General features: G+C 60.7%; 42 protein-coding genes (1 of these 42 only partly in view). 16 read left to right on the forward strand and 26 right to left on the reverse strand.

All coding sequences use genetic code 11. From position 1 onward, the window contains the following. The 7 genes from P0N66_RS06580 to cdaA all read right to left on the reverse strand — a co-directional run. A protein-coding gene (locus tag P0N66_RS06580; protein WP_275803539.1) for a sigma-54-dependent transcriptional regulator crosses the window boundary here: on the reverse strand, positions 1–905 show its 5' portion. It extends 508 nt beyond the left edge of the window; the window shows 905 of its 1,413 coding nt (coding positions 1–905); the start codon lies at positions 903–905; the stop codon falls past the left edge of the window. 252 nt (positions 906–1,157) lie between these two features. After that, on the reverse strand, positions 1,158–1,658 hold the full coding sequence (locus P0N66_RS06585) for an SH3 domain-containing protein (RefSeq protein WP_275803541.1): 501 nt from the start codon (positions 1,656–1,658) through the stop codon (positions 1,158–1,160). 227 nt (positions 1,659–1,885) lie between these two features. Further along, the gene (locus P0N66_RS06590; RefSeq protein WP_275803543.1) at positions 1,886–3,535 is read right to left on the reverse strand and encodes a GAF and HD-GYP domain-containing protein; all 1,650 of its coding nucleotides are present in this window, start codon (positions 3,533–3,535) and stop codon (positions 1,886–1,888) included. 10 nt (positions 3,536–3,545) lie between these two features. Further along, entirely contained in the window at positions 3,546–4,292 is a 747-nt protein-coding gene (locus P0N66_RS06595) for a TlyA family RNA methyltransferase (protein ID WP_275803545.1), read from the reverse strand. Positions 4,293–4,294: 2 nt separating this feature from the next. Then, positions 4,295–5,644 carry a phosphoglucosamine mutase gene (gene glmM / locus P0N66_RS06600; RefSeq protein ID WP_275803547.1) on the reverse strand — a complete coding sequence of 450 codons (1,350 nt, stop codon included), beginning with the start codon at positions 5,642–5,644 and terminating at the stop codon, positions 4,295–4,297. After that, positions 5,641–6,393: a CdaR family protein gene (locus P0N66_RS06605; RefSeq protein ID WP_275803549.1), complete on the reverse strand. Its 753-nt coding sequence runs from the start codon at positions 6,391–6,393 to the stop codon at positions 5,641–5,643. The genes glmM and P0N66_RS06605 overlap by 4 nt, the downstream gene beginning before the upstream one ends. Continuing rightward, positions 6,369–7,160 carry a diadenylate cyclase CdaA gene (gene cdaA, locus P0N66_RS06610; RefSeq protein WP_431190023.1) on the reverse strand — a complete coding sequence of 264 codons (792 nt, stop codon included), beginning with the start codon at positions 7,158–7,160 and terminating at the stop codon, positions 6,369–6,371. The genes P0N66_RS06605 and cdaA overlap by 25 nt, the downstream gene beginning before the upstream one ends. A 363-nt stretch (positions 7,161–7,523) precedes the next feature. Between cdaA and rpsT the strand changes: the two genes are divergently transcribed. From rpsT to P0N66_RS06645, 7 genes are all read left to right on the forward strand, one after another. Continuing rightward, on the forward strand, positions 7,524–7,796 hold the full coding sequence (gene rpsT / locus P0N66_RS06615) for a 30S ribosomal protein S20 (RefSeq protein ID WP_275803553.1): 273 nt from the start codon (positions 7,524–7,526) through the stop codon (positions 7,794–7,796). A gap of 210 nt (positions 7,797–8,006) precedes the next feature. Continuing rightward, entirely contained in the window at positions 8,007–9,533 is a 1,527-nt protein-coding gene (trpE, locus tag P0N66_RS06620; RefSeq protein ID WP_275803556.1) for an anthranilate synthase component I, read from the forward strand. After that, positions 9,533–10,120 carry an anthranilate synthase component II gene (locus P0N66_RS06625; RefSeq protein ID WP_275803559.1) on the forward strand — a complete coding sequence of 196 codons (588 nt, stop codon included), beginning with the start codon at positions 9,533–9,535 and terminating at the stop codon, positions 10,118–10,120. Before trpE ends, P0N66_RS06625 begins: the two co-directional genes overlap by 1 nt. Positions 10,121–10,210: 90 nt before the next feature. Beyond that, on the forward strand, positions 10,211–11,254 hold the full coding sequence (gene trpD / locus P0N66_RS06630; RefSeq protein WP_275803561.1) for an anthranilate phosphoribosyltransferase: 1,044 nt from the start codon (positions 10,211–10,213) through the stop codon (positions 11,252–11,254). Then, positions 11,251–12,018, forward strand: a complete 768-nt coding sequence (gene trpC, locus P0N66_RS06635) for an indole-3-glycerol phosphate synthase TrpC (protein ID WP_275803563.1) — start codon at positions 11,251–11,253, stop codon at positions 12,016–12,018. The genes trpD and trpC overlap by 4 nt, the downstream gene beginning before the upstream one ends. 180 nt (positions 12,019–12,198) lie before the next feature. After that, a complete protein-coding gene (locus P0N66_RS06640; protein WP_275803565.1) occupies positions 12,199–12,834 on the forward strand; it encodes a phosphoribosylanthranilate isomerase in 636 nt (211 codons plus the stop codon). Positions 12,835–13,082: 248 nt separating this feature from the next. Then, positions 13,083–14,522: a flagellar assembly protein A gene (locus P0N66_RS06645; protein ID WP_275803567.1), complete on the forward strand. Its 1,440-nt coding sequence runs from the start codon at positions 13,083–13,085 to the stop codon at positions 14,520–14,522. On the opposite strand, the gene P0N66_RS06650 is transcribed toward P0N66_RS06645, so the two are convergent. The 8 genes from P0N66_RS06650 to P0N66_RS06685 form a co-directional block, all read right to left on the reverse strand. Next, positions 14,515–15,702 (reverse strand): pyridoxine 5'-phosphate synthase, encoded by a 1,188-nt coding sequence (locus P0N66_RS06650; RefSeq protein WP_275803569.1) that lies wholly within the window; start codon positions 15,700–15,702, stop codon positions 14,515–14,517. The genes P0N66_RS06645 and P0N66_RS06650 overlap by 8 nt on opposite strands. A gap of 1 nt (position 15,703) precedes the next feature. After that, positions 15,704–16,771, reverse strand: a complete 1,068-nt coding sequence (locus P0N66_RS06655) for a PhoH family protein (RefSeq protein ID WP_275803571.1) — start codon at positions 16,769–16,771, stop codon at positions 15,704–15,706. After that, positions 16,768–17,628: a DsbA family protein gene (locus P0N66_RS06660; RefSeq protein WP_275803573.1), complete on the reverse strand. Its 861-nt coding sequence runs from the start codon at positions 17,626–17,628 to the stop codon at positions 16,768–16,770. Before P0N66_RS06660 ends, P0N66_RS06655 begins: the two co-directional genes overlap by 4 nt. A gap of 316 nt (positions 17,629–17,944) precedes the next feature. After that, positions 17,945–19,288 (reverse strand): (Fe-S)-binding protein, encoded by a 1,344-nt coding sequence (locus P0N66_RS06665; protein ID WP_275803575.1) that lies wholly within the window; start codon positions 19,286–19,288, stop codon positions 17,945–17,947. Further along, positions 19,285–20,395 (reverse strand): peptide chain release factor 2 gene (gene prfB, locus P0N66_RS06670; protein WP_275803577.1). Its coding sequence is split into 2 segments (ribosomal slippage): positions 19,285–20,313 and positions 20,315–20,395, totalling 1,110 coding nucleotides; the frame shifts between segments, so codons are not numbered across the junction. Before prfB ends, P0N66_RS06665 begins: the two co-directional genes overlap by 4 nt. A 135-nt stretch (positions 20,396–20,530) precedes the next feature. Further along, positions 20,531–22,177, reverse strand: a complete 1,647-nt coding sequence (gene lnt, locus P0N66_RS06675; RefSeq protein WP_275803579.1) for an apolipoprotein N-acyltransferase — start codon at positions 22,175–22,177, stop codon at positions 20,531–20,533. After that, complete coding sequence (locus P0N66_RS06680; RefSeq protein ID WP_275803581.1) at positions 22,174–23,046, reverse strand: hemolysin family protein; 873 nt, start codon at positions 23,044–23,046, stop codon at positions 22,174–22,176. Before P0N66_RS06680 ends, lnt begins: the two co-directional genes overlap by 4 nt. 49 nt (positions 23,047–23,095) lie before the next feature. Further along, the gene (locus P0N66_RS06685; RefSeq protein ID WP_275803583.1) at positions 23,096–23,380 is read right to left on the reverse strand and encodes a hypothetical protein; all 285 of its coding nucleotides are present in this window, start codon (positions 23,378–23,380) and stop codon (positions 23,096–23,098) included. A gap of 157 nt (positions 23,381–23,537) precedes the next feature. On the opposite strand from P0N66_RS06685, the gene P0N66_RS06690 reads away from it, so the two are divergent. The 3 genes from P0N66_RS06690 to P0N66_RS06700 all read left to right on the forward strand — a co-directional run bounded on the left by P0N66_RS06690 (position 23,538) and on the right by P0N66_RS06700 (position 28,043). Continuing rightward, positions 23,538–24,944, forward strand: coding sequence for a biotin carboxylase N-terminal domain-containing protein (locus P0N66_RS06690; RefSeq protein WP_275803585.1), 1,407 nt, complete (start codon positions 23,538–23,540; stop codon positions 24,942–24,944). A gap of 16 nt (positions 24,945–24,960) precedes the next feature. Then, the gene (locus P0N66_RS06695; RefSeq protein ID WP_275803587.1) at positions 24,961–27,210 is read left to right on the forward strand and encodes an acetyl-CoA carboxylase carboxyl transferase subunit alpha/beta; all 2,250 of its coding nucleotides are present in this window, start codon (positions 24,961–24,963) and stop codon (positions 27,208–27,210) included. A gap of 182 nt (positions 27,211–27,392) precedes the next feature. After that, positions 27,393–28,043: a biotin/lipoyl attachment domain-containing protein gene (locus tag P0N66_RS06700; RefSeq protein WP_275803589.1), complete on the forward strand. Its 651-nt coding sequence runs from the start codon at positions 27,393–27,395 to the stop codon at positions 28,041–28,043. 36 nt (positions 28,044–28,079) lie between these two features. On the opposite strand, the gene P0N66_RS06705 is transcribed toward P0N66_RS06700, so the two are convergent. Further along, positions 28,080–28,715 (reverse strand): general secretion pathway protein GspB, encoded by a 636-nt coding sequence (locus tag P0N66_RS06705; RefSeq protein ID WP_275803591.1) that lies wholly within the window; start codon positions 28,713–28,715, stop codon positions 28,080–28,082. A gap of 55 nt (positions 28,716–28,770) precedes the next feature. Continuing rightward, the gene (locus P0N66_RS06710; protein ID WP_275803592.1) at positions 28,771–30,099 is read right to left on the reverse strand and encodes an ExeA family protein; all 1,329 of its coding nucleotides are present in this window, start codon (positions 30,097–30,099) and stop codon (positions 28,771–28,773) included. A 260-nt stretch (positions 30,100–30,359) separates the two neighbouring features. Between P0N66_RS06710 and P0N66_RS06715 the strand changes: the two genes are divergently transcribed. The 4 genes from P0N66_RS06715 to P0N66_RS06730 all read left to right on the forward strand — a co-directional run bounded on the left by P0N66_RS06715 (position 30,360) and on the right by P0N66_RS06730 (position 35,442). After that, complete coding sequence (locus tag P0N66_RS06715; protein ID WP_275803594.1) at positions 30,360–31,280, forward strand: biotin--[acetyl-CoA-carboxylase] ligase; 921 nt, start codon at positions 30,360–30,362, stop codon at positions 31,278–31,280. Next, positions 31,280–32,200 (forward strand): glycosyltransferase family 2 protein, encoded by a 921-nt coding sequence (locus tag P0N66_RS06720; protein WP_275803597.1) that lies wholly within the window; start codon positions 31,280–31,282, stop codon positions 32,198–32,200. Before P0N66_RS06715 ends, P0N66_RS06720 begins: the two co-directional genes overlap by 1 nt. 631 nt (positions 32,201–32,831) lie before the next feature. Continuing rightward, on the forward strand, positions 32,832–34,472 hold the full coding sequence (locus tag P0N66_RS06725) for an Lcl domain-containing protein (RefSeq protein ID WP_275803599.1): 1,641 nt from the start codon (positions 32,832–32,834) through the stop codon (positions 34,470–34,472). A 418-nt stretch (positions 34,473–34,890) separates the two neighbouring features. Continuing rightward, positions 34,891–35,442 carry an Lcl C-terminal domain-containing protein gene (locus P0N66_RS06730; protein WP_275803601.1) on the forward strand — a complete coding sequence of 184 codons (552 nt, stop codon included), beginning with the start codon at positions 34,891–34,893 and terminating at the stop codon, positions 35,440–35,442. Between the two features lie 134 nt (positions 35,443–35,576). Here the strand turns inward: P0N66_RS06730 and P0N66_RS06735 are convergent, their stop codons facing one another. Both P0N66_RS06735 and P0N66_RS06740 read right to left on the reverse strand, forming a co-directional pair. Continuing rightward, positions 35,577–35,711, reverse strand: coding sequence for a type II toxin-antitoxin system prevent-host-death family antitoxin (locus tag P0N66_RS06735; RefSeq protein WP_338140545.1), 135 nt, complete (start codon positions 35,709–35,711; stop codon positions 35,577–35,579). Between the two features lie 107 nt (positions 35,712–35,818). Next, positions 35,819–37,144, reverse strand: a complete 1,326-nt coding sequence (locus P0N66_RS06740) for an MFS transporter (RefSeq protein WP_275803603.1) — start codon at positions 37,142–37,144, stop codon at positions 35,819–35,821. 304 nt (positions 37,145–37,448) lie between these two features. Here P0N66_RS06740 and fbp point away from each other — a divergent pair, with 304 nt between their 5' ends. Further along, positions 37,449–38,468: a class 1 fructose-bisphosphatase gene (gene fbp, locus P0N66_RS06745; protein ID WP_275803605.1), complete on the forward strand. Its 1,020-nt coding sequence runs from the start codon at positions 37,449–37,451 to the stop codon at positions 38,466–38,468. A gap of 136 nt (positions 38,469–38,604) precedes the next feature. Here fbp and dusB read toward each other — a convergent pair whose 3' ends face one another. From dusB to P0N66_RS06775, 7 genes are all read right to left on the reverse strand, one after another. Next, positions 38,605–39,543, reverse strand: coding sequence for a tRNA dihydrouridine synthase DusB (gene dusB, locus P0N66_RS06750; RefSeq protein WP_275803607.1), 939 nt, complete (start codon positions 39,541–39,543; stop codon positions 38,605–38,607). After that, positions 39,536–41,524 carry a transketolase gene (tkt, locus tag P0N66_RS06755; protein ID WP_275803609.1) on the reverse strand — a complete coding sequence of 663 codons (1,989 nt, stop codon included), beginning with the start codon at positions 41,522–41,524 and terminating at the stop codon, positions 39,536–39,538. The genes dusB and tkt overlap by 8 nt, the downstream gene beginning before the upstream one ends. Positions 41,525–41,586: 62 nt before the next feature. Next, a complete protein-coding gene (lptE, locus tag P0N66_RS06760) occupies positions 41,587–42,138 on the reverse strand; it encodes an LptE family protein (RefSeq protein ID WP_275803611.1) in 552 nt (183 codons plus the stop codon). Continuing rightward, positions 42,138–44,627: a leucine--tRNA ligase gene (gene leuS, locus P0N66_RS06765; RefSeq protein ID WP_275803613.1), complete on the reverse strand. Its 2,490-nt coding sequence runs from the start codon at positions 44,625–44,627 to the stop codon at positions 42,138–42,140. The genes lptE and leuS overlap by 1 nt, the downstream gene beginning before the upstream one ends. A 242-nt stretch (positions 44,628–44,869) precedes the next feature. Further along, complete coding sequence (gene chrA / locus P0N66_RS06770) at positions 44,870–46,066, reverse strand: chromate efflux transporter (protein ID WP_431190024.1); 1,197 nt, start codon at positions 46,064–46,066, stop codon at positions 44,870–44,872. Further along, the gene (locus tag P0N66_RS12910) at positions 46,066–46,341 is read right to left on the reverse strand and encodes a site-specific integrase (protein ID WP_431190017.1); all 276 of its coding nucleotides are present in this window, start codon (positions 46,339–46,341) and stop codon (positions 46,066–46,068) included. Before P0N66_RS12910 ends, chrA begins: the two co-directional genes overlap by 1 nt. A 77-nt stretch (positions 46,342–46,418) precedes the next feature. Then, positions 46,419–47,615: an ATP-binding protein gene (locus P0N66_RS06775; protein WP_275803617.1), complete on the reverse strand. Its 1,197-nt coding sequence runs from the start codon at positions 47,613–47,615 to the stop codon at positions 46,419–46,421. Positions 47,616–47,812: 197 nt separating this feature from the next. On the opposite strand from P0N66_RS06775, the gene P0N66_RS12915 reads away from it, so the two are divergent. Next, positions 47,813–47,956: type I restriction-modification system subunit M N-terminal domain-containing protein (locus P0N66_RS12915; RefSeq protein ID WP_431190025.1), on the forward strand; the 144-nt coding region annotated here is incomplete at its 3' end.

A 47,956-nucleotide genomic window follows, 5' to 3' on the forward strand; every position in this document is an offset into this window, starting at 1 on the left:
CGCAGTTGTTCGGGGTCCTTGTGGGTGGCCACCAGTACCCGGGCATCGGATTCTTTCGCCTGATCTGACCCCAGCGGGTAATATTCCCGGGTTTCCAGAAAGCGCAGTAGCTTGACCTGCGAGGTGGGGCTCAGGTCACCAATTTCATCGAGGAAGAGGGTGCCGCCCTTGGCCTTTTCCACCAGCCCCGGGCGGGTCTGGTCGGCGCCGGTGAAGGCCCCTTTGGCGTGCCCGAACAGGGTGTCGGTGAACAGTTGGTCATCCAGGCCGGCCACGTTGACCGTTACAAATCGGCCTCGGCGCTTGCTTAAGCGGTGCAGGGCCTTGGCGATCTCTTCCTTGCCCACCCCGGTTTCACCGGTGATCAGCACCGGCTGGCGGCCTTCGGCCACCGCCTCGCAGTACTGGAAAACCGTTTGCATCTTGGGGTGTTCGGTAATTATTCCGGTGAAGGCTTCGGGGTTGCTGAGGTCGTTGGTGAAGAATCGGTCGGCCAGCAGGGAGTTTTCCCTCCTCAACTGCCTGATTTCCAGAGCTCGGGTGACGCTGGGCAGCATCTGGTCGGTTTTTACCGGCTTAACCAGGTAATCGAAAGCGCCACGGCGCATGCAGTCCACCGCCGTTTCCACTTCGTTGACCCCGGTAACCACGATCACCGGTATTTCCGGGTGGCGTTCGTTGAGCTGGCTCAGCAGTTCCTGCCCGGAGATACCGGGCATGATCAGGTCCAGTAAAATCACTTCGACTTCCGTGTCGGCCACGATATCAAGCACCCGGCGGCCATCCGGGCAGCGAATGGTATTGTTGATGCCGTGGGTTTTCAGGGCGATGTCAAAGCTTGCCAGGGCATGCTCTTCGTCATCGACCAAAAGAATCGGTTGGTTGGGATAGGTGTTGGCACCCATTGCCTGTTGTCCCCCTCTTAAATCGGTGCTGGTTATAATTCTCGGTTAACTTAAGAATGATGAAGTCGTAAAAAGTCCGTCCATGGACTTTTTACTCCCCGGCAAGCGCCAACGCGGTTGCCGCTTTCCTTGCAAATCAATAGACTACAGAGCAAGCTATTGATTTGCGGCAAGCTATTGATTTGCGCGCCCGTCCATAGGGACGCGGGGGCGCGTTGATGACTTCTTGCGAGGTCACCAACTAAATGACGCTCAGATAATATCGGAGGGCCAGACCAGGTTGGTGCTCATCCAGCCGGTGGTACCGTCGCTATGTTGGAGCTTGATCCAGTCCTGGCGGCGTTCGATGGGTTCAAAAACCACCCCGTAGCGGACCGTGGCCTTGACTTCGTAATTGGTGCCGGGGCCAACCCGCAGATTGGCGGTATCCACCCGTACGATTACCCGTTTTTCGTTGTCCAGCAGGGGAGTGTAGATCCAGCCCCGGTCATCTTCAAAATCTACAATCTGGGCCCAATCGCCCTGGCGGGCAACAATTTTCAAGGGAAAGTCACGAAAGACCTCCCAGAGGATTTCATGGTCAGTTCCGGGGCCGGAACGGATGTTGATTTTGTCCCGCTGGACGCTGACGTATTCGGCCCAAGCCGGGGCAGGCATAGCCAGCAGCAGGGCGGCGACCATGATGATCAGCCCGCGGCGGGGCGTAAGCGGTAAACGTTGGGTAAGGCTGGTCAGAAAACTATGGGTTACCATGTTGCGGCTCATTGTGTTGGAGTTTTTTGGGGAGGCTGGCATCTCGGTATATCACCGGGTGATCTATAACCGAGATTGGTGCACCTTTTTACCAGTTGTCGGTGATCAACATATCTACGTCAAATTAGCACCAACCGCCGGGCAAGTCAATACTGATGCCCCGGCCCTACCCCGGTGCCACAACCAATGACTTTGATGCGTCCCTGCCGGTGCCAACCCGACAGGGCTCAGCAATCACGTTGGGACGCCGACAGCTCTCGTTCGGCATAGGGGCGGTAAACCTTTTTATTGATGAAAAAATCCGTGATCTCCGGGTCGATATGGCCGGCCTCTTGCATGGAGTTCATGATTGCCAGAGCTCGGGACAGCGGCATGGGCTCTTTGTAAGGGCGATCCGGGGCGGTAAGGGCCTCAAAAATGTCGGCAACGGCAATGATTCGTGCCGGCAAAGGGATCTGGCCGGCGGTAAGCCCGAAGGGGTAACCGCTGCCGTCGAGTTTTTCATGATGACTGGCGGCATATTCCGGTACCCGCCGCAGTTTTTTGGGAAAGGGCAATTCGCTGAGCATCTTGTGTGTGACCCGGACATGATTTTCGATGATTTTCCGTTCTTCTTCGTTGAGGGTGCCTTTGCGGATGCTGAGGTTGTGCAACTCGTCGGCGGTCATCCGGCAGTCACCACCGACGTTGACGCAGGAACGAGCGGCAATCTGCTGCAGCCTGGTTATTTTTTCGTCATCCATGTGTTCCGTCGGCTGGTTGCAGTGCTCGATAAAACGTTTCTCCGCTTCGAGCTCGGTCAGTTCACCGGCTAAATCCTGGTCCGGAGGTGTTGCCTCCTCGGCACGGACCGCTGGAGATGCCGGCGGTTCCGGTCGCTGCTCGGCCAAAGCCTGTTGCAGGGCCTGGATCTGGCGGTCCCGTTTGAGAATCTCATATCGGGCCCTGATCAGCGCAATGCGGTCATGTACCGCCTCGAGCTTGGTGGCTTTGGCCACCACATGTTCAGGGGTGACAATCTTGCCGATATCATGCAGCCAGGCGGCGATACTCAGTTCCCGCAATTCATCTTTGTTCAGTCGGAATTCCCGGAATTTTCCCTGATCTTCGTTCATCGTCCGGGCAATGTCCATGGTCAGGGCCTGGACCCGGCGGATGTGGCCGGCGGTGTGGGGCGATTTCTCATCGATGGTGATGGCGATGGTTTTGATAAAGGCGTCAAAAAGGTTTTCCAGGTCACGGTAAAGGCGGGCGTTGGTGATGGCCACGGCGGCCTGGGAGGCCAGGGAGGCAATCAGGTCCACATCTTGGGGGGGGAAAGGTGTCGGTTGGCCTCGATGGTCCAGGGCGTTGATCAGTTGCAGTACCCCGATGATCTCACCTTCCTTGTTTTGCATGGGGATCAGCAGCATCGAGACCGAGCGGTAGCCGGTGCCGGCATCAAACTGTCGGGTGCCGCTGAAGTCGAAACCTTTGGCCTGGTAAACGTCGGGAACATTGACTATTTCGCCGGTCAAGGCGGTGTGGCTGGAGACGTTGGTGTGGTTGGCGACGCCATCGATGTAAAGCGGCACCGGCGGCCAGGTGATGGGACCGGTGCTACCCCCCATGCGAACCCCCATGGTGGTGTTCTGGATAATGGTGAATTCCAGGTGTTTGCCGGTGTCGTCGATTAAATACAGGGTGCCGGCGTCGGCGTTGGCAAAAACCCGGGCCTCATCGACGATCTTTTCCAGCAGCACCGGCAGGTCGTGCTCGGCGGAAAGCGCAATCCCGATGGCGGCCAGTTTGGCCAGGTGGCTTTGCAGATGTTGCCGGTCGTGGTTGCCGCCGACGTTTGCCGCGGCGGCCATGACCGGTCCGTTGTTGGTTGTCATGCTTGGCTCGTCATGGAGTTTGAGAGCTGTTTTGCAGTTTCGCCAGAAATTCCAGATTACCTTTCGGGCCCGGCACCGGGGAAGTAATTACTCCCTGCCAGTCCAGGCCCAATTTTTCGGCAAAGTCGCGCAATCTGGTCACCACTTCCCGGTGCAACTCCTCATCGCGGACCACGCCGCCCTTGCCGACCTTACCCTTGCCCACCTCAAACTGTGGCTTAATCAGGGGGATAATCAAGGCTGCCGGTTTGAGTAGCGGCAGCAGCGGCGGCAGCAGCAGTTCCAGCGAAATGAAAGAGGCATCCAGTACCGCCAGGTCCATGGCTTCGGGAAAGCTGGCGGGGGTTAAGTGGCGGGCGTTGGTGCGCTCCATCACCACCACCCGTGGGTCCTGGCGCAATTTCCAGGCCAACTGACCATAGCCCACATCAACCGCGTACACCCGGGTGGCGCCCCGCTGCAGAAGGCAGTCGGTAAAGCCGCCGGTGGAGGCGCCAATATCCAGGGCCACCAGGCTGGCGGGGTCAACGGCAAAATAATCCAGAGCGGCATCCAGTTTCAACCCCCCCCGGCTGACGAAAGGGCAGGGGTTCTCTTTAACCTCCAGGGTGGTGGTCGGGGGCAGCATGGTTCCGGCCTTGTCCAGTACCCGGCCGTGTTCACCTCGGACCAGGCCGGCGGCGACCAGGGCCTGGGCCCGTTGTCGGCTGGGGACCAGGCCACGGGCCACCAGCAATCTGTCCAGCCGCTGCTTCATCTTTATTTCGTCTGCTGCTGGATGTGGGCGCAAATTTCTTGTGCCATCAGGTTGATCCGGGCCTGGTCGGGGCCCTCCACCATTACCCGGATCAAAGGTTCGGTGCCCGAGGGGCGGATCAGTATTCTGCCTTCCCGGCCCAGCTCTGCTTCCCGGGCACTGATCAGTTCCGGCAGGCCTTTGATCCGGGCGAGAGCGACGGGCTGTTTCAGGCGGACGTTTACCAGAACCTGGGGGGCGGCGGTCATTAAGCCGGCCAGTTCGGAAAGCCTTTTGTTCTGTTTAAGCATCACCCCCAGCAGGCGCAGGGCGGCGAGAATACCGTCGCCGGTGGTGTTGTGGTCGAGAAAGATCAGGTGCCCCGACTGTTCGCCGCCGAAATTGTATCCTCGGGTGCGCATCCGTTCCACCACGTAGCGGTCGCCCACCGGCGTACGTTCCAGGTGGCCGCCCTGGGCCAGCATGAATTGCTCCAGCCCCAGGTTGCTCATCACCGTGGCCACCAGGGTTTTGTGGTGCAGTTTATCTTCGGCCAGCAGATCGGCGGCGCAAATGGCCATGATCTGGTCGCCATCGAGGATGGTCCCGGTTTCGTCGGCCACGATCAGCCGGTCGGCGTCACCGTCCAAGGCCAGGCCGATATCCGCGCCGGTTTCCCGGACCTTGGCGGCCATGACTTCGGGGCACAGGGCGCCGCAGCTCCGGTTGATGTTGGTGCCGTCGGGCTCCACGCCGATGGTGGTCACCTTGGCCCCCAATTCGCTGAACACGTGGGGCGCCACCCCGTAACCCGCGCCGTTGGCGCAATCTAAGATGATGTGGAGATCGTCCAGGCTGTGGTCGGCGGGGAAGGCGTTTTTCAGGTAAACGATATAGCGCCCGCGGGCGTCGTCGATGCGGCTGGCCCGGCCAACTTCCTCGGCGGTGGGCCGCAGAGACGCCATTTTTTGCGAAAAAATCAAATCTTCGATGGCCAGTTCATCGGCGTCGGGCAGCTTGTAGCCGTCGGCGGCAAAGATCTTGATGCCGTTGTCGGCAAAAGGATTGTGGGAGGCGGAAATCACCACCCCGGCGTCGGCCCGCATGCTGGTGGTGATAAAGGCGATGCCAGGGGTCGGCAGGGGGCCGACCAGCAGAATATCCACCCCCATGGAACAGATGCCGGCGGCCAGGGCGTTTTCGATCATGTAGCCGGAAAGGCGGGTGTCTTTGCCGATGACGATGCGATGACGGTGGCTTTTTTGTTTGACCAGAAAGGCCAGGCCACGGCCGACCTGCATGGCGATTTCGGTGGTCATGGGATAAAGGTTGGCCATCCCTCGGATGCCGTCGGTTCCGAACAGTCTTCTCATGGCTGGGGCTCCTGCGGTGCCACCAACTCCAGGTCGGTGGTCTGTTCGTCGTCATCCTTGTTTATCGCCTCGATGACCAGCCGCACATTGACCGTGGTTTCACCCAGTAATTCAGTCAGCTCTTCATCCATAATCAAGGCAACTTGACGGGTGGTGGTGCTGGTTAAGCCGTCGATATCGACGGGCTCAGTGGGTAAGCTGTCGGCGCTGCCCAGCATGGTGGCCGGACCGCGGATGCTGATGCTGGCCGGATCCGTTTGGATCAGCAACAGTTCGTGGCCAGGGGCCGGTCGGCCGCTGATCGTCGGTTCCACCGGAAAGTTTTTTTCTTGCAGGTGGTCGATGATCAGGGTGGTGTGGGCCGGCTGCACCCGCAACACCTCGATTCCACGGGGGAAGCGCAGTGATTCCGGGTCGTTGCGAACGGCCATGGTTCCGGGTTGAGCGCCGGCCAGGTTGATGTCGCGGGTAATGTTCTGGCGCCGCAGGCCGTCGATCAGTCCCCGCGGCCCGGCAATGGTGACCTCCAGTTGCTGCTTGTAGGGGTTGACGATCACCATGTCGCGGGGCAGGTTGACCAGTTCCACCGGCACCAGGACATGGGTGTCGATCTTGTCCTCGCCGACCACGAAATGCCACAGCAGTATGGCAAAGATCAGAGCCAGCAGGCGCAGCACCCAATCTTTGGGCCAGTAGTCGGTGACCTCGATGGTGGCCACCTTCTTTATTTGTTCAACCAGTTTTTCCATAATTTGGGAGAGATGTATTCTTTGGGCAGAAAAATATTATCCAGCCTGCTGCGCAAAGCATTTTCGTCCAGATCCAGGGTCAGGGCGCCGTGCTGGGCCAGGGAGACCCGACCGGTTTCTTCTGAAACCACGATTACCACCGCGTCGGTTTCTTCGGTAATCCCGATGGCGGCCCGGTGCCGGGTGCCAAGGTGTTTACTGATATAGGGGTTTTTGGTCAGCGGCAGAAAACAGCCGGCGGCGGCGATCTTGTCGTTGACGATAATCACCGCCCCGTCATGCAGCGGGGAGTTGTGCAAAAACAGGGAGTAGAGCAATTGGTGGCTGACCTCGGCATTCAGGGTCTGGCCGGACTCGAGAAAGTCTTTCAACCCGGTGCGCCGTTCAATGACGATCAGGGCACCGATCCGGTCCCGGGACAACAGGTAGGCGGCCTTGACCGTCTCGGCCAGGACATGCAGGGTCTCTTCGCTGGATTTACTGAACGGGGTGCGGCCGAATTGGGTCAGGGCCCGGCGGATATCACGCTGAAAGATAATGATAATGATCAGGAAGATGGAGCTTAGAAATGATCCCAGCAGCCAGTAAAGGGTAAGAAACTCCAGCTCCCGGGCGGCGAAATAGATTACAATCAGCACCACGATGCCGATGAGCATCTGCACCGCTCGGGTGCCTTTGATCAGCAGCATGATCCGGTAAATGAGATAAGCAACGATAAGGATATCGAGAACGTCTTGCCATCTCAGTGAGGTCAGGTTCGTCAGCATCTGGTAGAAAATCGTCGAGAGCGAGGAAGAGCCGGAAAAATCAAGAGGGCGCAGCGCTTTCCGGCCGCCGGCGGGGCTGCACCCGCCGTTAACCGACGGTCTTGCCACTCTGTTGGCGCCACCGTCGCATAACACAATAGCCGATAAAGACCCGGAGGGGCAAGGGGAGTATTTGATTTTTCTCCAAAAAAGATTGATGAGTGCTTTTTGCTGCGGGCCGGTTCGAGCCAGTTTGGCCGGTGACCGGGAAAAAGGTGGAAATTTGTTGCTTGCCGCTTGACAGTCCCAGTCTTTAGCGGTATATAACCCCTTTTGCACTGTCCCAACCAACTTAAGACATTTATGCAGCAAGGAGATGTAGCTTTGGCGAATCATAAGTCGGCAATTAAAAGAAATCGGCAGAATGTGGTCCGGCGTGAACGTAACCGGTCCAACCGCTCCCGCCTAAAAACCCTGTACCGCCGGATTGATGAGGCAATGGTGGCCAACTCCCCCGACCAGGCCCGCGAGGCTTTGCAGAACGCGGTGCCGATGATCGCCAAGGCGGTCAACAAAGGGGTTTTACACCGCAATACCGCCGCCCGTAAAATATCGCGGCTGACCCGCCGGGTTAATGCCTTTGCGCAGAATGCCTGATCCTTTCGGCCTTGAGAGTTTAATGTGACCAGTAAAAGCCATGGCGCCTTCGGGAGCCGTGGCTTTTTTTGTCGTTACCGGTGACCGCTCGGCAAAAAACCGCCATACGTGCTGGTCGGTAATGCCGCAACAATAGAGTTACAGTGCGTGCCCAGTCGGCGGCGCAGTTTTTTGCGGCGCTGATCAGTGCCGCCGCAGGCAGGGGTTAGCATGCAACGGCCGGACCTGGAAAATTTCAAGCAACTTGCCGCCCGCCACAATCTGGTGCCGGTTACCCGTGAGTTGATCGTCGACCTGGATACCCCGCTGACCATTTTCAGCAAGGTGGCCGGGGGGCAATCCCACGCCTTTCTTTTTGAAAGCCTTGAAGGCGGCGAAAAATGGGGTCGCTACTCCTTCATCGGCTTTGATCCGCTGCTGATCTTTACCAGCCGTGGCGAAGAGGTGGAGATTAGTCGGAGGCCACCGGGAACAGCCGCCGATGCCGACCAGGATCCGGTATTCAGCCGGGAGCGGCGGCACGGTGATCCCCTGCAGATCCTGGAGCAGTTGCTGGCCGAACTCAATCCCGCCATCTTCGACGGTTCTCTGCCCCGCTTCAGCGGCGGGGCGGTGGGTTTTCTCGGCTACGACATGGTCCGCTTCATGGAGCGGCTGCCGGCCGACAATCCTCCTCTGGCCGATTTCCCCGACAGCAGTTTTCTCATTCCCCGGGTGGTGCTGGTATACGACAACCTGCGCCAGCGTTTAATGGTGGTCAACTGGGTGAACATCACCGGCGATGACGATCTGGAGCAGCTCTACGACCAGGCTCGGCAACGGCTGGATCGCCTGGAGGAAGCCCTCCGCCGGCCGCTTGCCCCGGAACTGCTCACCGATATCCGGGCAGATGCCGCCCCCCGCCACCAGTTCACCGCCAACATGGAACCCGATGAGTTCAAGGCGATGGTGGCCAGGGCCAAGGAGTACATCCGGGCCGGCGACGTCATCCAGGTGGTGCTGTCCCAGCGTTTCCAGACCACCACCACGGTGGCTCCCCTGAAGCTATACCGGGCCCTGCGCCATATCAATCCCAGTCCTTATCTCTTTTATCTCAAGCTGGGTGAGCTGGTGCAGATCGGTTCCTCGCCGGAGATTCTGGTGCGGCTGGAGGGCGAGGATATCGAATTGCGGCCCATCGCCGGCACCCGACCCCGGGGGCGGGACGCCGCCGAAGACCTGGCCCTGGAGCAGGAACTGTTGGCCGACCCCAAGGAGCGGGCGGAGCATTTGATGCTGGTGGACCTGGGCCGGAACGATGTGGGCCGGGTGGCCCGTTACGGTTCGGTGGAAGTACGTGACCTGCTGGTGGTTGAGCGTTACAGTCACGTGATGCATATCGTCTCCGGCGTCCACGGCCGACTGGCCGCCGGCTGCAACCAGTTCGACGTGGTGCGGGCCTGTTTCCCTGCTGGTACGGTCTCCGGGGCCCCCAAGGTGCGGGCCATGGAGATCATTGAGGAACTGGAACCCCAGCGGCGTGGCCCCTATGCCGGGGCGGTGGGTTATTTCGGCTTTACCGGCAACATGGATTTCTGTATCACCATCCGTACCTTTGTGTTGCACGGCGAGGAGTTGTGGGTGCAAGCCGGGGCCGGGATTGTGGCCGACTCCGATCCCCAGTCAGAATATACGGAAACGGTCAACAAATCCATGGGGCTGCGCCGGGCCCTGCAACTGGCCGAAATGGTGTCCTGATGCTGGTGGTAATCGACAATTACGACTCTTTCACCTACAACATCGTCCAGACCCTCGGCGGCATGGGGGCGGAGATGGTGATTTACCGCAATGATGAGGTGGATATCGCCACCGTCGAGGCCCGCCGCCCCAATCGCCTGCTGATTTCGCCGGGCCCATGCACCCCGGCCCAGGCCGGCATTTCCGTGGCGATGATCAGGCATTTTGCCGGTAAAATCCCGGTGCTCGGCGTCTGCCTGGGGCACCAGGCCATCGGCGAGGCCTTCGGCGGCAAAATTGTCCAGGCTTCCCGCCTGATGCACGGTAAGACCAGCATGATCAGCCATGACGGTAAAGGGGTTTTTCGCGGCCTGCCCGATCCCTTCGAGGCCATGCGCTACCATTCCCTGGCGGTGGAAGAAGAGAGTCTGCCGGACTGTCTCGAAATCACCGCCCGTTCCGACCAGGGTGAGCTGATGGGCTTAAGGCATCATGAACTGGCGGTGGAGGGGGTGCAGTTCCACCCCGAGTCCATCATGACCCCGGCCGGGGTGAATCTGCTGAAAAACTTTATTGATTCCGATTATCCGTCATTTTTACGTGGTTGATTGAAGTCGGTTAGGACTGTTCTGGTCCGGCCAACACTTCTACGGGCTTTTAGTGAAGCCCCGTTTAACGTGCTTTTATAAGGGGAAAGAATGATCAAGGAAGCAATTGCCCGGGTAGTGGCCGGCCATGATCTCGAGGAAGCCGAGATGGTCGGGGTGATGCAGGAGATCATGGGAGGGGAGGCCACCGACGCCCAGATCGGCGCCTTTATCACCGCCCTGCGCCTCAAGGGAGAAACGACGGCGGAGATCACCGGGGCGGTGCGGGTGATGCGGGAAAAGGCCACCCCCATTACCCCTTTCACTCCCGAAGAACTGGCAGCCGGGCAGGTGCTGGTCGACACCTGCGGCACCGGGGGCGATTCTTCCGGTACCTTCAATGTTTCCACCACCACCGCCTTTGTGGTAGCCGCCGCCGGGGTGCCGGTGGCCAAGCACGGCAACCGCTCCATCACCAGTTCCTGTGGCAGTGCCGATGTTCTGGAAAGCCTGGGGGTGGATCTGCAACTGGCCCCGGAGCGGATCGCCCGGGCCATCCGGGAGGTGGGGATCGGCTTCATGTTCGCCCCGGCCCTGCATGGGGCCATGAAGCACGCCATCGGGCCCCGCCGGGAAATCGGCATTCGTACCATTTTCAATATCCTGGGGCCGCTGACCAACCCGGCCGGGGCCAATGTGCAGGTCATGGGGGTTTATGATCCCGCCCTGGTGGAAACCCTGGCCGAAGTGCTGGGCCGTTTGGGCAGTCGCCGGGTAATGGTGGTCTGCGGCGAGGGAAACATGGATGAAATTACCGTTACCGGCCCCACCAGAGTAGCCGAGTATCACCGGGGACGGGTGAGCAGTTATACCGTGGCGCCGGAGGATTGCGGGTTGCCCCGGGCCGGGCTGGCCGAGATCAGCGGCGGCCGGACGGCGGCCGAGGCGGCCGGCCAGTTGCGGGCGGTGCTGGCTGGTGAACCGGGAGCGCGCCGGGATATGGTGTTGCTCAACGCCGCCGCCGTTTTTGTCGCCGCCGACCGGTGTCCCGACCTGGCGGCCGGGGTGGCGATGGCCAAGGAACTTTTGACCAGCGGGGCGGCTTTGGCCAAGCTGGAGGCCCTGGTTGCTTTTTGCCGGGATGAGCGCCAATGATTCTGGATCGGATTGTCGCCCGCAAACGGGAAGAAATCGCCGCCCTCAAGCGCCTTGGGATTTCCGCCCCCGCCGAACCGCCGGCCCCGCCGCGCGGCTTTATCGCCGCCCTTACGGCGCGGCCGGAAGTTGCCATCATTGCCGAATTGAAAAAGGCTTCGCCCTCCAAGGGGGTTATTCGGCCGGACTTTGCGCCGGTGGTCATTGCCGCCGCCTACCAGCGGGGCGGGGCCGCCGCCCTGTCGATTCTCACCGATGTCGATTTTTTCCAGGGTTCCCTGGCCTATATTCCCCAGGTGCGGCAGGAAGTGGACCTGCCGGTGCTGCGCAAGGATTTCCTCATCGATCCACTCCAGGTGGAAGAGGCCGCTCGCTACGGGGCCGATGCCATCCTGCTGATTGCCGCCATCCTGGAGGTTGAGCAGATGGAGGACTTGCGGCTGCAGGCGGAGTCTTTGGGGATGGATGTGCTGGTGGAGATCCATGACGAGGCCGAGGCCGAGCGGGCCCTGGCTGCCGGGGCGCGTTTGATCGGGGTCAACAATCGTGATCTGCGCGATTTCTCCATGGATCTTAATACCACCTTTCGTCTGCGCCGGCTGATCCCCGCCGGGATTCCCCTGGTCAGTGAATCGGGGATTCGCGATCATGCCGATATCACCGCTTTGGCCGAGCACCGGATTGCCGCTGCGCTGGTGGGGGAGACCCTGATGCGGTCCGATGACCCCGCCCGGGCGCTGCTGGCACTGCGCGGCGTGAATTGAGTCAACGAGCAGCTGCACCGCCGAAAGCGGCGATCGGCCCGGCCCTTAAGGGGACAGAATTCAGATCTGTCCCCGATCACGCTGAACGTTTACGGCCCGTGAAGGCAACAGGTTATGGGTTTGTAACTGATCACGGGGTCGACGGGGTAAGCGGTTACGTAAATTGACAAAGGTGAGGCCATGGAAGGAAGGACACGGATCAAGATTTGCGGAATGACCGAGCCGGTTCGGGCCAGGGAAGCGGTGGCCGCCGGGGTTGACGCCCTGGGTTTTATCTTTGCCGCCGCCAGTCCCCGCCGGGTGCTGCCTGAACAGGCCCGGGAGATTATCGCCTCTCTGCCCCCCTTTGTCGATGCAGTCGGGGTTTTCGTCAACGAAGAGGCTGGGGTGGTGAGGGATATCGCCCAGTACTGCGGGTTGACCATGCTGCAGCTGCATGGTGAAGAGGATCCGGATTTCTGTCGCTCCATGCCTTTGCGGGTGATGAAGGCGATTCGGGTGGGGGAGCACAGTCTGGCCGCCGATCTGGGCACCTACCGGGGTTGTGTCAGTGCCTTCCTGCTTGATACCTATCAGCCCGGGATCGCCGGCGGGACCGGTGAAAGTTTTGACTGGCAGCTGGTGGCCCGCCTGGCCCCGCCGGCGCCGGTGGTGCTGGCCGGTGGCCTGACCCCGGACAATGTCGGCGAGGCCATCGCCCGGGTGCGGCCTTTTGCGGTTGATTTCAACTCCGGCCTGGAGTCCGCCCCCGGGATTAAAGATTCCAGTCTGCTGCGCCGGGCCGTGGCCGCCGTTGGCCGGGCCGATGGCCGGTAATTTCCCCCTGCTGTTTTGGGTGTACGCGACCGGTGCCGACTATCCGGCGCAACCCGCTTCCATTCCCTCTCCCTGCTCCCTTTTTCTTTATCAGTTCTGCCGCCGTTGCCGATATAAACGTGTAGCTGTTGGTTTTGTTGACAATTTTATTTACATAAACCTCAGATTTGCGTATTTTTTGGCAAGTCTCCAGCGCATTGTGCGTAATTGATCATGGGGTCCACGGTGGTGCGGCACTAGGGTAAAGCATGGCCAGCGACAAGCTCTTCAAAAGCGGGATCGAGTTCCAGGATGGGGCCTTTGTGTTGAAGGCTTCCAAGGATCGCCTGTGCATCATTGTCCAGGCCCGGGAAACCGAAACCCCGGTGGATCTGGACCGTGAGGCGTTGAAAGGGCTGCTGTCCGAAGAGGGGATTGTCCACGGCCTGTTGCCGGAGCCGGCGGCGCGTTCCGACGGTTCCCTTTGCGTGGCTCGGGGGCTGGCGCCGCAGCACGGTGAGGACTCCCGGGTTAAAATGCATGTCAAGCCTTCGGTGGTCCGGGTACCCAAGGTCAAAGATCCCAGCCGGGACCAGGTGGATTTCCGCGAACTCGGTTCCATCGTCAATGTGGAGAAAGGCCGCCTGCTGCTGGAGATTATCCCCCCCACGCCGGGCACTCCCGGCAAGAACGTCTTCGGGGAAGAGGTGCCACCAAAACCCGGCAAGGAGCGCAAGCTAAGAACCGGGCCCGGGGTTACCGTTTCCGATGATCAGCGCAAAGTTTATGCCGCCTGCACCGGCAAGTTCGTCATGGCCGACGGTAAACCCGGAGTTTATGAGGAGCATGCGGTCTCCGGCGATGTGGACATGTCGGTGGGCAACATCGCCTTTGGCGGCAAGAAGCTGACTATCAACGGCGAAGTGCCCATGGGGTTTGCCATTAAATGCCGGGGTGATATCGTCATCGGCAAGGGGGTTTATAACAGCCTGATAATGGCCGGCGGTAAACTGACGGTGCGGGGCAGCGTGGTGGGGGAAGAAACGGTGCTGCGGGCCCGGGGAGATGTGGAGGTCGCCTTTATGGAAAACGGGCCTTCGGTGGAGGCCGGCGGTGACCTGATCATCAACGATTCCGCCATTCAGTGCCAGGGCCTGGTGGGGGGAGCTTTGTACGCCAAGGGGCAGGGAGTGCTGGTGGGGGGCAAGTACATTATCGGTGGCTCGGTTTACGTACGCGATCTGGGCACCGACGCCGAAGTGCAGACCACTTTGCATGTGGGGGTGGTGCCCTCAATCCAGGGGCGGAAGCAAAAAGTGGATGAAGATCTGCACTTATGGGCCGAGCGGCTCAATGAGATCATTAAGAATATCAGCACCCTTGAGAAGATGAAAAAGGAGCAGGGAGGGCGCTTTCCCGAAGAGCGGGCGGCGATGCTGGGCAAATATAAAACGGCCATGCCCAAGGCCATGGATCGGGTGAACAACCTCACCGAGCAGGCCAATGCCCTGGAAAAGGAGCTGGAGCAGATGGTGGCCGAAAGCGTTTATGTATTCGGCACCATCTTTCCCGGCTCGGTGGTGAGTATTGGCAGCGCCACCCGCTATATCACCGCTGAAGAACAGCAGTGCGTGGTCTATTACGACCAGAGTACCCGCCAGATCCTGATTCGCAAGATGACTCAGGAAGAACAGAATCTTTTCAAATAGCGGCCTGCTGGATGATCTCCCGCATCTCCCGGACGGCTTTTTCCAGGCCAACCAGGATGGCCCGGGCCATGATGGCATGCCCGATGCTGAGTTCCTCAATGGTATCCAGGGCGGCCACCCGGCCGGTGGTGCGGTAGTCCAGGCCGTGGCCGGCGTTGACCCGTAAGCCGGCGGCCAACGCCTCTTCCGCCGCTTCGGCCACCAAGGTAAACTCCCGCTCCTGCTCTTCTTCCGAAACAGCGTCGCAATAGCGGCCGGTGTGAATTTCCACGAAAGTGGCGCCGATGGCTGCCGAGGCCGCGATCTGGGCCGGGTCGGGGTCGACAAACAGGCTCACCGGAATCTCGGCCTGGTTCATCTCATTGATCACCCCGGCCAGCTTTTTTTGCTGGCCTTTGACGTTTAGTCCGCCTTCGGTGGTCAGCTCCCGCCTTTTTTCCGGTACCAGGGTGACCATATCCGGTTTGAGTTTTAAAGCGAAATCGATGATTTCCGCCGCCGCGGCCATTTCCAGGTTGAGCTTGCTTCTTACCGTCTGTCGCAGCAGCAGCACATCGCGGTCCTGGATATGGCGGCGGTCTTCCCGCAGGTGGACCACAATCCCGGCGGCGCCAGCCAGTTCACAGATGCCGGCGGCCAGCACCGGGTCGGGTTCGTTGATTCCCCTGGCCTGGCGCAGGGTGGCCACATGATCGACATTGACGGCAAGCTGGGTCATTTGGTGTTTCCTCTCGTGGTCTTGAAGTTTGCGCCGCAGATCCTGTTCGGCTTTGGCCATTTGCCGGGCCCCGGCGGCGCTTTTTTCATGGTCGTAGCCCAGCAGATGCAGCAGGCCGTGGCTCAGCAGCCAAGTCAGCCGCCGGGTGAGACTGACCCCCTCGGTTTGGGCTTCCCGCCGGGCGGTGTCCAGGCTGATAATCACGTCGCCCAGCATTTCGTCCCCCAGCCCGTCGGGCAGGCCAGGGGTCTCCCGCAGGGCAAAGGCCAGGACGTTGGTGGGGCGGTTGAGCCCCCGGAAGCGGTGGTTCATCTCCTGCATCCGCCGATCATCCACCAGCAGCAGGCTCAACTCGGCCCGGGGCTGGCCGGTGAGGCGCAACAGGCTGGCGGCCTGTTTTTTCAGCCGGGTAAGCTCGGCGGAACTGATTTTGCCGCCCTGATGCTTTAACAGTACCGGCATCTCAGCTTTCCTTGAGGGCTTTAGCTTTAGGGGGGCTGGGGCTGGCCTGGCGTTTTTTGTGGCCGGAGGGCGGCGGCGTGGTCGCCACTTTGGCGGCGCCCCGGGGCTTATGGCCGCCGCTTTGCTGGTAGGCCATGATGATCTTCTGCACCAGGGGATGGCGCACCACATCGGCATCGCTGAATTCGCAGAAGGAAATGCCTTCCACCCGCTTGAGAATCCGGCGGGCTTCAATCAGGCCGGATTTTTTCTCCGGCGGTAGATCAACCTGGGTGACATCACCGGTGATCACTGCCTGGGAGCTGAACCCCAGGCGGGTGAGAAACATCTTCATCTGCTCGGAGGTGGTGTTCTGGGCCTCATCCAAAATGACAAAGGCGTCGTTCAGGGTGCGGCCGCGCATGAAAGCCAGGGGGGCGATTTCAATGACCCCTTCCTCCAGCAACTGGGCCACCTTGCCCGGACCCAGCAGATCGTTAAGGGCGTCATGGAGGGGGCGCAGGTAGGGGTTGACCTTCTCGGCCAGATCGCCGGGCAGAAAACCCAGCCGCTCGCCGGCCTCCACCGCCGGCCGGGCCAGAATGATCGACCTGACCCGGCGGTTGACGTAAGCGGCCACCGCCATGGCCACCGCCAGGTAGGTCTTGCCGGTGCCGGCCGGGCCGATGGCGAAAACCACATCATGGCGGCGGATGGCGTCGATGTAGGTTTTCTGGTTAAGGCTTTTAGGTGAGATCACCTTCTGTTCGGCGGTGATATAAACCTTGTCCAGAAAGATATCTTTCAGCACCGCTTTCGGTGAGGCGGCCAGCACCCGCAGGGCGTAGGCGACATCGGCCGGGTAAACCGGATAGCCGGAGCGGATCAGTTCGTAAAGTTTGCGCAGGGCCGAGGCGGCCAGGGCCACTTCGGTTTCGCCGCCCGTGAGGGTGACGGTGCCACCGCGTACCTGGATGCCAGCGCCGCTGGTTTCTTCAATGATCGCCAGGTTACGGTTCAGCTCCCCGTAAAGCTGTCCCACCAGGGCATTATCGTTGAAACACAGTTCCTCGGTGGTCTGGGTCATCATCTCGCCAGGGCTTCTTCAACCATTTTTCGCATATTTTCCGGCGAGCGTTGTTCCAGCAGGATGCCGTTGATAAAGATGGTGGGAGTGCCGCGCACCCCGGCCTGCTGGCCGTCCTGGAGGTCCTGTTCCAGCCGGCGGTGCAGTTCGCGGCTGCGCAGATCGCGGTCAAAACGTTCCATGTCAAGCTCCAGTTCCCGGGCGATGGCGCGGATCCGTTCCGGGCCGATTTCGCGTTGCGCGGCAAAAAGTTTGTCGTGAAATTCCCAGAATTTGCCCTGATTCTGGGCGGCCATGGAGGCCAGGGCGGCCGGCTTGGCGTACTCGTGGGAGGAGAGCGGGAAATGCTTGAAAACCACCCTCACCTGATCGGGGAACTGCAGCAGAATCTGCTCGGTCATGGGTTTGACCCGGGCACAGTAGGGGCATTGGAAATCACTGAACTCGACGATTTCCACCGGGGCGTCGGCCCGGCCCAGAAATGGCGAGCCTTCGGTGTTGATGGCGATGGCATAACGCAGGTCCAACTCCTGGACCTTGCCGCCGGCTGTGCCGATGAGGATGATTTTCTCCGGGAGCCCGGCTTTCTGCAAGCCCACGGCGCTGATCCGATCCATGTCGGGGTCGACGGGGATGGTGCCGCCGAGTTTGCCCTGCTGATCATAAATCAGCACCTTGCCGCCTTCAACCAACACGTAAATGCGGCTGGCATCAAGGGAAGAAGCCACGTCCAAAGGCTTCTCATCCAGGGTGAAGGATCTGCCCTCCTGCCAGGTTACTCCGGCCAGGGCCGGGCCACTGAAGAGAAAAGCCGAGCAGACAATTAACACCGTCAGAGCAGTAAAGATGCGTAAAAACATAGAAATAATCCTTGTGTAGGTTTTGTTTGATGCCGTGGCCGGGGTTAGGTCGGTCACGGTGCTGATTACCGGGGCATTATAAGAACTCTTAAAAAATACGCAAGCTTGCCCTGGCCATCGGCAGGAACCAGTCAAAGCCATTGGTTTTGGCTTCGCGTTCACCGTCCCAGCGCGACTTTGACAGATCCCTGCGGCCATAACGTTTAAGGCTGTCGGCGTCGCAAAAAGCCGCGCCGCCGACTGGGCACTCTTTGTAACTAATTGTTTTCGTGTTACCGACCAACCCGTTTGGTGTGTTTTTGCGAGGCTATCAAGGTTAGTCACCGGTTCCTCTGGTCAGCCGGTCCAGCAGGACGGCCAGGTGCACCACCCGGGCCTGGTGGTAACCCTGGCGGCGGGCCTGCCGCCAGTGCAGCAGACAGCCGGTGCAGGCGGTGGTGATGACCTGGGGGTTGAGAGTTCGGGCGGCCTCGCTGACGCGCTGGAGGATGCCGTCGGCGCTCTCCGGGTGGGCCAGGTGAAAAAGGCCGCCATGGCCGCAGCATTGGGGGCCGTCCGGTAACTCCAGCAGCTCCAGGCCGGGCAGCCCTGTGAGCAGTTGGCGCGGAGCCCGGGTGATCTGCAGGCCGAAGCGCAGATGGCAGGGATCGTGGTAGAGAACCTTGAGGGTGGCCGGTTCATCGCTTCCTGGCAACTGTTCACCAGGGTCGGTAACCTGTTGCTTTAACGGGCGGTAAGCATCGCTGCCGCTGAGTGGCGACTGTTCGCTGAGCAACTGCGAAAATTCCCGGATGCGGCCGGCGAAGTTCTCTGCCCGGGAGGCCCACTGCGGGTCGTCGGCCAGCAGTTCCGGATAGCGCCGCAGGTGGGCGGCGCAGGAAGCACAGGCAACCACGATGGGGTTTTGGCCGGGATAGGCGGCGATATTTTTTCGGGCCAGCCGCCGGGCTTGTTCCCGCTGGCCGCAGCTGTAGGCCGCCAAGCCGCAGCAACCCTGGCCAGAGGGGGTGTCGGCCGGTGCCGGACCGGTCCGGGTCAGCAGAGAGAGCAGGGAGCGGGTGATCTCCGGCTCGATATAGGTGGCAAAGCAGCCGCTGAACACCTGCGGCATCCCGTGCTCGCTTACTCCAGACTGAACCCTGTGATCAGTTATCTTCGGTTTTTGTGCCGCCGGGCTTGAAATGGTCGCAGGGGTGTCGGAGGTGTTGTCCTGGTTGGCGGCTGCCGCCGATTCCTGGTCCGGCATAAGGCCGAGGCGCAGGTTGAGGCCGCTGTCCGCCGGCAGTCTGAGTTCTTTAAGTCGGCGGGCCATGGGGGCCAGGGCCTTCAGCAGGTGTGGGCGGCTCAGCAGCCCGCCGCTTAAAGCCCGCAACATGACCTGGCGACCGGCCCGGCGGGTCAATTCTCCGCGGGCTTCGGCCAGCAGTTCAGCCACCGGCAGTTGGCGGCTGCAGACCTGGCTGCAGGCCCCGCACAGCAGGCAATGGGAGAGAATTTCGGCGTAGGTGGCGCTGGCTTCAGCCGGGTCCAGCTTGCTCAGCAGATGCAGCTTGCCCCGGCCGGTATGGTACTCCCGGCCGGTTTGCCGGTAGACCGGGCAGACCGTGGTGCAGGCCCCGCATTTGGCGCAGTTTTGCGCAAACCGGGAGCCGGTGGTCATGACGGCTGCCAGAGCAGATAGGAGATGATGAAGGGGTCCAGGTCGCCGTCCAGCACACTGTCCACGTTGCCCGTTTCATGGTTGGTCCGGTGGTCCTTGACCAGCCGGTAGGGCTGCAGAACGTAGGAGCGAATCTGGCTGCCCCAGGCGATTTCCTTTTTGTCGCCGTGGAGGTGCTGCTGCTCTTCCTGGCGGTTGGCCCGCTCCCGTTCATAAAGCTGGGCTTTCAGCATTTTCATGGCGGTGTCTTTGTTGCGGTGCTGGCTTCTTTCGCTCTGGCACTGCGCCACAATGCCGCTGGGCAGGTGGGTGATGCGAATGGCCGAACTGGTTTTGTTGACGTGCTGGCCGCCGGCGCCGCTGGCCCGGTAGGTGTCGATGCGCAGATCCTTGTCATTAATCTCCACTTCGATGTTGTCATCTAGTTCCGGGAAAATAAATACCGAGGCAAAGGAGGTGTGGCGGCGCCCGCCGGTGTCGAAGGGGGAGATTCGGACCAGCCGGTGAATCCCCATCTCGGAGCGGAGGAAGCCGTAGGCCCAGCGCCCCTTCACCATGACGGTAACGCTTTTGGTGCCCGCTTCATCGCCGGGCAGGTGGTCGAGAATCTCGGTGGAAAAACCCTTTTTTTCGGCCCAGCGCAGGTACATGCGCAGCAGGATGTCGGTCCAGTCCTGGGCTTCGGTGCCGCCGGCGCCGGCGTGGATGGTTAAGATGGCGTTGCTGGTGTCATGTTCGCCGTTGAACATGCATTCCAACTCGAGGGCCGCCAAGCGCTTCTCGACATTTCCCAGCGCAACGGCCACCTCCTGTTCGGCTTCCTGGTCGTTTTCCGCCACTGCCAGTTCCAGCAACACCTCGCCGTCTTCAAAAGCGCTGATTAGTTGCTGCCAGTTGTCGATGGTGTCCTGCAGGTCGCTTTGCTCCTTTTGCACCACGGCGGCGGCTTCCGGATCGTTCCAGAAGTCCGGGGCGGCGCTGCGGTGCTCCAGTTCTTGAATGCGGAGTAACTTGTTGTCCAGGTCAAAGATGACTCCGCAGGGTTTGCAGGCGGCCTTGCAGGTTTTCGGCTTTCTCTTTCAGATCGGCGGCAATACTGATGCTCATGGTGTTCCTCGAGATATTCGGTAAAATTAAAAATTTAAGGATGCAATCCAGACCAAAAGCGGCGGTGCGGGGCGGTGCCCCGTAACCGCTTACTTACTTGCTTGCGTGATGGATCCGGTGATCCTTACAACAAGCTTAATCACGCCTTATAACATAAATATGCCGGCCTATGCCAGCGATAAGCAGCAGCAGGCAGAAGGGGCCAAACAGAAAACCGCCGGCGGTGAACAGGCTGTTCATCCTGGCGTTCGGACCAGGTACCGGCAGGGCGGCGTGGCGAGTGTCCGGCACGAAGAGTTCGGTGGCCTGATGCAGCCGTCCGTCCGGGGTGATCAGGACACTGATGCCGGTGTTGGCGGCCCGGGCCATGGAGCGGCGGTTCTCCACCGCCCGCAGGGTGGCCATGGAAAGATGCTGCCAGGGGGCGTTGCTGTCGCCGAACCAGGCGTCGTTGGTGATATTGACCAGCAGGTCGGCTCCTTTGGCGGTCATCTGCCGGGCCAGCCGGGGAAAAATCGCCTCAAAGCAGATCAGGGTGCCGATCCGGCGATCGTCGCAGCTCAGCAGAGTGGGTCCAGGGCCGGGGGTAAAATCGCCCAGAGTTTCCACCACCGGGGCAAAAAAAGGCAGCAGCCGGCGAAGGGGAATGTATTCCCCAAAGGGTACCAGATGCTGTTTGTGGTAGATTCCGGCCGGCTGCTCGGCGCCCGATGTCGGGCCGATCAGCAGGGCGCTGTTGTAATACTGCAACTGCCGGTCGGCGTCAAGCTCCCGGTGGGGGGCGCCGACCAGCAGGCAGTTGTCGTGGCGGGTGGTGAAATCGATAAGGTCATAAAACAGGGGATGTTCCAGGGGGTAGAAGGGCAGAGAGGTTTCCGGCCAGACGATGAGCGCCGGTGACCGGTCCGGCCCCGATGCTTCGTCGCCGGTGGCCACTGACTCGCTCAACTCCAGATAACGTTGGATGGTGGCGGCCCGCAGCTCCTGGTCCCATTTCTCTTCCTGGGGGATATTGCCTTGGACAACGGCCGTTTTGATCATCGGGGCGGCCGCCAGGATCTGGGGATACTGCTGCAGGCGGATGGCGCCGTACAGTGCTGTCGAGATCAGCAGCAGCAGGGCAAGGGCCAGTGACCAGCGGTCCGTTCGAAGGACAATGGCGGGCCGGGCGGTAGGCCACCGTTCCTCAGGCGACCCGGCAACCTGCTGCTTTAAGTGGCCTTTTACGACGGGGCTGATGAGCAGGGCCAGCAGGGTGCCGCTTAGCACGAGCAGGAAGGTGATGGCGTGGTGACCGCCCAGGTCGGCCACCTGGGTCAGCAGGGGCAGTTGGTACTGGCTGTAGCCCAGGTCCTGCCAGGGAAAACCGGTAAACAGGCGGGCGCGGAGCACGTCCAGCCCGACCCAGATCACCGGTGCGGCCCACAGCGCCCCCAAGCGCCCATGGTTTTTGCCCCAGTAGGTAAAATTAACCAGCAGGGCGGCAAAAAGGGCGAGGTAACAACTCATGTAAAGGGCCAGCAACCCCAGGGCCAGAGCCGCCACCAGTGAGTGGACGCCGCCGTAGACGCCCAGCACGATGGTGATCCAGTGCAGCAGGGGCAGGTGGTAAACCAGCCCGGCCAGCAGCCCCAGACCGGCGGCCCGCCGCCAGTCAAGTTTTTCTATCGCCAGCAGCAGCGGGGTCAGCGCCACCCAGGCCATCAGGGCATGACCGCCACTGCCGGGCGAGGAAAAAAAGAGCAGCAAGCCACTGAGTGCCGCCAGCATGATTCTAATCATTTTTTCTGGATTTTTACCGTTATTACTCGGCGTTTGTCGGCGGCAATCACTTCAAACACCAGGGAGTTGATGTTCAGGGTAACCCCGGGGGGCGGCACCTGGTCCAGGTGGTGGATAATCAGGCCACCCAGCGATTCATAGGGGCCTTCCGGTAGTTCTGTGCCGAAAAAATCTTCCACCTCTTCGATGTCCACCTTGGCGTCGGCCAGCACGGTATGCTGGTCCACCACCTTCCAGCGTCGGGTTGTGCGATCGTGCTCGTCGACGATCTCTCCGACGATCTCTTCGACGATGTCTTCCAGGGTGATCAGGCCCCTGACGCCGCCGAATTCGTCGTTGACCACGGCCATGTGGGTTTTCTGCTTCTGGAAGCGCTTCAGCAGTTTGATGACCTTGCTTTTTTCCTGCACAAATTCGGCGGGCTTGGCCAGCATCCCGGCGGTTGGCGGTTCGCTGCTTTCCAGGCAGTAGGGCAGCAGGTCTTTGGCGTGCAGGATGCCGATGATCTGGTCGGGGCTGTTCTGGTAAACCGGGATCCGGCTGAAGCCCCGGTCGATGATGAGCCGGAGCAGTTCCGCCAGCTGGGTGGCGGCTTCCACCATGACCATTTCGGCCCGCGGAGTCATAACCTCGTAGGCCTGGGTATCCTTGAGTTCCATGATGCCGGCGATCATTTCCCCCTCTTCGGGGGTGATCAGCCCCTGCTCTTCGCCTTCATCAAGGATTTCCTGGATTTCCTGTTCGATTTCTTCGGCGGTGTCGGGATTTTTGCTGATGCCGAGCAGATTCAGCAGGCGATGGAAGGTCGATTCCGTCGCCCTGGGCGAGGCCGGAGGCTCCGCCGGGGCGGGTTCTGGTGATGGGTCCATGATGGTGGTAAATATCTCCCGATGTATTATAATTGTTGCATGCAGCCGTTCAGCCGGCGCGTTTTTCGCCGGAATGACGTTCCGGATATCCTGTTGGGACGTTTTGAGATTCTGTCTTTGATAACTGACGCACCGTCCAGACAATAGTAACGGGGTGGGGTGCCGTCAATATTATTTTTGGCTGGTCGGCGGTTGAGGCCGGCCGACAGACGACCTTTTCCTCTTTTCTTTTGCGGTCAAATAGGTTAGATATGGCCGCGACCGAAGGGAAAAGGACGGTGGCCGGAACCCGTTGTTCCGCCTGCCCTTTTTCCTTTTCTTTTGCGTTGAGCATAAAGGGGTATAACTATCCAGCTCTTTCTGGCACGTAAGTGTTCAGCTGTGCCCCCAGGTTGCGGTAAGCCAAGTCGGCGTAGCGTACCATCAGGTACTCAAGCCGACCTGATCGCCGCGAGATAGGGTGCTGCTGGACAGTTACAAAGGGGTTAACATTGAAAGACAAGGTATTGATTGCCAACCGGGGTGAGATCGCGCTGCGGATTATGCGGGCCTGCCGGGACCTGGGGCTAGACTATGTGGTGGTATACACCGAGGCCGACGAGCAGTCCGAGCATGTGCAGCGCAATATCGACAGTGAGAGCAACCAACGCCGGGCCTGGCGGGTGGCCAGCTATACCGATCCCAACGATATCCTGGCGGTGGCCGATCACACCAAATGCACGGCCATTCATCCCGGGTACGGCTTTTTTTCCGAAGATTACCGTTTTGCCCGTCGGGTGACGGTGCGGGATCAGCCCCTGACCTTTATCGGTCCCAAATGGGAAGTGATCAAGGACCTTGGGGACAAGATCAACACCAAACGGGTGGCCAACCAGTTGGGGATTCCCACCATTCCCGGCACCGACGGCCCCATCTATAACGAAATCGATGCCGAGGAAATCTCCCGGCGCCTGCTGGAAGATCAGGCGGAAAGGGGGATCAGCCAGCCTTCGGTGCTGGTTAAGGCGGCCGCCGGCGGCGGCGGTATGGGTATTGAGGAAGTGCATGAGATCGAGCAGTTCCGCCGGGTTTATCGCCAGGTGCAGAACTACGCCAAACGCCAGTTCGGCGACCCCGGGGTGCTGATCGAGCAGTGTCTGCGTGATTACAATCACCTGGAGGTGCAACTGCTCTGCAGTCGGCACGGCGAGCGGGTCCATTTTGGCACCCGTAACTGCACTATTCAGAGTACCGGCCGGCAGAAAAGGCTGGAGGCCGCGCCCGGTTTCGACACCTCCTGTTTTCCATACGAGTTTGACGCCCCCGCAGTCCTGGATGAGATCGTTGAAAACTCACTGAAGCTGGCCTCTCATGTACGCTACGACAATGTCGGCACCTGGGAGTGGATCGTCAGCCGCAGCGGCCAGCCCTATCTGCTGGAAGTCAATACCAGGATCCAGGTGGAAAATGACGTCTCCGCCCGGATCAGCTACCTCAACGGCCAACACCCCAACCTGATCCGTGAGCAGATCCGGCTGGCCCTGGGCGATAAACTGGGTTACAGCCAGAGTGATATCGAATTTCGCGGCACCAGTATCGAGTTGCGGATTGTCGCCGAAGATCCCCAGCGCGGCTTTGCCCCCTGGATCGGGACCATTTCGCAGTTTTCCTTTCCCAGGCATGAATGGTCGGCGGTTTATACCCATGTTCCCACCGACCGGCCCTACGCGATTCCCAGTGATTACGACCCCAACCTGGCCCTGGCCCTGGTCTGGGGTGACTCCATGGCCGAGGCCAAGCAGCGGGCCCGGCGTTTCCTCGATGAGATGGTAATTGAAGGCCATAACTCCTCCGGGGCGCCGATCAATACCAACCTGCAATATCTGGCGGACAATATGGATCGCCTACTGACCTTCTAAAGGACGGTTACCCCCGATGGAAGACCTACGAAAACGCTTGCTCAAGGCCGAGGAACGGATCAGTTATCTCGGTTGGATCAAGGAAGGCTCGGAATGGGCCAACCTGCCCGCCCTGCAGGAAAAGCTGCAGGGGCTGCGGGATGCCTTTTATGAGCACAGCCATGAGCATCTGGCCGAAAAAATCGGTGCTCTGGAGGAATCTCTGACCTTTCTGGAGAGCCGCTGCGAAGAGTCCCTGAGCCCCATGGAGCGGGTGCGGATTGTTCGCAGTCCGCTACGCTTTTCCCTCAAGGATATGCTGGAAAACGTCTACGAGGAGTATACCGAGCTGGGCGGAGAAGAGGACGCCAATATCGACCCGGCGCTGGTGGCGGCGCGGGCCAGTATTGCCCGCCGGGTAAAAAACAAGGTGGTGATGCAGCAGGTCATGGTCATCGGCCATGAAAAGGGCCAAGGCGAGGAATACCGCCAGGGGGGCAGCACCAAGCCCTGGGGCAATGAAAAGGCCCTGCGTTACATGCGAGTGGCGGAAACCGAAGGGATTCCCATTCATTTTTATGTTTTCACCCCCGGCGCTTTTCCCGTCGAAGACTACCCCGGGGCCGGGCAGCAGATCGCCCGTAACCTTTACGCCATGGCCAAGCTCCGGGTGCCGATGATCGCGGTGACCTCGGAAGGCGGCTCCGGCGGGGCCGAGGCCGTGGGCATGGGCGATATCCGGTTGATGTTCTCCCATGGTTATTACTCGGTAATCTCCCCGGAAGGGGCCGCCGCCATTGAGGGCAAGATCCGGGAGGGGGTCAAGGTACCCAAGGATCTGCTGGAAAACTGCGCCGAACGCCTGGCCATTACCGCCGGCGACAACCTGCGCCATGGCACCATCGACCGGGTTATCCAGGAACCCCTGCTGGGGGCCCGGCGTGATGATTTTGCTTTCTTTCGCCGGGTCAAGGATGAGATGATCCGAGCCACCGACGAGGTGGTGCTGAAGACCAAAAGCCTGCGGGCTTTCCGGGCCTATGAATTGAAGATGGAAAAGGCCGGGGCCGATGATGACCTGCGGGGCTACGTTTCCTGGGAACTGGCCGACGATGAAATCGGCCGGCTAATCCTTTACCGCTCCCGCAAGTATCGCCAGATGGCGATCCAGGGGTATCGTGAGCATCTGTCCACCGGAGCGGCGATGTACCGCCGGCTTGGCCGGGGGCTGGCCAAATTTTACTATACCTTGCGTTATGATGTGCTGAAAAGCCGGCACAAGCAGGTTAAGAAGGTGATGGAGGATGTCTCCGGCGAGGGTTCGGTGCTGATCAAGCAGGTGTCCGCCCCCTTCACCGCCGCCTACGATTTCATTACCCGCAAGCCCGGCTCCCGGGTGGCCCGCAGTTCAGCCGGCTGGGGTTCCAGCAGCCCCGAACAGATCGAGTACGGCGAAATCTACACCTCGTCGCTGGCCAACGAGGACCGCACCGTGAGCTGTCCCAACGCCGATAAGCACGGCTGCAAGGATCTCTGGGTGCCGGATCTCTATGGCGAATTCTGCGGGGTCTGCGAAAACTGCGGCCATCATTTTCCCCTGGAATACCAGTGGTACATGAAGCATCTTTTTGAGCCGGATTCCATTCGGGAGTTCAACGCCGACCTGGCCTCGATCAATCCCCTGTCGTTTCCCGGCTTCGACAAGAAGCTGGAGGCGGCCCGCAAGAAAACCGGGCGCCCCTGTGCCATGATCACCTTTGACGCGCGGGTGATGGGGGTCGACATCGTGGTGGCCATGCTCTACAGCGACTTCCGTAACGGTACGGTGGGGGCGGCCGAGGGTGAGAAGTTTGTCCGGGCCTGCGAGATCGCCCGGATCAAACGGCGGCCGTTGCTTTCCTATGTGCACACCACCGGTGGGATCAGGATTCACGAGGGCACCCTGGGGGTGATTCAGATGCCCAAGTGCACCATGGCGGTGCGGGAGTATATCGACTCCGGCGGCCTCTACATCGTGGTTTACGACAACAACTCCTACGCCGGGCCGGTGGCCAGCTTCCTGGGCTGTTCGCCCTACCAGTTCGCCATCCGTTCCAGCCGGCTGGGCTTTGCCGGCCCCCGGGTGATCCGCGATACCACCGGCGAAGACGTACCGCCCGATTACCACAGCGCCCGCAGCGCTCTGAAGCGGGGACACATCCAGGGCATCTGGGACCGCCGGGATTTCCGGCGTAACCTGCATAAATCCCTGATGACCATGGGCGGCGGCAACCTCTATTACCGGTAAACGGGCAGCAGCACCGCATCTTGCGGCGAGCGGACCGACTTGCGTCCTGATGCACGCGGCACCGGTCCGCTTGCCGCCACCTGCGGCACTGCCGCCCCCGTTTACCCGGGCAAAATCATTTATCTATGGACGGTTTTGCCGGTTGTTCTCGATCATGCTGTTAAAGAAGGTTGGAGTCTCTTATGCAGGAACATGATATTGATTTTGATGCCATTTTAGGCCGTTACCGGGCCGACCCTTTTGCTTACCGGAAAGTCCGGACCGCTCATACCGGTCGTTTGCGCTGCAAGGTGCGGGAAGGTGACGAGGTAGTGGGGCCATCCGGAAAATTTCGCCATATTCCCGGCACTCTGCTCTACGAGCTGGAGCGGGAGCGCAATCTTAAACGGATTACCTCTTTTATCAACGGGCAGGTTGCCATGGTGCGCAGCGATCTGGAGGGCAGTTTCGTCGAGGCCGGCGAACATGTGCTGACCATTCGGCATCCCCTGAAGAAAAGGGAGATTGTGGAAGATATCCTGCGTCAGGTGCTGACCCCCTACACGGCGCCAGAGAGGGCCAAATATTTCTTTTCTCTCGATTTGCAGTCCAGCATCGACAAGTATGGTCAGCGCTCGGTGAGTATCAAGCCGGGGGATGAAATCCTGACCATGTCCCTGATGAAACGTGATACGCCGGTATATTACGATGGTGAGCCGGGAATCATTCACTCGGTTTATTTTAAGCCCGGGGTCAGCGTTGATCAGGGGGAACCCCTGTTCGGGATTTGTCCCAAGGATCGTTTGCCCTTGATCGAAAAGATCATTACCCGCGTAAAAGCTGAATGGGAATAGTTACCTGCTGAATTGAGCTGGATAGTTACTAAGTTATTAGCGTTCCATGTGGAAGGGCTGGTTGCGGTGGGAGAGTTCGACGCCGTCGGGGGTGATTTTTTCCAGTTTCAGATCGTCGGGCAGGCGGTCTCCTTCCTGGTACTGGCGGCCGCCGATCATGATAAAGCGCCGGGACGGGTTTTCCGAATAGACATGGACCTCAAGGATGGGGGGGGTAATCTGCTGCCGGACTGTGGTCGGCAACTCGCTGAACTTTGGCACCGATGGCCCCGATGGCACCGGAGGCGCTGACTCCACCGGGGTGGCCATGGGGGCTGCGGTGGGTGGGCTGATTACAGGCGGCTTTGTCGTAGCCTTTGGCTCCACCGGCAGGGCCGGCGTTTCTGCCGTGGGGATGGTTGTCGCCGGTGCTGGTTGGAGTTCGGCGGGGGCCGGGGCGGTTGCTTCCTGGCTCCAGCGGCTTAAAAAACCGGGAGTGGGCTGACCGATTATCAGATAGCCCAGCAGCCCGAGCAGCAGTGCGGCGTTGAGTAAGAGGACCGGCAACAGGCGGGAGCGGGTTGACCGCCGGGCGGTACTGGGCAGGCTTTCCTGCGCGGTTTCCAGGCGGGGAACGGTGCCCAGGTCGCGCTCCCGTTGGGATTTTTTCAGGGCTTCAAGAATATAGGACATAACTTTTTCCTGTCGTGGGACTTTTTGTTCGCCTGCTCTTGGTTGAACCCTGAGATCAGTGACTGCCGGATGATTGATCGCGGCGGGTCGCGGGGGCCGGCGGCGGCAACTCAGCCAGTGAGCGGTGCAGTTGCCGCAGGGTTTGCGGGCCGACCATGCCGTCGGCCTGCAGGTCGTGGGCGGCCTGGAAATCGCTCACCAGGCGGGTCAATCCGGCATCGAAATAATCGGCTTCGCTCTCGGTGGCCGCCTGGGCCGCCACCGTTTCCGCGTCCGTATCATAGCCGGGCAGTTCGGCGGCCAGCCAGGTTAACAGCAAGCGTAGCTGCCGTACCTCCGGCCCCCGGTCGCCTTCCTGCAGCAGCTCGGTGGGCATCAGCGGCGGCCAGAGAAGATCCTCGGCGATGGTTACCGCTTCCTCCGGCCGTTCGGTGGTGACCACCGGCGGCGTTGACGGCAGGGAGCGGTAAGCCAGCAGGCCGGCGGGGAGCAGGGCCAGAAGCAACAGGGCGGCCAGCAGCAGCCGTCTCAGGCCCGGTGCGGTCAGGGAGCGCCGCCAGCGCTGGGGCAGGTTGTCCTCGTTTTGGATCTCCCGGGCGGCCCGGCGCAGAATGGCGGCATCGACTTCATTGCGCTCTTCAACATAAGCCCCCAGCAGGGCCCGGTCGCAGATGACGTTGATCAGCCGCGGGATACCGCCGCTCAGTCGGGCCAGGGCCTTCAGCGCACCACGGGTAAAGAGCGGCCGGCTGACCCCGGCCACCCGCAGCCGGTGCCGCACATAAGCCACGGTTTCTTCCAGGTTCAAAGGATTCAAATGATAGCGGGCGGTGATCCGTTGGGCCAGTTGGCGCAACTCCGGCCGGGCCAGTATTTCCCGCAACTCCGGCTGACCCAGCAGGGTGATTTCCAACAACTTGCTTTCAGATGTCTCCAGGTTGGTCAGCAGGCGTACCTGCTCCAGGACCTCCGGGCTGAGGTTCTGGGCCTCGTCGATGACCAGCACCGTCCGCCGGCCGGTGGCATGGCTCTGCAAGAGATGGTCGTTGAGGGCCCCGACCAGGGTCCGGAGGCTGGTACAGCCGGGCGGGTAGCTGATCTGCAACTCGTCGCAGACGGCGGCCACCAGCTCCACCGCATCCAGGCGGGGGTTGAGGATCAGGGCCAGGTCCACCTGGGGGGGGAGTTGCTCCAGCAGGCTGCGGCACAGCGTGGTTTTGCCGGTGCCCACCTCGCCGGTCAGCAGGACAAAACCGCCGCCTTCGCTCACCCCGTACAGCAGATGGGCCAAGGCCTCGCGATGCCGAGCGCTGAGGTACAAAAAGCGTGGATCGGGGGTGATGGAAAATGGCTTGTAGTTTAAACCGAAGTGATTTTTGTACATAATGGCAGCGTACTGGTTACCTTGAACAGCCTGTTTCGTCAAGATTTTATTGGTTTGCTTGCATGGGTCCGTCAAAGCCGCGCCTGGACGGTGGCGGCAAAAAAGGAAGATAAGCTCGCAAATACATGCCAAATGTGTTGGTCGTTAACGCGAAAACAGGCATCTACAAAGAGGGCCCAGTCGGCGGCGCGGCTTTTTGCAACACCGACAAGGAAAAGAACGTGATCAACAGTGCAAAAGTTTCCCCGGATGTTGCACCCGTGCCGGCACCGTCGCTGGTGGCGCGGGTGCAGCGCTTGAGTGCCGAAGAACGGCGGTGCCGGACGGCTTTTACCCGGGAGGCGATCACCGAGATTATGGCTTACGGCGCGATGGTGGGTTCCGCCGTCGAGCTTTTCCAGCGCCGGGAGCGGTGTATGGATTATGCCCGGGCCCTGATTCGCGACTATGAAACGGCGGGGCACTCCTTTCCCAGCGGCCAGGTCTTTATCGCCCGGGAATTGGCTGCCGGCAAGGGTCGCTTTGCCCGTAGCTGGCACGCCCCGGCCGGCGGGCTGTGGCTGACCCTGGTTTTGGTCAACACCCTGCTGCCCCAGCATGGACGCTTTTATTCCCTGGCGGTGGGGGTGGCCTGCGCCGAGACCCTGCGCTCGTTTGGGGTGCCGGCCAGCATCAAGTGGGTCAACGATATCCTGCTCAACAACCGTAAACTGGCCGGCACCCTGATTGAAACCGACCGGGGTTTGCACGGGGCGGAGGAGTACGTGCTGATCGGCATCGGCATCAACGTCAATAACGACCGTTTTCCGTCGGAACTGCTCGGCCTGGCAGGGTCGATGAAGGAGGTGCTGGGCCGGGAGACGCCGGTGGAGGAGGTGGCGGCCCGGCTGCTCTGTAAACTGCGCTGGAACCTCGGCCTGCTGCATTACGTCGAGGCCCGGCAATTGGCGGCGGAGGGCGATACCGGCGAGCCGCCGGAGAAGCACCCGCTGCTGGAGTCCTGGCGGCAACTCAGCGACACCATCGGCCGCCGGGTGATGTTCGGCTTTGATATCCAGCGCCAGCCCCAGTACGAAGCGGTGGTGGAAGATATCGAGCCCTCCGGCGGCCTGGTGTTGCGCCACCTGGCCGATGGAGCCATAATTATCGAACATGCCGGCGAGATCATCTACCTGGACTGATGGAACCGGTCAGCGTCATCATCCCCACTTATAACCGGGCCGACTTCCTGGTCGGCGCCATCGCCTCGGTGCTGGCCCAAAGCTACCCTCGCTTTGAACTGCTGGTGGTGGACGACGGCTCCACCGACCAGACCGCCCGGGTGGTGGCGGCTTGGCAGCGGCGGCTGGCGGTGGAGATCGACGGACAGGTCGATCTTGAACTGGAGCCTGCCCCTGGTGTGGCGCTGGCCGGGTTGGCCCTGGCGCCGGGCAACCGCCCACGCTTACAATATCTATATCAGGAAAATCGTGGCCCGGCGGCGGCCCGTAACCTGGGCATCAAAGAGGCCCGCTACGATCTACTGGCCTTTCTCGACTCCGACGACCGCTATCTCCCCGGTAAACTCTCCGCCCAGGCCGGGGCCATGGCCGCGCAACCGGAAAATCCACTCTCCCACACCGAAGAGATCTGGTGGCGTAACGGCCAGCGGCTGAACCAGAAAAAACGCCACCGCAAGCAAGGCGGCGACGTCTTCGCCCGCAGTCTGGAGCTGTGCGTCATCGGCATGTCCACCGTCATGGCCCGCCGCCGGTTGTTCAGCGAACTCGGCAGTTTCGACGAAACCCTGCCCTGCTGCGAGGACTACGACCTCTGGCTGCGCCTTACCGCCCACCATCCGGTCCTTTTTATCGACCAGCCCCTCACCGAGAAACACGGCGGCCGCCCGGACCAGGTTTCCGCACAATACCGGGTGGGCATGGATCGCTTCCGAATCAGCGCCATCACCAAGCTCCTGCAAAGCGGCGCCTTAAACCGCGAACAAACCGAGCTGGCCAAACGTGAATTACGAAAAAAATGCCAAATCTACGGCCAGGGCTGCCTGAAGCACGGCCGGACGGAGGAAGGCGCCCGTTACCTGGCCCTTGCGGACCGGAGTTAGTATTGACAGGTTAATTTTATTATCGCCATAACGTAACTGTCTCAACTTTCTGACTTCTGCAAAATTATGCATTAATACGCTGAAACATCGAACTTTTTAATAGAAATGCCCCTTGCTTTCCAATCCACTCGTCCTATTCATCCGGATTTAAGAACTGTTAGAGTCCGGTATTCGGGAACCGGAACCCCTTTTTTAGCTTATCTTTTTTACAAGCAAAACTCTCTGAACATTTTTTCCATCTTATTTCAACTGGATAATTGAAGAGGATAAGCCACTGGCACATACTTTGCGTATGTCCACTGGCACATGCTTTGCGTATGTCCAGATCTCAATTTTCTGACTTGTGCAAAAATATGCATTAATGCGCTGAAACAGCGAGTTTTTTAATAGAAAAGCCCTTTGTTCATGTCTTGCACAGTGGTGGGTACAGTAGTAACGGCGGGTACATTGGCCGGAACACGACCGTCGGCCTGGGAATTGGGACAAGGCAGAGCGGGTAAACAATATCAGGGGAGGAGCGGAGCTCATGGCGCGGAGTTTGCAGTCAACCAACCAAGTAAATCTTCAATCTGAAAATAAATTTTTCATTCAATCCCTCGCGGCCCACCGGCGGGCCGCTTCAGCAGGTGGTTTGTCGCAGTCCAAACCGCCCGGGCGTCTGCTGCCGTTCGGCCTGTTTTTGGCAGCGGTGTTACTGATGGTGCTGCTGGCCGGTTGCAGCAGCGGTAGTTCTTCCAATAAGTCTTCTAAGTCTTCCACGAAAGAATCAGAAAGTTACACCGTTACTTTTGTGGGTCATGATGGCACGGTACTGAAGGAGGAGGCCGTGTCCCACGGAGAAGACGCCACCGCTCCGGCCGACCCGGAACGCGCTGGTTACACCTTCACCGGCTGGAATCCGGCCTACACCAACATCGTCGGCGACCTGACGGTCACCGCGCAGTACACCATCAACACCTACACCGTCACTCCCGAGGCCGGTGCGGGCGGCGGCATCAGCCCGGCCACCGCCCAGAGCGTCAACCATGGCGCCACCACCAGCTTTACCGTTAACCCCGATGAAGGCTACGCCATCGACCAGGTCAGCGGCTGCGGCGGTAGCTTGAGTAACAACACCTACACCACCGGGGCGATCACCGCCGCCTGCACGGTCAGCGCCACCTTTGTTGTTGAGCTGGCCCCGCTGGCCCCGCTGGTCCTGAGCGCCGAGGCTGGCGACGGCCAGGTCACCCTGAGCTGGAACGAGATCGGAGCCGACCGCTACGACCTCATCTACGCCACCGACCCCGACTTCGACCCCGCCAACTACTCAGCCTATGGCGGAACCATGGTGGTTGATGCTACCACCCCCCATGTCGAAGTTGAACTGACCAACGGCACCACCTACTATTTCGTGGTGGAGGCTCACAAAGACGGCCAGGCCGTCGCCCTTTCGGCCAAGGTGACCGCTACTCCTGCAGTTCCGTTGGCCGTGGTTCAGAGTCCGCTCAACGACACCGGGATCACCGCCTGCGGTAATTACGCTTCTGACCCGCCAGGCACCGGCGACAACCACAGCAACAGCCTGGTTTGCGAGGATGTGGGGGCCACTACCACGGTTGCCGGCGAAGATGAGCATGGCAACCCGGTGCCGGCGGGCCAGGATGTCCATTTCGGCCGCGATGCCGCGACCTTGCCTGGCGGACCGGGCCTGGTCAAGATCGGCGCCGGAGTAGCCGGTTTTGATTTCACTAAGCTGGGGGCCGACGGCCAGCCCCTGGCGGAGCAGGATACGGCTTGGAATGCCGGCGGCAGCGAGGATGACGGCAGCCAGTGGTCCTGTGTGCAGGACAACCGTACCGGCCTGATCTGGGAGGTGAAGGTGGATGATGATTCCCACCTGCGCCACCTGGGCCATACCTACTCCTGGTACAATGAAGAAAATGCCACCAATGGCGGCAATGCCGGCACCCAGAACGGCGGCACGTGCAGCGGCAGCGAGTGCGATACCCAGGCCTTTGTCCAGGATGTCAATGCCGCCGGGCTTTGCGGGGCTAATGACTGGCGACTGCCCACGGTCCAGGAACTGCTGAGTGTTGTCGATAACGGCCGAACCAGTACGGCCATTGATCTCGATTATTTTCCCAACACCTCATCGGACCAATTTTGGTCGTCGTCGCCCTACGCCGGCCATGTCAACCCCGCCTGGCTCGTCTCCTTTAGCGGTGGCCGTGTCTACTACGACGGCAAGGGCAGCGGCAACCGGGTTCGTTTGGTTCGCGCGGGACAGTGATTTTGGCCGCGCAGCGGCTTGGGAACATTGATCGGGAAGATTATGCGGCACTTGAACTATCTCCCCATCTGGCGGGATGCCAACCTGCTGATGCTGGAACTGGAACAGGCGGTGCGGGGTTTTTCTCGCTACCATAAATATACGGTGGGCAGCGAAATAAGGGCTACGGCAGCGATCCTGCCTGTACGAGTAGAACCTCCTGGATCATTTCGTTGCCACAAGGGATGCCCTGCAAGCCCAAACCTGGCAGCCTTCGCCACCCGTTGTTTTTACCGTCGAGAAACCCAAGGCCAGCGAGGGCTATGACGTTGGATTTGTGAGCTGGCTGGTACCCGGCCACCGTCTTTTCCGTGGCCGACCAGGACGACCGGGAATTTTCGGCAGTTGCCGATTTCGTAACCAATTGAGGAGGAAACCGATGAAACAAGGAATATATTTGCTGTCCCTGACCATGGTCCTGGTGGTTTTAACGGCGCCGGCGGCCCTGGCGGAAGTAACCTGCGGCAACGAGAACAGCGCGGTGACCGCCACTACTCCGACCACGGATTTCAGCGTCAACGGCGACGGCACCGTGACCCATAACCCTACCGGCCTGATCTGGATGCGTTGCAGTCTGGGACAGAGCTGGGACGTCAGCACCAGCACCTGCACCGGCGCCGACTCCACCTATACCTGGCAACAGGCCCTGGCGGCCGCCCAGACTATTAACGGCAACGGCGGTTATGCCGGGCACAACGACTGGCGCCTGCCCAATAAGAACGAGTTGGAGTCCATTGTAGAGAGGCGCTGCTGGTCGCCGGCCATCAACGCCGCAATTTTCCCTGGCACCCCATCGGACAGGTTTTGGTCGTCTTCGCCCTTCGCCTACAATGCCGAATACGCCTGGCGGGTCCTCTTCGACTACGGCTACGTCAACGGCAGCTACAAGCAGAACGGCAGCCGGGTTCGGTTGGTTCGCGCGGGACAGTGATTTTGGCCGGCGGTTGGGCGGGGTTGGGAAATGCGTGACCGAAGTTCTGTCCACAGAATATCCGCCAGTTTCTCCGCATCGGTCGGTTCATTCCATCTGAGTTTCATCAAGAATCCTATCCGGTTCTTCGTTGCTCAGACCCGGCTCTGATCCACATCGCTCAGCCCCGCTTGGACGGCCTGGATAAATCGGGCCTGTTCGGAAAGCCGGTCGAATTCAGCCGGGGTGATCAGCACCCCGGCTGCCTTACCATTCTGCGTAATAATGATTGTCCGTTGCTAACTTTGCATCTGCCGCGGCATTTTTGATGCCTGGTTTTTATAGTCAGACAGGGAGACAATGTTTTCATGCAACATGAATGGATTTCATGCCCGAATCAGCTTTCCCCGGCGGCCTTAAGCCGTTGTTTGGCGTGAATGGTCCATAAAACGCCGGGTACCAGGAAGAGCAGGGCCAGTACCATGGTGACATCGCGGGGGTCGACACCCCGGTCCAGGGCGGCGCCGGTGAGGTAGGTGGAAATACTCAGGATCATGGTCACCAGGGCCATTTCGGTGGCAAACACTCGGCCCCGATACTGGTCCTCCACCGCCTTCTGCAGCAGGGTGGTGCTGAAAACCCACTGCACCGAGCCGCCGATATGCCCCAGCAGCACGAACAGCGCCGCCCAGGCCAGGGTGGGCGAGAGGCTGAAGGCGATATATGACAGGCAACCCATGAAGAAGGCCAGGCCGATGGAGCGGTACATGTCCCGGTTGCGCTCCCCCAGCAGCCGCCAGGCCAAAATAGGCCCGATGGCCGCACCTATCCCCCGCATGCTGTACAAAATGCCGCTGCCGCCGCCCTGGCCGCCGGTCTGAAACACCTGTTCCCCGAAAATGGCCAGCATCACCAGCAGCCCGCCGGAGATCGCCCAGCCGCATTTCACCATCAGCAGCGCGGCCACCTGGCGATGTCCGGCCAGATAACGAATGCCGGCGGTAAGGTCGTTGAGGCCGGTAAAGTCCCGCCAGGTGTTTTTGCCTGTTTTTTTGCGGGCTACATGGGGTAGCACCACGCTGGCCAGCAGGGCGGCGGAGACGGCGAAGGTCAGGGCGTCCAGCACGATGGCGGTCTGCCAGCCCCAGGCAGCGGTGACCAACCCGCCCAGAGCGGCGCCGGCGGCCAGCATCACCGACCAGGTGGCGCCGGAGAGGGCGTTGGCCAGGTGCAGCTCTTCGGGCCGGCAGACGTTGGGCACCGAGGCCCGCCGGGCCGGGTCGTAAAAGGACCACAGGGTTTCCTGGATCAGGGCCAGCACGAACACCAGCCAGATCAACTCGGCATCGCGGACCAGCAGAAAACCCAGCACCACGAAGATGCGTCCCACATCACAGAAGATCATGATCGCCTTGCGGGAGAAACGATCGGCCACCACCCCGGCCGCCGGGGCCAGGATGGCGGTGGGCAGGTACTTGGCAATCAAGAACCAGCTTACCGCCGCGCCGCTGCCCACCATTTCATTGAGCAGCACAAAAACGGCGATATAGTTGAACCAGTTGCCCATCTGGCTGACCACCCCGGCCAGCCAGAAGCGCAGGTAATTCTTGTTGCCCTTAAACAGGATGACGTAAGAACGCCACTGACCGGCGGGCAGATGGGGGCGGTATGCGGCAGGGCCGTTTCGGGCGGCGCTATTGGCGGTTGGTTCGGGAGCAGGCATCGCGCCAAAATGGGATTTTTCCCCGTTGCTGTCAAGGACAAAAGCCGCTGCCCGTTCCGGCACGTAACTATTCAGCAGTGCCCCAGGTTGCGGTAAGCCAGGTCGGCGTAGCGTACATCAGGTACTCAAGCCGACCTGATCGCCGCAAGATGGGGTGCTGCTGTATAGTTACGAGTTTTTGTTTGACCGGGCCGGGCAACTTGCTTAAGGTGTGGGGCGGTGGGGCTGGTGTCCCGTTAATCTCAGGCCTGGCGGCCAACGTCGGGCATAACCTAACAAAGCAGCCAAAGGAGCAAGTAGCGAGATGAGCAGACCACTGGGCATTACGGTAAGCCGTCATATCATGGACAGTCAGCGCCTTCACCCCGAGGCCACCGGTGATCTTACCGGCTTGCTCAACGAGTTGATTGTTGCCGCCAAGACCATCTCGGCGGAGGTCAACATGGCGGGACTGGCCGATATTCTGGGGATGAGCGGCAAAACCAACATCCAGGGTGAGCATGTGCAGAAGCTGGATGAATTCTCCAACAACACCATCAAGCGGCGCATGGCCCGCTGCGGTTACCTTTGTGCCATGACCTCGGAAGAGGAGGCCGACATCATCCCGGTGGCGGAAGGTTATGAGGGTAAATACACCCTGGCCTTCGACCCCCTGGACGGCTCCTCCAACATCGACGTCAACGTCAGTATCGGCACCATCTTTTCCATTCACCGCCGTCGCTCTCCGGACGGCGGCCCCGGCGAGGAGGCCGATCTGCTGCAGCCGGGCCGTGACCAGGTGGCCGCCGGCTACATCATCTACGGCTCCAGCACCATGCTGGTCTTCACCACCGGCGACGGTGTGCACGGCTTTACCCTGGACCCCAGTGTCGGCGAGTTCTACCTCTCCCACCCGGATATCCGTATTCCCGAGAAGAGCAAGTACTTCAGTGTCAATGAGGGCAACTGGAACTACTGGCAGGAGCCGGTGCGCCGTTATCTGGAATATCTTAAGGAAGAGGACAAGGCCACGGGGCGGCCCTACAGCGCCCGATACATCGGCTCCATGGTGGCGGATTTTCACCGCAACCTGATCGCCGGTGGTGTCTTTCTCTACCCCCGGGATGGCAAGGATTCCACCAAAACTTACGGCAAGCTGCGGCTACTGTACGAGGCCGCACCTCTGGCCATGGTGGTGGAACAGGCCGGCGGCAAGGCGGTAACCGATGACGGCCGCAGAATTCTCGATATCGTTCCCGATGACCTGCACCAGCGCGTGCCGGTGGTGATCGGCAGCAGCAAGGATGTTGATACCTTTCTGGATTTTACAAACGGCAAAAAATGATGAGGTCGCAAAAAGTCCATGGACGGACTTTTTGCGACCTCATCAAAAATGACTGCTTGGTAAAAAACGGCGCCGACTGGAAATCGTTTGAAACGATTTGTGTTCGTAAGTCAGCCCGTATTGCGAGGTGGGGCCATCAGAGTTGCGTCAGTAGTTTCTCCAGCGCCGCCGGCCCGGGTGCGTCATAGATCGCCTGGCGCATCGCCGCCGCCGCCGGCACCTCTTTGAAATAGCGGCCGATCTGGTTATTGATGCGGGCCGGATGATGGTAGGGGTGATATTGCAACAAAAGCGTCAGATGGCGCCGGGCGGCGGCCAGCCGCTGTGGCAGGGCTGGGGAAGCGGGAGAATCCGGGGTAAAAACCCAAGGGGCGCCGATGGCCCCGCGCCCGACCATGACCCCGTCGCAGTCGGTATTGGCCATCATGGCCAAAGCTTCCCGGTGGGTAGTAACATCGCCGTTGCCGATCACCGGTACCTTGACCGCCTGCTTGACCGCCGCGATCACCCGCTGGTCGGCCCGGCCGGAGAAGCCGTCGCTCCAGGTGCGGGCGTGCACGGCCACCGCCGCCGCCCCGCAATCCTCACAGCGCCGGGCAAACTCCGGGGCGGTGATGCTTTGATGATTCCAGCCGGAACGGAACTTTACCGTCACCGGCAGGTCGGTGGCCCGGACCACCGCCGTAACGATGGCCGCCGCCAGTTCGGGGGCACGCATCAGGGCGGCCCCGGCGCCCTTTTTCACCACCTTCTTCACCGGGCAGCCCATGTTAAGGTCAATGCCGTCAATGGGCAGCTGGCTCAAAATCGCCGCCGCTTCCCCCATCACCTCCGGCTCGGCCCCGAAAAGCTGCATGATCACCGGCCGTTCGGCCGGCACCGTGGCCAACAGTTCCAGGGTGCTTTGCTGCTGGCGGACCAGCCCGTGGCAACTGATCATCTCCGAATAACAAAGCCCGGCCCCATACTCCCGGCAGAGCAGGCGAAAGGCCAGGTCGGAAAACCCGGCCAGGGGCGCGGCGATCAAAGGGGAAGAGAGGGCCAGAGAGCCGATTTGTAAAATAGGTTTATGCACCGGCGGCGGCAATCACCTTATCCACGGTGAAGCCGAACAACTCAAACAACTCCCCGGCCGGCGCCGATTCACCAAACCGATCCAGGCCGATCACCTGCCCCTTGCGGCCCACATACTTGTACCAGCCGGCGGTGCTGCCGGCCTCGATGGCGATCCGCTTGTCCACCGCGTCGGGCAGTACCTGCTGGCGATAGGCCTCATCCTGGGCCTCGAAGACCTCCACGCAGGGCAGGGAAACCACCCGGGTGGGGCGGCCCTGCCGGTTCAACTGCTCGGCGGCGGCCACTGCCAGCTCAACTTCCGAGCCGGTGGCCAGCAGGATCAACTCCGGGGTGCCGTCGCAGTCGCGCAGCACATAACCGCCCCGGGCAATGGCAGCGCTCTGGGCGGCGTCACGTTGCTGGTGGGGCAGCCCCTGGCGGGAGAGCAGCAGGGCGCTGGGGCCGTCGGTTCTTTCCACCGCCTGCCGCCAGGCCACCGCCGTTTCCACCGCGTCGGCCGGTCGCCAGACGTTGAGGTTGGGGATCAGCCGCAGGGAGGCGGCATGCTCGACGGGCTGGTGGGTGGGGCCGTCCTCGCCCAAGCCGATGGAGTCGTGGGTCAGCACGAAAATCGCCCGCTGTTTCATCAGGGAGGCCATGCGGATGGCGTTGCGGGCATAGTCGGCAAAGACCAGGAAGGTGGCGGTGTAGGGGATAAAACCGCCGTGCAGGGCCAAACCGTTGCCGATGGCCACCATGGCGAATTCCCGCACCCCGAAGTAGATGTAGTTGCCGGCGGGGTCCTTTTTAATGTCCTTGCTGCCGCTCCAGATGGTGAGGTTGGAACCGGCCAGGTCGGCGGAGCCGCCGATCAGCTCCGGCAGCAGCGGCCCGTAGCCTTCAAGGGCCAGTTGCGAGGCCTTGCGGCTGGCCACTTTGGCGGCCTTGGCTTCACTTTCGGCGACAAAGGCGTCAGCCTTGGCCGCCCAGTCGGCGGGTAACTCGCCGGCCAGTCGGCGTTTGAATTCCGCCGCCGCTTCGGGGTGGACCTGCTCGTAAGCGGCCATCTTTTCCTGCCAGGCGGCTTCCGCTTGCCCGCCGCGCTCACGGGCGTCCCAGCCGGCGTAAATATCGGCGGGAACTTCAAAGGAGGGATGGGGCCAGTCCATTTCGGCTCGGGTCAGGGCGATTTCTTCTTCCCCCAGCGGCGCGCCGTGGCAGGTTTCCTTGCCCTGCTTGTTGGGGGAGCAGCAGCCGATGATGGTCTTGCAGCAGATCAGGGTGGGTTTTTCCTGTTCGGCCCGCGCTTCGTTGATGGCCGCCTTGACCGCTTCGGGGTCGTGGCCGTCCACATCGGCGATCACCTTCCAGCCGTAGGCGGTAAAGCGGCCCGGGATATCCTCGGTGAACCAGCCTTCCACCTCGCCGTCAATGGAAATACCGTTGTCGTCGTAAATGGCGATCAGCTTGTTAAGGCCCAGGGTGCCGGCTAAAGAACAGGCCTCATGGGAAATGCCTTCCATCATGCAGCCGTCACCCAGGAAGGTGTAGGTGTGGTGGTCAACAATCTCGTGGCCGGGCCGGTTGAACTGGGCGGCCAGGGTCCGCTCGGCGATGGCCATGCCCACGGCGTTGGTGATCCCCTGGCCCAGCGGCCCGGAGGTGGTCTCCACCCCCGGAGTGTAGCCGTATTCGGGGTGGCCGGGGGTTTTGGCGTGGAGCTGGCGGAAGTTTTTGATGTCCTCGATGCCCAGGTCATAGCCGCTTAAATGGAGCACCGAATAAAGCAGCATGGAGCCGTGGCCGTTGGAGAAGACAAAACGGTCGCGGTCCGGCCAGCTCGGGTTGGCGGGGTTGTGTTTCAAAAAATCGTTCCACAGTACTTCGGCGATATCAGCCATGCCCATGGGGGCGCCGGGGTGACCGGAGTTGGCTTTCTGGACGGCGTCCATGCTCAGGGCGCGGACCGCGTTGGCGAGTTGGCGGCGGGTGGGGGCCATTTTCTCCTCCTGCTTATGTTGCTTTTGTTAACCTTGCACCAGGCCCAATAGCCTGCTGAAGTTTACCGTTGTTGCTGGTTGCGGGTCAAAGTGCGTAAAACGCGTAAATAAACCTGTTCGGCCAGGCTGTCCACCAGTCGGTGCAGGGCCTGGCGCTTGTTGGCGTCGTTCTGGCTGATACTGTCGCTAAGATTGTAAGTTTCTTCCAGGCTGATATCCTGGTTTTGCCAGACGATGCGGTCGCTTTCCCGCTCGGTAAGGGTGGCGGTGGCATTCATGATGGCGGTAAGGGACCGGGCGGCACTGGTGGTGTCGTAGGAAAAACCGGGATAACGCACCGAGTTGATCCGGCCGTTTAAAACATAATCCGCCTCCTCCTCGTCGGCCACCAGTATGATCCGGCCCGACTGGGCCAGCCAGTCACTCATGGCGTTATGGGCTTGGACCTCCAGGGCCAATTCACTGGTGGCGTTCCGCCACATGGGCGCATATATCCGGGCCGGTGGCACATCCCGCATCTCCGGCATCACGTTGGGGTTGTGATAGCCGCAGGCAGTCAGGCCGAGCAGCAGCGCCAGGCTGCAGGTTAAGGCGGTCAGCTTAAAAAAAATCATCAGATCACGATATTGACCAATTTGTCCGGCACCACGATGATCTTGCGGATCGGGACGTTGCCGACGAAGCTTTGGACCTTTTCATCGGCCAGGGCCAGTTCCTTGAGTTGCTCTTCCGGCAGCCCCGGCGCCACCTGCAGTCGGCCGCGGACCTTGCCCTTGACCTGGACCACCACGGTGATTTCCTCTTCCTTGGCCGCTTCCGGGTCAAACTCGGGCCAGCCCTGGTTGTCCAGCGATTCGGCATGCCCCAGCCCTTCCCACAGCTCGGCGCAGAGGTGCGGCACCATGGGGAAGAGCAGGGTGAGCATGGTCTGTACCGCCCGGCGGGTTACCGCCGGGGCCGGTTTGCTGTTCGCCTCGGCGGCGTTGAGGGAAAAGAGGGTGTTGCTCAGTTCCATCACCGCGCTGATGGCGGTGTTGAACTGAAAGGAGTTATCGATATCCTGGCCCACCTTGCGGATGGTCTGGTGGGTCTTGCGGTGCAGAGCGCGGTCGGCCTCGTTGAGCTCGGCCGGCAGTTCCTCGCCGGCAGCACGCAGCAACTCCCGGTTGTCCAGCACGAAACGGTGAATCCGGCTCAAGAAGCGAAAGGCTCCCTCCACCCCCTGGTGGTTCCACTCCAGGTCCCGCTCCGGCGGGGCGGCAAAGAGGCTGAAGAGGCGCACCGTGTCGGCCCCGTACTGTTCGATCAGTTCATTGGGGTCCACCACGTTGCCCTTGGACTTGCTCATCTTGGAGCCGTCCTTGATCACCATCCCCTGGGTGAGCAGGTTGGTGAAGGGCTCGTCGATTGCAAGATACCCCATGTCCCCCAGCACCTTGGTGAAAAAGCGGGAGTAGAGCAGGTGTAAAATGGCGTGTTCCACCCCGCCGATGTACTGGTCCACCGGCAGCCAGTAGTCGGCGGCGGGTTTATCCAGCGGCGCCTCGTGGCTGTCCGGGCAGGTGTAGCGGGCAAAGTACCAGGAGGACTCCATGAAGGTGTCCATGGTGTCGGTTTCCCGCCGGGCCGCACTGCCGCAGGCGGGGCAGCTGGTGTTGATGAAACTCTCCAGGGTATGCAGGGGTGATTTGCCCGATTGATCGAAATTGACATCGGTGGGCAGCACCACCGGCAGTTGGTTTTCCGGCACCGGCTGCACGCCGCACTGTTCACAATGGATGATGGGAATGGGGGTGCCCCAGTAGCGCTGGCGGGAAATGCCCCAGTCGCGCAGGCGGTAGGTGATTTGGCTTTGGCCGCAGCCCAGTTCTTCGGCCCGGCGGGTGATGGCTTTTTTTGCCGTCTCGTGGTCCAGGCCGGAAAATTCACCGGAATCGGCCAGTACCCCCGGGCCTTCATGGGCCTCGCCCATGGTGGCGCCGTCAAGTTTTTCCCCTTCGGGGTGGACCACCGGCTGCACCGGCAGCTCGTACTGGCGGGCGAACTCGAAATCCCGCTGGTCGTGGGCCGGCACCGCCATCACCGCCCCGGTGCCGTATTCCATCAGCACGAAGTTGGCGGCAAAGATGGGCAGCCGTGCCCCGGTGAAGGGGTTGAGACAGTAGCCGCCGGTGAAAACCCCTTCCTTGGGGGGCTCTTCCCCGGCCGCCAATTGCCGGCGGGCGGCCTGGGTGCGCCGGACGAAATCTTTGATCTCCGCTTCCCGCTCGGTGCCTTGGCTGAGCTCGGCCACCAGCGGGTGTTCCGGCGCCACCGACATGAAGGTGGCCCCGAAGACGGTATCCGGCCGGGTGGTGAAGATGGTCAGCTTTTCCTCGCGGCCTTCAATGGCGAATTGCAGCTCGGCGCCGCTGCTTTTGCCGATCCAGTTGCGCTGCATGGTCAGCACTTTTTCCGGCCAGCCGGGCAGGCGGTCGCAGCCGGCCAGCAACTCTTCGGCATAGGCGGTGATCTTGAGAAACCAGCCCTGCATCTGGCGTGGGGTCACCGCCTGGTCGCAGCGCCAGCAGGCGCCGTTTATCACCTGCTCGTTGGCCAGCACCGTCTGACAGGTTTCGCACCAGTTGACGGTGGTCAGCTTGCGGTAAGCCAGACCCCGATCGAGCATCTTGAGGAAAAAGAGCTGCTCCCAGCGGTAGTAGGACGGGTCGCAGGTGGCCAGTTCCCGGTCCCAGTCATAGCTCAGGCCCAGGCGCTGGAGTTGACCTCGCATGTAGTCGATGTTCTCGTAAGTCCACTTGGCCGGGTGGGTGCCGTGTTTGATGGCGGCGTTTTCCGCCGGCATCCCGAAGGCGTCCCAGCCCATGGGGTGGATCACGTTGTCGCCGCACATCCGGCGGTAGCGGGCCACCACATCGCCGATGGTGTAGTTGCGCACATGGCCCATGTGGATGCGGCCGGAGGGGTAGGGAAACATCTCCAGCACGTAATATTTTTTGTGCGCCTGATCCGGCGCCACCTGCCAGGTTTTGTCGTCAAGCCAGCGGGTACGCCATTTCTCTTCGATGGCGGCGAATTCGTAACGGTTTGGGGGGGTGCTCATGATCGCGGTCTTCAATTATATGTGTGAAAAAGAGATTTGAGGGCAAAATGCCGGACGCACAAGATCATGGTCTTTTACCTGACCGGGCTCAAAAAAACAACCGTATCCTGCCCAGGCGATGAGAGGGGGTCGGTTGCGACCACTACCGCACCTGCATCCACTATACCCTGAAAAAACCTGCGCCATGCCGACCTGGACGAAGAGATTATCGAATATATGGAAGGGGGCCTGAGCCGCTTCCGCTAGCCGAGCAGAATAAATCCCGCCGCGCTGGCGAGGAGCACCACCAGCCAGGGCGGCGCCTTCCAGAAGTGCAGCAACCCGAAGGCGGCAAGACCGAGAATGAAGTCAGGCGGGGTGTGGATCGCCTTGGTCCAGACTGGATCATAGAGGGCCGCCAGCAGCAGCCCTACCACCGCGGCATTGGTGCCGCGCAGGGCCGCCTGGGCCACCGGCGCCCGCCGCAGGCTTTCCCAGAAGGGCAGCACCCCCTGGACGAGCAGCAGAGCTGGGAGAAAGATGGCCAAGAGCGCCCACAAGCCGCCGAGCCAACCACCCGGGGTCGGCGGCACCATGGCGGTGCCGAGGTAGGCGGCAAAGGTGAAAAGCGGACCCGGCACCGCCTGGGCCGCGCCGTAGCCGGCAAGGAAGGCGTCATCGCCGATCCAGCCTGGAGGCACCACTTCGGCCTGCAGCAGGGGCAGGACCACATGGCCGCCGCCGAAGACCAGGGACCCGGCCCGGTAGAAGCTGTCGAACACCTGCAGCGGGGTATAAGCGAGGGAGGCGGCCAGCACCGGCAAGCCGAACAGCAACGCAAAGAAGGCGATCAGGCAGACCACCCCCAGACGCCGTGAAATAGCCGGAAAATGGTGGTCGATGACCGGCGGTTCTCCGCTGTCCCGGTACAGAATCAAACCCATTGCCCCGCCTGCCAGGATGACCAGGATCTGGGTCAGGGAACCCGGCAATGCCAGGACCGCCATGGCTGCCAGCAGGGCCAGGGTGGTGCGCTGTCGGTCGGGGCAGAGCTGGACCGCCATTCCCCAGACGGCGGAGGCAACCACCGCCACGGCGGCGATCTTGAGCCCCTGCAGCCAGCCCGCATCCTGCAGGTCGCCCAGCGACGTTACCCCGTAGGCAACCGCAATCATCAGAATAGCCGAAGGCATGGTGAAACCGAGCCAAGCCGCCAATCCTCCCAGGTTGCCACCGCGCATCAAACCGATGGCATAGCCGACCTGACTGCTGGCCGGTCCGGGAAGAAACTGGCACAGCGCCACCAGATCGGCATACCTTTCCTCGGTCAGCCAGCGCCGTCGCTTGACCAGTTCCTCCCGGAAAAAGCCGAGATGAGCCACCGGCCCCCCGAACGAGGTCAGCCCCAGTTTCAGAAATACCCAGAAAATCACTCTGAAAGGTAAACGTTCATGCTCCATCATGAATTCTCCGTTGTCCGGCAAGAACTCCCCGCAGCCAGTTCCCGGTGCAGTTCCTCGACTTTGTCGCTCAAACAGGAGAGCACCTCCCGCCCCAAGCTGGTGAGATAACATCTGCGGGCCATGTCTTTCATTTTAAAAAATTCAGTTGCATCTGCCAAATCCTGTCTGTATGCACGTATGGTGTGCTCCGATAGCCCCTTAGCCGTTTGACAGTGATGTAAAAAAAGATGGCAAAGGGGTTCAAAATTATTTTTGCTGAATGTTGGTCTCATGGCCTGGATATTCTTGATATGGTTTGATTAGCAGGTGTTTTTTTATGGGTGGGAAGTAGACTAGGGAGGTTCCGGCTTCAGTCAAACCAGGTTCGGGGAGGAATTTGCAGGAACTCTTCCAGGCTGATGCCGCCCGGTCCCACCAGGAGCACCTTGCGGGGAGCGAAGGCCCTGGTGAACGTCTCCAGCCCCGGCAGGGTCGTTTCGCTGCCTTGCCGGTTACCGCTCTTTACTTCGATGGCGACACTCTCCCCCCGGTATTCCAGCACGAAGTCAACCTCCCGGTTTTGCTCCCGCCAGTAATAGACCTTGATTCCGGCCGCCTCGCCGTCGTTTACCAGGTGCGCCCCGACGGCGCTTTCCGTAAGGCGGCCGAGAAAAACGGGGTCGGCCAGGGCCTGCTCATAAGACAACTGGGCCTGGGAGGTAATCAGCGCGGTGTTCAGCACTTGCAGCTTGGGGCTTGAAGAGCGGCGGCGGATTTTCCCGGCGGCGAATTTCTGCAACCCGGTGACCAGACCGGCCATCCCCAAGAGATCCAGGTAGTGGGCCAGGGTAGTGGTGTTGCCGGCTTCCTGCAACTGGCCCACCATTTTCTGGTAACTCAAAATTTGGCCGGAATAGGTGCAAGCCAGATAAAAAAGGCGGCGCAGCAGGGCCGGTTTGTCCACTCTGGTCATCAGCAGGATGTCCCGGGCGATGGAGGTCTCGATCAGGGAGTCATTGATGTAGGCGCGCCATCTGTCCTGGTCGGCCAGCAGGGGGGCGGCTCCGGGATAGCCGCCGTAAAGCAGGAACTGTTCCAGCGAAAATCCGAAGGCGGCCCGCATTTCGGCAAAGCCCCAGTGGGGCATGGAAATGGTCTCGAAGCGGCCGGCCATGCTCTCGCCAAGGCCATTTTGCATGAGCAGCGGGGATGAACCGGACAACACCACTTTCAAGGGCAGGGCGGAAAAACTGTCGGCATCCCACAGCCCTTTGACGATTTCCGCCCACCGGGGCAGTTTCTGGATTTCGTCGAGAAAGAGGATGGCTCCCCCGGGGGTTTGCCGGGCGGTGGTGCGGGCCGTTTCCCACTGCTGCATGAGCCAGCTTTCCGTTTGCATGGCCGGCAGGTCCGCCGAGGCGTAAAAGACCGGGCACTCGGTTTCCGCAACATATTGCCTGATCAGGGTGGTCTTCCCAACCTGACGTGGCCCGGCCAAAATCTGAATAAAACGGCGCGGTTCGCCCAGACGGCGTTGCAATACCTGGAATTGAGGACGCTTGTTCATTTTTGCTCACCTCCCTGAGGTATTTTACTCAACACTATGAGTAAAATATAGTAGCGTCAAGGGAAAAAGTAGAGACGAAAGACGAGATCACGCCATCATCGGCTTGTTTTTCACTGTCCTTTCGGCTAGTTTGAGTGCTTCATCGTGACAGGAGGGAGGAAACCCTTGCCGCCCAACCAGAACCCGGAAACCACTGAATGAACCCCACCGCTCCCATCATCTCCAAGGTCTGGAGTTTCTGTACCACCCTGCGCGACGACGGGGTGAGCTACGGTGATTACCTGGAACAGCTCACCTACCTGATCTTCCTCAAGATGGCCGATGAATACGCCGGGCCGCCT

Source organism: Desulfurivibrio dismutans (genome assembly GCF_029210385.1).
Classification (GTDB): domain Bacteria; phylum Desulfobacterota; class Desulfobulbia; order Desulfobulbales; family Desulfurivibrionaceae; genus Desulfurivibrio; species Desulfurivibrio dismutans.

Coding starts and splice junctions, on each gene's coding strand:
- P0N66_RS06625 (WP_275803559.1), top strand. CDS start 9,533: ATGCTGGTGGTAATCGACAATTACGACTCTTTCACCTACAACATCGTC.
- P0N66_RS06740 (WP_275803603.1), bottom strand. CDS start 37,144: ATGCCTGCTCCCGAACCAACCGCCAATAGCGCCGCCCGAAACGGCCCT.
- P0N66_RS06585 (WP_275803541.1), bottom strand. CDS start 1,658: ATGGTAACCCATAGTTTTCTGACCAGCCTTACCCAACGTTTACCGCTT.
- P0N66_RS06660 (WP_275803573.1), bottom strand. CDS start 17,628: ATGTTTTTACGCATCTTTACTGCTCTGACGGTGTTAATTGTCTGCTCG.
- P0N66_RS06720 (WP_275803597.1), top strand. CDS start 31,280: ATGGAACCGGTCAGCGTCATCATCCCCACTTATAACCGGGCCGACTTC.
- P0N66_RS06590 (WP_275803543.1), bottom strand. CDS start 3,535: ATGACAACCAACAACGGACCGGTCATGGCCGCCGCGGCAAACGTCGGC.
- P0N66_RS06705 (WP_275803591.1), bottom strand. CDS start 28,715: ATGTCCTATATTCTTGAAGCCCTGAAAAAATCCCAACGGGAGCGCGAC.
- tkt (WP_275803609.1), bottom strand. CDS start 41,524: ATGGCCCCCACCCGCCGCCAACTCGCCAACGCGGTCCGCGCCCTGAGC.
- trpE (WP_275803556.1), top strand. CDS start 8,007: ATGCAACGGCCGGACCTGGAAAATTTCAAGCAACTTGCCGCCCGCCAC.
- P0N66_RS06595 (WP_275803545.1), bottom strand. CDS start 4,292: ATGAAGCAGCGGCTGGACAGATTGCTGGTGGCCCGTGGCCTGGTCCCC.
- P0N66_RS06605 (WP_275803549.1), bottom strand. CDS start 6,393: ATGGAAAAACTGGTTGAACAAATAAAGAAGGTGGCCACCATCGAGGTC.
- lnt (WP_275803579.1), bottom strand. CDS start 22,177: ATGATTAGAATCATGCTGGCGGCACTCAGTGGCTTGCTGCTCTTTTTT.
- trpC (WP_275803563.1), top strand. CDS start 11,251: ATGATTCTGGATCGGATTGTCGCCCGCAAACGGGAAGAAATCGCCGCC.
- P0N66_RS06700 (WP_275803589.1), top strand. CDS start 27,393: ATGCAGGAACATGATATTGATTTTGATGCCATTTTAGGCCGTTACCGG.
- lptE (WP_275803611.1), bottom strand. CDS start 42,138: ATGATTTTTTTTAAGCTGACCGCCTTAACCTGCAGCCTGGCGCTGCTG.
- fbp (WP_275803605.1), top strand. CDS start 37,449: ATGAGCAGACCACTGGGCATTACGGTAAGCCGTCATATCATGGACAGT.
- P0N66_RS06650 (WP_275803569.1), bottom strand. CDS start 15,702: ATGCCGGTACTGTTAAAGCATCAGGGCGGCAAAATCAGTTCCGCCGAG.
- cdaA (WP_431190023.1), bottom strand. CDS start 7,160: ATGCTGACGAACCTGACCTCACTGAGATGGCAAGACGTTCTCGATATC.
- P0N66_RS06665 (WP_275803575.1), bottom strand. CDS start 19,288: ATGACCACCGGCTCCCGGTTTGCGCAAAACTGCGCCAAATGCGGGGCC.
- P0N66_RS06730 (WP_275803601.1), top strand. CDS start 34,891: ATGAAACAAGGAATATATTTGCTGTCCCTGACCATGGTCCTGGTGGTT.
- P0N66_RS12910 (WP_431190017.1), bottom strand. CDS start 46,341: ATGAGACCAACATTCAGCAAAAATAATTTTGAACCCCTTTGCCATCTT.
- P0N66_RS06710 (WP_275803592.1), bottom strand. CDS start 30,099: ATGTACAAAAATCACTTCGGTTTAAACTACAAGCCATTTTCCATCACC.
- chrA (WP_431190024.1), bottom strand. CDS start 46,066: ATGGAGCATGAACGTTTACCTTTCAGAGTGATTTTCTGGGTATTTCTG.
- P0N66_RS06775 (WP_275803617.1), bottom strand. CDS start 47,615: ATGAACAAGCGTCCTCAATTCCAGGTATTGCAACGCCGTCTGGGCGAA.
- P0N66_RS06685 (WP_275803583.1), bottom strand. CDS start 23,380: ATGCTCAACGCAAAAGAAAAGGAAAAAGGGCAGGCGGAACAACGGGTT.
- trpD (WP_275803561.1), top strand. CDS start 10,211: ATGATCAAGGAAGCAATTGCCCGGGTAGTGGCCGGCCATGATCTCGAG.
- P0N66_RS06655 (WP_275803571.1), bottom strand. CDS start 16,771: ATGATGACCCAGACCACCGAGGAACTGTGTTTCAACGATAATGCCCTG.
- P0N66_RS06645 (WP_275803567.1), top strand. CDS start 13,083: ATGGCCAGCGACAAGCTCTTCAAAAGCGGGATCGAGTTCCAGGATGGG.
- leuS (WP_275803613.1), bottom strand. CDS start 44,627: ATGAGCACCCCCCCAAACCGTTACGAATTCGCCGCCATCGAAGAGAAA.
- P0N66_RS06640 (WP_275803565.1), top strand. CDS start 12,199: ATGGAAGGAAGGACACGGATCAAGATTTGCGGAATGACCGAGCCGGTT.
- P0N66_RS06695 (WP_275803587.1), top strand. CDS start 24,961: ATGGAAGACCTACGAAAACGCTTGCTCAAGGCCGAGGAACGGATCAGT.
- glmM (WP_275803547.1), bottom strand. CDS start 5,644: ATGAGAAGACTGTTCGGAACCGACGGCATCCGAGGGATGGCCAACCTT.
- P0N66_RS06680 (WP_275803581.1), bottom strand. CDS start 23,046: ATGGACCCATCACCAGAACCCGCCCCGGCGGAGCCTCCGGCCTCGCCC.